This window comes from Myxococcus sp. XM-1-1-1, assembly GCF_020037095.1.
GTDB lineage: Bacteria > Myxococcota > Myxococcia > Myxococcales > Myxococcaceae > Myxococcus > Myxococcus fulvus.
On the sequence record NZ_JAIQDH010000031.1, the window covers coordinates 57,672 to 101,124 of the forward strand.

General features: G+C 70.7%; 18 protein-coding genes (1 of these 18 running past the window's edge). 9 read left to right on the forward strand and 9 right to left on the reverse strand.

Annotated elements, in window-relative coordinates:
- The 7 genes from K8640_RS38085 to polA all read left to right on the forward strand — a co-directional run.
- Positions 1–1,681, forward strand: partial view of a hypothetical protein gene (locus K8640_RS38085; protein ID WP_223751582.1) — the 3' portion only. It extends 485 nt beyond the left edge of the window; the window shows 1,681 of its 2,166 coding nt (coding positions 486–2,166); the start codon falls outside the window, past its left edge; the stop codon is at positions 1,679–1,681.
- Between the two features lie 63 nt (positions 1,682–1,744).
- Positions 1,745–2,611 (forward strand): FHA domain-containing protein, encoded by an 867-nt coding sequence (locus tag K8640_RS38090; RefSeq protein WP_223751583.1) that lies wholly within the window; start codon positions 1,745–1,747, stop codon positions 2,609–2,611.
- Positions 2,612–2,723: 112 nt separating this feature from the next.
- Positions 2,724–3,260 (forward strand): prepilin peptidase, encoded by a 537-nt coding sequence (locus tag K8640_RS38095; RefSeq protein ID WP_223751584.1) that lies wholly within the window; start codon positions 2,724–2,726, stop codon positions 3,258–3,260.
- 46 nt (positions 3,261–3,306) lie between these two features.
- Positions 3,307–4,755, forward strand: coding sequence for a type II and III secretion system protein family protein (locus K8640_RS38100; protein WP_141332561.1), 1,449 nt, complete (start codon positions 3,307–3,309; stop codon positions 4,753–4,755).
- A 174-nt stretch (positions 4,756–4,929) separates the two neighbouring features.
- On the forward strand, positions 4,930–6,714 hold the full coding sequence (locus K8640_RS38105; RefSeq protein ID WP_223751585.1) for an ATPase, T2SS/T4P/T4SS family: 1,785 nt from the start codon (positions 4,930–4,932) through the stop codon (positions 6,712–6,714).
- 6 nt (positions 6,715–6,720) lie between these two features.
- The gene (locus K8640_RS38110; RefSeq protein ID WP_223751586.1) at positions 6,721–8,946 is read left to right on the forward strand and encodes an FHA domain-containing protein; all 2,226 of its coding nucleotides are present in this window, start codon (positions 6,721–6,723) and stop codon (positions 8,944–8,946) included.
- A gap of 45 nt (positions 8,947–8,991) precedes the next feature.
- The gene (gene polA, locus K8640_RS38115; RefSeq protein ID WP_223751587.1) at positions 8,992–11,724 is read left to right on the forward strand and encodes a DNA polymerase I; all 2,733 of its coding nucleotides are present in this window, start codon (positions 8,992–8,994) and stop codon (positions 11,722–11,724) included.
- A 312-nt stretch (positions 11,725–12,036) separates the two neighbouring features.
- Here polA and K8640_RS38120 read toward each other — a convergent pair whose 3' ends face one another.
- The 5 genes from K8640_RS38120 to K8640_RS38140 all read right to left on the reverse strand — a co-directional run bounded on the left by K8640_RS38120 (position 12,037) and on the right by K8640_RS38140 (position 15,452).
- Complete coding sequence (locus K8640_RS38120; RefSeq protein WP_223751588.1) at positions 12,037–12,579, reverse strand: hypothetical protein; 543 nt, start codon at positions 12,577–12,579, stop codon at positions 12,037–12,039.
- 165 nt (positions 12,580–12,744) lie between these two features.
- Entirely contained in the window at positions 12,745–13,986 is a 1,242-nt protein-coding gene (locus tag K8640_RS38125; protein ID WP_223751589.1) for a peptidase MA family metallohydrolase, read from the reverse strand.
- Between the two features lie 12 nt (positions 13,987–13,998).
- Complete coding sequence (locus K8640_RS38130; protein ID WP_223751590.1) at positions 13,999–14,295, reverse strand: DUF167 domain-containing protein; 297 nt, start codon at positions 14,293–14,295, stop codon at positions 13,999–14,001.
- 4 nt (positions 14,296–14,299) lie between these two features.
- Positions 14,300–14,827, reverse strand: a complete 528-nt coding sequence (locus tag K8640_RS38135) for a DivIVA domain-containing protein (RefSeq protein ID WP_046713350.1) — start codon at positions 14,825–14,827, stop codon at positions 14,300–14,302.
- 76 nt (positions 14,828–14,903) lie between these two features.
- Positions 14,904–15,452, reverse strand: a complete 549-nt coding sequence (locus K8640_RS38140; protein WP_223751591.1) for a HEAT repeat domain-containing protein — start codon at positions 15,450–15,452, stop codon at positions 14,904–14,906.
- A gap of 123 nt (positions 15,453–15,575) precedes the next feature.
- Between K8640_RS38140 and K8640_RS38145 the strand changes: the two genes are divergently transcribed.
- Positions 15,576–16,085 (forward strand): J domain-containing protein, encoded by a 510-nt coding sequence (locus tag K8640_RS38145; RefSeq protein ID WP_223751592.1) that lies wholly within the window; start codon positions 15,576–15,578, stop codon positions 16,083–16,085.
- Here the strand turns inward: K8640_RS38145 and K8640_RS38150 are convergent.
- Positions 16,019–17,011: a stage II sporulation protein M gene (locus K8640_RS38150; protein ID WP_223751593.1), complete on the reverse strand. Its 993-nt coding sequence runs from the start codon at positions 17,009–17,011 to the stop codon at positions 16,019–16,021. The genes K8640_RS38145 and K8640_RS38150 overlap by 67 nt on opposite strands.
- A 2-nt stretch (positions 17,012–17,013) precedes the next feature.
- Complete coding sequence (locus K8640_RS38155) at positions 17,014–17,778, reverse strand: RDD family protein (RefSeq protein ID WP_223751594.1); 765 nt, start codon at positions 17,776–17,778, stop codon at positions 17,014–17,016.
- 518 nt (positions 17,779–18,296) lie between these two features.
- Between K8640_RS38155 and fruA the strand changes: the two genes are divergently transcribed.
- Complete coding sequence (fruA, locus tag K8640_RS38160) at positions 18,297–18,986, forward strand: response regulator transcription factor FruA (RefSeq protein ID WP_046713355.1); 690 nt, start codon at positions 18,297–18,299, stop codon at positions 18,984–18,986.
- Positions 18,987–19,051: 65 nt separating this feature from the next.
- Here the strand turns inward: fruA and K8640_RS38165 are convergent, their stop codons facing one another.
- Together K8640_RS38165 and K8640_RS38170 are read right to left on the reverse strand one after the other, a co-directional pair.
- Complete coding sequence (locus tag K8640_RS38165; RefSeq protein WP_046713356.1) at positions 19,052–19,273, reverse strand: MbtH family protein; 222 nt, start codon at positions 19,271–19,273, stop codon at positions 19,052–19,054.
- Between the two features lie 183 nt (positions 19,274–19,456).
- Positions 19,457–43,402, reverse strand: coding sequence for a non-ribosomal peptide synthase/polyketide synthase (locus tag K8640_RS38170; RefSeq protein WP_370640438.1), 23,946 nt, complete (start codon positions 43,400–43,402; stop codon positions 19,457–19,459).
- Between the last annotated feature and the right edge of the window lie 51 nt (positions 43,403–43,453).

Genomic DNA, 43,453 nt, shown 5'->3' on the forward strand with positions numbered 1-43,453 from the left:
CATCCAGGACCCGGACGCGCCCTTCGAGGCCGACACCGGCGGCTCGCGCATCGAGCGTCAGTGGGTGCCCGGTCCCGACGCGCTCGGGGCAGGGGAGGTCGTCCCCGCGGCGGTGACGCTGTTCTGTCTGCAGCCGGGGGAGTCCGTGCAGGCGATGGCGGTGCTCCCGAACGACCAGCTCGTCGTGGCCACGCGCCAGGCCACCGGCCTGACGGGCCGCACGCTGCTGGTGCAGGACACCCACCCGGAGACGAGCGTCGACTGCACCACGCCCTCCGCGGCGGTGCGGGACCTGTCCGGCGGCTTCGACAACTTCCCGGTGCGCTACCTGGTGACGCACCCGCGCGTGTCCATCCCCGACAATTCGGAGACGCCGCAGAACGAGGCCCAGGTGATGGAGGCGGGGCAGTTCGTCTTCGGCATCAAGGACGAGCTGTCCTGCGGTGGCGCCACGGAGTGCACGGGTGTGCTCGCCGTGGACACGCTGACGGGCCTGACGGCCACGGACCTGAGCGGCGCGAAGATGCTGCCCATCCGCCCGCCGGACGGTCTGCCCACGGGGCTGGCGCTCATCCCGACGGCGACCCTGCGGCTGCGGCTGGTGGGCCCGGAGGGCACCATCACCACGGACGCCTCCGCGACGGTGCCCCTGCTGGGGTTGATGCCGTCGTCCAACGGCAGCATCACCACGTTCTCCGCGAGCGACCGGCGTCAGTTCGACCTGGACCTGCGCCGCGCCAACGTGGTGGTCGAGGCGCGCAACGAGCAGGAGCAGGTCATCACGGTGGGCGGCGCCTCCACGCTCGTCGACGTGAGCCAGGCGGTGGAGCACCTGTGTGATCCGTCGAATCCGACGGGGCCGAGCGTCACCCGGCGCACGCTGCTCGAGGGCTCGGTGGTGGGCGGGGTGTTCCGCTTCATCTACCAGGGCGCGTTCCCGAGCATGGTGGACCTGCCGCGTGACCTGACCACGCCCACGAGCTTCGTGGTCCCCCAGGCCACCGAGGTCTCCCGGCAGGTGCGGCTCGACGACACCATCGTCCTGGCGAACCAGGACATCCGCTGCACGACGGACCTCAAGGTGACGAGCATCCGGCCCGCGAGCGAGGCCGGCAAGGTGGTGCTCGAGACGACGACGCCCATCCCCGAGGACTGCGCGGAGCTGCCGCTCTTCACGGTGCGCGTCGGCGGGGACCAGCGCTTCGTGCTGGTGAACGACCTGGGCGAGTTCCTGTCCCGCGACGTGGAGGACTCGGGTCCGGGCTACCAGATTCCGACGAGCTATTACTTCCACCCGGCGGACTTCACCCAGACGACGACGGTGCCCGATTCCGCCATCGCCTGTGGCGCGCCTGGCGACATCACGGTGCCGCTCTTCCCGGCCACGCCGCCGCCCCTCACGCTTCGTGCGACCGCGACCAGCGCGCTGAGTCGGGGTGACCGGTTCGTGGTGTCGGTGGGCTCCGGCGTGCGCAACCACATCTCCGGCGTGGACACGTCCTCGTCCTCGGGCGCGGGCCTGGCGTTCTACACGCTGCCGGGGCCCGTGGTGGCCGCCCAGAGTGGCGGGGCCTCCCTGGCCTACATCGCCTACCCCTCCGCGGATGGAATTCTACAGCTGAACCTGAGCGTGATTATCGACAACGCCGTCAACGCGTTCGGCCTGTCCGCGTTCGAGTAATTGGGCGTGGCCAGAGGTGTCTGTTAGAGTCCGGGTCATCCTGTACCGTCCGAGTCAAGACCGATGATCGATCAGAACTCACGCCCCGCCCGCAAGGTCGGTATCGCCGACCACCTGTGGGAGACGTACGAAGACATGGCCCAGCAGATGGGCTCGGACCGCGACGCCCTGATCAACCAGGCGCTCTTCATGTTCGCGCGCCTCAACGGGTTCATCGAGGCGAAGTCCCGGGGGGAGGCGCACGTCGCGCCCGCCGCCGTGGCCGCGCCCTCGCGTCCGTCCCCCGTCGCGGCGGCCCCCGCCGCCCGTCCCTCCGCGCCTCCGGTGCTGGCGCCCGCGCCGGCTCCCAAGGCCGAGCCACCCGCGCCCGTCCGGGCGGGAGGCCGTGGCGCGCCGCCTCCTCCCGAGGAGCGCTCCTCTTCCAACGGCCTGGACAACGACCCCGTCCGCCGCGAGGTGGCCGAGCGCGTGCTGGAGACCGCCGCGGAGCTCGAGCGCCTCATCAAGGGCAAGAACGAGCCGCCCCCTCCCAACGACGAGATGGTCGAGGAGGAGGAGCCGCTGCCCGACCAGGACGAGCCGCCCCTCGAGGACGAGGAGCAGGCCGAGCCCGAGGAGGAGCCCGCCGACGAGCTCGCCGAGGAGGAGGGCGCCGCGCTGTACCTGGTCACCGAGGACGGCGGCGAGGAGCGCATCATCAAGGAGCGCTACGTCATCGGCCGCGGCAAGCACTGCGACTTCGTCATCAACTCCGGCAAGGTCTCGCGCGAGCACGCCGTCATCGCCCAGGAAGGGCATGACTGGATCATCGAGGACCTGGGCTCGTCCAACGGGACCTGGTTCAACAAGCAGCGGATCAAGCGCCGCAAGATCGAAGACGGGGACGAGTACTTCATCTGCAGCGAGAAAATCCGGCTCGTCGTCCGCTGAGACAATGAGATGGCCCTCGTTCCAGGGGGTCTCTCGCTGTTCGCCAATTGACGGGCTCCAGGCGTCCCTGGTTTGATACCGGACGCCTGGACGCGAATGGGACAGGCGACGGATGACGCCTGGACAACTCGCGCTGTGGACGGCCCTTGGAGTGGCCCTGGTGATCTCGGTGGTGACGGACGTCATGCGCCGGGAGATCCTCGACGTGGTCACCTACCCGCTGATGGCGGTGGGGCTGGGAGTGCGCCTCGCCACCGAGGGGGTGGGGGGGCTGGACCAGGGGCTCGTCAGCGGGCTGGTGTCGGGCGTGGGCTTGGCACTGCTGCTGGTGCCCGCGGCGGTCCGGGGGCGGATGGGGTGGGGCGACGTGAAGTTGATGGCCGGGGTGGGCGCCGTGCTGGGGTTCCCAGCGTCGATGGCGGCCGCCGCGTTCATCTCCCTGGTGGGCGCGGCCCAGGCGGTGGTCTCGCTCCTGTGGCAGGGGGCGGCCTGGGACACGGTGGCGGCGGCGCTGCGACGCTGGGCGGTCCGTCTTCGCCTGGCACGCGCGGAGACAGCTCCCTCCACGCAGCGACACATCCCCTACGGGGTGGCCATCGCGCTCGGGACCTTCTGGGCGGTGTGGTGGCAGCAACAAAGCTTGGGTTAGCGCAGAGACTGTAGGCGCAGAGACTTTGGAAGAGGGGACACGCACGATGTTCACACGCTTCACGCATGCCGCCGCCCTGGGCGCGCTCGTTGCCCTGGTTGCCGGTGGCTCCGCCCTGGCCCAGGAAGGCACCACGTTCAGCCTCGGGGTGGGCGCCCAGAAGGTTCTCAACATCCCGGGCCTCAGCAAGGTGGCCCTCGGCGATCCGTCCATCGCCGACGTGAAGACGCTCGGCTCCGGCCAGCTGCTCGTCACCGGCCAGGCCGAAGGCAAGACGACCCTCCTCATCTGGAAGTCCACCGGTCAGCGCACCAGCTACCTCATCAACGTGCGCAAGCAGGACCCCAACGACGTCATCGCGGAGATCAAGCGCCTCTTGGGTGAGATCGAAGGCGTCTCCGTCCGCATGGTGGGTGACCGCATCTACCTGGACGGTCAGGCCTACACCACGCAGGACGCGGACCGCATCGAGCAGGTGGTGAGCCTGTATCCGAACGTGAAGTCGTTCGTGAAGATCGCCCCCAACGCCAAGAAGCTGGTGGCGCAGAACCTCAACGCCGCGTTCCAGAAGGGTGGCCTCAAGAACGTGCAGGCCAACGTGGTCGGCGCGACCATCTTCCTGGAGGGCTCGGTGGAGAGCCAGCAGGACCTCCAGAAGGCGGAGCTCATCACCAAGGCCATCGGCGAGAAGGTGGAGAACCTGCTCGTGGTCGGCATCAAGCGGATGATCCTCTCGGAGGTCCAGTTCGTCGAGATCCGCCGCAACAGCCGCGACCGCTACGGCATCCGCTACCCCCTGGACATCACGGGCACGGCGTCCGCCGCGGCCACGGTGACGCAGGAGCTGTTCCCGGGCACCTTCGGCCAGGGCGGCTCCAACCTGGGCCTGACGGCGGGCGCGGACTTCTCCATCGGCTTCCAGGGCAACGACGGTTACGGCCGTCTGCTCGCCCAGCCCAAGCTGGTGTGCGCCAGCGGTGAGAAGGCGGAGTTCCTGGCGGGCGGCGAGGTCCCGATTCCGCTCATCACCAACAACCAGTTCTCCGTCGAGTACAAGAAGTACGGCGTCATCCTGAACCTGCGCCCCACGGCGGACCGCAACGGCAACATCCAGACGGAGATCGAGGCCGAGGCCTCCGAAATCGACACGTCCGTCGCGGTGTCCTTCGGTGGCTCGTCCACGATTCCGGGCTTCCGCACCCGCAAGGTGAAGACGAACGTCACCGTGCGCCACGGCGAGACCATCGTCCTGTCCGGCGTGTTCAGCCACGACGAGCAGAAGTCCGTGTCGAAGATTCCCGGCCTGGGTCACATCCCCATCGTCGGCGAGCTCTTCAAGAGCCGCGGCTTCGACTCGACCAAGCGCGAGCTGGTCATCTTCGTCACGCCGCGCATCGTCAACCCGGACTCCGACAAGGTCCGTACCATCATCGAGGACGTGAAGAGCCGCTACAAGCAGGCCCGGTCCGAGGTGAACTTCAACATCTTCGACTGACGCCGCGGGCGCCGCTCCGCCGGCGCCCAGGGGCACCGGGGCCCAACTGGGGCCCCGTCACGGGCCGGTTTCCTTCCCTTCCGGGGGCGGGAGCCGGCCCGTCGGCTTTGCGGGCGGGCATTCGGCTGCGACCGACGCTTTGAGGTGGAAGGGGCGCTTGGTAGCATCGGCCCCATGTTTTTGATCACCCTCGCGGAAAAGGGCGGCGGGACCGAGCAGCGTGAGTACCACAAGCCGGAGATCACCATCGGTCGGCTGCCCGGCAATGACATCATGCTCGCGAAGGGCAATGTCTCGAAGTACCACTCCCGCATCGTCGCCAAGGATGGCAAGTGCATCATCGTGGACATGAAGTCCACGAACGGCACCTTCGTGAACGGCAAGAAGATCGCCGCGCCGCAGGTGCTCAAGCCGACGGACCAGATCTACATCGGCGACTACATCATCAACGTGGAGCCGCTGGAGGACGCGGGTCCGGCGATGACGCGCGCGGGCCAGGAGGAAGAGGCCTACGACGACCAGGGTGAGGAGGAGGGCTACCCCGAGGAGGAGCAGTACGAGGACGAGGAGCCCTACGAGGAGGAGCCGCCGCCTCCGCCGCCCCCCCAGCCCGCCGCGGGCCGCATGCCCGCGTCCATGGCGTCCGCGCTGGCGAAGAACAAGAAGAAGGTGGACCCCCGGGTGGAGCGCTACACGCGGCTCCAGAAGGAGATCCACGACCGGCTCATCGAGTACCTCGACCTGCGTCGCATGGACATGGACCGGCTGGGTGACGACGAGCTGTGGCGTCGCACCGAGAAGGCCATCCGCGACATCATCGACCAGATGGAGGCCGATGGTGAGCTCCCGGAGGACGTGGACCGGGAGGAGCTGCTCACCGACGTCATCAACGAGGCGCTGGGCCTGGGGCCCCTGGAGGCGTTCCTCGCGTCGGATGAGATCAGCGAGATCATGGTGAACCACGCCAACCAGATCTACATCGAGCGCAAGGGCAAGCTGACGCTGTCGGAGAAGACGTTCTCCTCGAACCAGGCGGTGCTCGGCGTCATCGAGCGAATCGTCGCGCCCATCGGCCGGCGCATCGACGAGTCCAGCCCGCTGGTGGACGCGCGCCTCAAGGACGGCAGCCGCGTCAACGCCATCATCCCGCCGCTGGCGCTGAAGGGGCCCTGCATCACCATCCGCAAGTTCAAGAAGGACTCGCTGAAGATCCAGGACCTCATCAAGTACAAGACGCTGACGGCGCAGATGGCCGAGTTCCTGGAGATGTGCGTCAAGGCCCGGCGCAACATCGTCATCTCCGGCGGCACCGGCTCCGGCAAGACGACGACGCTCAACATCATCAGCGCCTTCATCCCCGACGACGAGCGCATCGTCACGGTGGAGGACGCCGCGGAGCTGCAGCTGCCCCAGGACCACTGGGTGCAGCTGGAGAGCCGGCCGCCCAACCTGGAAGGCAAGGGCGCCATCACCATCCGCGACCTGGTGAAGAACTGCCTGCGCATGCGTCCGGACCGCATCGTCGTGGGCGAGTGCCGCTCGGGCGAGACGCTGGACATGCTCCAGGCGATGAACACGGGCCACGACGGCTCGCTCACCACGCTGCACGCCAACACGCCGCGCGACGCCATCGCCCGGCTGGAGACGATGGTGCTCATGTCCGGCATGGACCTGCCGGTGAAGGCCATCCGCGAACAGATCTCCAGCGCCGTGCACATGATCGTCCAGCAGACGCGCTTCTCCGACGGAACGCGGAAGATCTGCTACGTCACGGAGGTGTCCGGCATGGAGGTCGACATCGTCACGCTCCAGGACATCTTCTATTACAAGCAGGACGGCTTCACGGAGGACCACAAGGTGCGTGGCCGCTTCGTGGCGTCGGGCTTCGTGCCGAAGTTCTACGACGAGCTTCAGCGCAAGGGCATCCCCGTCAACATGAGCATCTTCCGCGAGGACTGACGCGCCATGGCCACACTGGTCGTCCGTCTGCCCGACGGTACGGAGAACGAGCACGAAGTCGTCGGCGAGCTGAAGCTGGGCCGCCAGCAGGGCTGTGACATCCTGCTCACCGAGGGCGGCGTGTCGCGCACGCACGCGCGCGTCTTCACGGAGGCGGGCACCGTCTTCATCGAGGACCTGGGGAGCGCCAACGGCACCTTCGTGAATGGCGAGGCCATCGCGGAGCCCACCGCGCTCACGCCCCAGACCGAGGTGGTGCTCGGCGACTACACGCTGACGCTCAAGGCCGCGCCCTCCCGCGCGTCCGGTGCGCGGCGCGCCGCGAAGTCCGCCGGCTCCGAGCCGCCCATGCCCGTCGGTGGCGAGGGCGGTGGGGCGCGCGCGACGCGGGCCCTGCCCAGCGTGAAGTCGAAGCCCGCCGGGGCTCCGCCTCCGGGTGGGGCGCTGGCGAAGCGTCCGAAGCCCGCGGCAGGGGGAGGCGCCAGCGGCCCGCTGCTGCGGGGCACCGTGGGGCCGTGGGCCGGCAAGACGTACCCGCTCAAGGGCAAGGTGCTGGTGGGACGGCTTCCCCCGGCGGCCATCATCCTGGAGGACGACTCGGTCAGCCGGAAGCACGCGGAGCTCGAGGCCACCGGCCGGGGCGTCCTCGTCAGGGACCTGGGCAGCGCCAATGGCACGCTGCTCAACGGAGACCCGCTGGGCCCGGAGCCGGTGGAGCTCCAGCCCGGGGACCAGCTCCAGTTCGGCGTCATCGAGCTGACCTTCGAGGCGCCCGAGGAAGAGGCGGCGGTGCCCTCGCGGCGTGGGGCGGGCGCGGCTCCGCCCACCCGGCGGCGGGACGCCAGCGGCGGCGGTGGAGACCCGGAGGCCGCGCGGCGCAAGAAGCTGCTCGTGGCCGGCGGCGGCCTGGTGGCGGTGCTGCTCGTGGCCGGCGTGGTGAAGGTGATGCTGCCCTCCACGCCCGCGGAGACGAATGGTCCCATGGGTCCGGGCGTGCAGGTGGACCCCGCTCAGCAGATCTCCGACCTGCTCAGCGAGTGTCGCTCCTTCGCGTCCAGCGAGCTGGGCGCGCCCAACTGGGCCAAGGCCGAGCAGATCTGCTCGCAGGTGCTGGACCTGGACCCCATCAACACCGACGCCAACACCCTCATCCGCCGCATCAAGCTGGAGAAGGAGGCGTACGAGAACTTCTCCACGGGCGAGAAGCTGGTGCAGCGCCTCAAGCCCGAGGAGGCCCTGGCGTCGTTCCGCAAGATTCCGCGTGAGAGCGAGTACTTCCGCCGCGCGCGCTCGAAGGCGAGCGAGGCGGCCGAGCAGGTGACGAAGCGCGCGCTGGATGACTGCAAGCGCTACCTGAACAACTCGCAGTGGAGCGCCGCGGTGCCGCGCTGCCAGACGTACATGGCGGTGTGGTGCCAGAACCAGCCGCGCGAGGACCTGCAGCCGCCCCTGGGCTACACGCTGAAGCTGGACGGGCGCCTGCGCCGCAACGAGTGGCGGCCGAAGGACCCCCTGTTCGTGAAGTTCCTCATCTCGCGCCAGAAGCTGGATCCGAACTCCGTCCCGTGGACATGCCCGGTGGCCGAGGTGCTCAACCAGGAGAACCTGCCCACGGACCCGAAGATGGTGGTGCTGGAGGCGGTGAAGCAGCGCTACCCCAACAAGCTGATGCAGGCGGCGATGATGGACTACTGGTCCGGCCGCGGCAGCGAGGCGCTGGCCACGCTGCAGAAGCTGCGCGCCAACTACGAGTCCTCGGCGCTGCACGGGGCCGCGGACGAGATGATGAAGACCATGTCCACGGTGGATCAGCTCTTCAAGGGTGGCCAGAGCTACCTGGCCGCGGATGACCCGGAGAAGGCGTCGGAGCCGCTGCGCGAGGCGCTGGAGGTGGACAAGTCGCTGATGCTCGACCTGGCCGAGTCCAAGCCGTCGTTCTACCGGCGCAGCATCCTCCAGGACATGGCGGACAAGGCCTATCAGCGCGGCCGGCACTGGGCGGACCGCGAGGACAACCGCCGCGCGTGCCGGGTGTGGAAGCTGGGCTTCAGCTTCTATGCGGGCAACGCGGACCTCAACAAGGCGGCGGGCTTCTGCTCGACGCTGGCGCTCAACACCTTCCGTGGCGCCGGCGGCTGTCCGGACCTGGCGGCGGTGCTGGACCTGGCCGTCAAGGGCGACGGCGTGGAGGAGATGGTCGAGGCGAAGAAGCGGGAGTGGAAGTGCAACTAGCGCGCGACATGGACAGGGAGGGACGGGCGCGCTAGGCACGGGGGCATGGCCGACACCAGCCCCTCGCGCTCCGCGCCCACCCTGGTCCTCATCGACGCGTCCGGCTTCATCTTCCGCGCCTACCACGCGATTCCGCCGCTCACGACGAGCAAGGGCGTGCCCACCAACGCCGTGCTCGGCTTCACGCGCATGGTGCTCAAGTCCCTGAGGGACTTGAAGCCCACCCACGTCGCGCTCGCCTTCGACAAGGAGAGCCGCGTGGAGCGCCAGAAGATCGACCCCACGTACAAGGCGAACCGCGAGGGGCCTCCCGAGGACCTGGTGCCCCAGTTCGCGCTCATCCGCCGCGTGGTGGAGGCGCTCAACCTGCCCATCCTGGAGATGCCGGGCTGGGAGGCGGACGACGTCATCGGCACGCTCGCGCAGAAGGCCAAGGCGGAGGGCTTCTGCGTCCAGGTCGTCACCGGGGACAAGGACTTCATCCAGATCGTCGACGAGGACGTGCGCCTGTTCGACCCGATGAAGGACGTGCACACCCGGCCCGAGGACGTGAAGGAGCGGCTGGGCATCGAACCGAGGCAGATGCGCGACTACCTGGCGCTCATCGGCGACGCGGTGGACAACGTGGCCAAGGTGCCGGGCATCGGCCCGAAGACGGCCACGGAGCTCATCCAGCAGTTCGGTGACGTGGACACGCTGCTGTCGCGGCTGGACGAGGTGAAGAAGCCGAAGATTCGCGAGAACCTCGCCTCGCACCGCGAGAGCCTGCTGCGCGCCCGGCAACTGGTCAGCTTCAAGACGGACCTGCCGTTGGAGGTCCGTGTGGCGGAGCTGACCCGCAAGGAACTGGACGCCACGCGCGCCCGGGAGCTGTTCACCGAGCTGGAGTTCTACGCGCTGCTCAAGGAGCTGCCGCAGGCGGGGCAGGGCGGAGCGCCGGGCGCCTCCGAGCCCGTGAAGGAGAAGCCCGCGCCCTTGCCCACCACCACCGCGCTCGTCACCACGGACGAGGAGCTCCAGGCGCTGGCCCAGGCCGTGCGCGCGGCGGGCTCGGTGAGCCTGGTGCCGGCCTACGAGGGTCTGCCCTTCGCCGCGAGGCTGGTGGGCCTGGGCGTGGCCCTGCCGGACGCGAGCACCCGCTACGTGCCGCTGCGCCACGATGTCCTGGGCGCCACCCAGGTGCGCCCGGACGCCTTCGCCGCCGCCTTCAAGGCCGTGCTCGAGGACGCCGCGGTGAAGAAGGGCGGCCATGACCTCAAGGCGCTCACCCTGGTGCTCGCCAACGAGGGCATCGACCTCACGGGCGCGCACGACGACGTGGAACTCTTGAGCTACCTGCTCAACCCCTCGCGGCGCGAGCACGCGCTGGCGGACCTGGCGCGCGAGCGGCTCGTCACCGAGCTGCCCGCGCTGCCCCCCGCGGCCGAAGGGCGGCGCGGCAAGAAGGACCGCGCGCTGGCGGACCACTCACCGGAGGAGCTGGCGCTGGGCTTCGCGGTGCGCGCCGAGGCCGCGCGCAGGCTCGCCCCCGAGCTGTGGAAGGAGCTGGACGAGGCGAAGCTGTCGGAGCTGGCCCAGAAGCTGGAGCTGCCGCTGCTGCCCATCCTCGCGCGCATGGAGCGGCGGGGTGTGAGCCTGGACACCCAGGAGCTCGCGCGCATCTCCGTCAAGGTGGACGCGGCCGTCGAGTCGCAGGTGAAGGAGGTCTACAAGCACGCCGGACGCGAGTTCAACATCGGCTCCAATCCGCAGCTGGTGCAGGTGCTCTTCACCGACCTGAAGCTGCCCATCATCAAGCGCGGCAAGACGGGGCCGTCCGCGGACCAGGAGGTGCTGGAGAAGCTGGCCGAGGAGCACCCGCTGCCCAACGCCATCATCGAGTACCGCAGCCTGTCCAAGCTCAAGAGCACCTACCTGGACACGCTGCCCACGCTGGTGGCCGCGGACGGCCGCATCCACACCACGTACCACCAGGCCGCCACCGCCACGGGCCGCCTGTCCTCCACCGACCCCAACCTCCAGAACATCCCCGTGCGCACGGAGCTGGGGCGGGAGATCCGCCGCGCCTTCGTGGCGGCCCCGGGCCACCAACTGGTGAGCGCGGACTACAGCCAGGTGGAGCTGCGGCTGTTGGCGCACATCGCCGACGACGCCGTGCTGGTGGAGGCGTTCCGCAACGACGAGGACGTGCACAGCCGCACCGCCGCCGAGGTCTTCGGCGTGGCGCCGGACCAGGTGGACCGCGAGCAGCGCCGCGTGGCGAAGATGGTGAACTTCGGCATCGCCTACGGCCTGTCACCGCACGGCCTGTCCACGCGCCTGGGCATCCCCCAGGAGACGGCGCGCGACATCATCGAGCGCTACTTCATCCGCTACGCGGGCATCCGCCGCTACCTGGAGGAGACCGTCAACACGGCCCGCAAGACGGGCTACGTGGAGACGCTGTACGGCCGGCGCCGCTACATGGCGGACCTGAACTCCAAGAACCGGGGCGTGGCGCAGGCCGCCGAGCGGGCCGCCATCAACATGCCCATCCAGGGCACCGCCGCGGACCTCATCAAGAAGGCCATGCTGGTGGTGGACGAGGAGCTGCGCGCCCAGAAGCTCTCCACCGTGCTGCTCCTGCAGGTGCACGACGAGCTCCTGCTGGAGGCGCCGGACGCCGAGGTGGAGCAGGTGAAGGCGCTGGTGGCGCGCGGCATGGCGGGCGTCGCCTCGCTCAAGGTGCCGCTGAAGGTGGACGTCGGCGCGGGGAAGAGCTGGGCGGACGCCCACTGAAAAGCAACGCGGGAGGAGCGCCCACCCCCGTAGACGCTCCCCCCGCGGTCCCACGCGCTATCTCACTGCCCCCACGAAACAGCCCCCACGACAACAATGCCGACCCGTCCGACCGGCGAGTCGCGCGGACCCCCATCCACGCGTCTTGCCAGCGGCTCGCGATGCGCGCTCACCACTCCCCAGCGGGAGCACGCGTCCCCATAAGGCGCGCCACGGGGTCCCCACCCCTGGCACGCTCCCTCCCGCCGGCCTCGGACCCTCCCAGTCTGGAGCGTCAAGCCGAACGGGTCGGCAAACCCGACCACCCCTCACTCAATGCATCGCGGTGCGTCCATCCCTCGAGCCGGGCGGCACGTGCCTGACGCGCGACGGCCGCTCGAAGTACTCCACCACCAATCCCCCGAAGGGTACCCTGGGCCCCTCCACCCTCGAATCCCTGAGCCGCTGGAGCAGCGCCACCGCCGAGTCCACCGCCTCGTCCACGGCGCGGTTGATGCGCTCCTTCTCCCCATCCCCGCCGCCCAGCACCTCCGCGGCATCCACCAGACAGCGCCGCAGCGCCGAGAACTCCTCGTGCAGGGCGCGCGCGCCACGCTCCGGCGACAGCCGCAGCACCGCCTTCGTGCGGCTCCAGGGGCTCGTGTCGTCCCCCTCCAGCATCAGCCCCAGCTCCCGGACGAAGGGCTCCACCAGTCCGTCCAGCTGGCTCAGCGGCGCCTGCGAGCCATCCGAGTCGTGTGCCGTCATCCGCATCCGCCGCCACAGCGCAGCGATTCGGTCCGGCTGCTGGCGGAAGAACCTCGCCAACCCCGCTGCCTTGCGTCCCCGCTCGCTCATGTCCGGTGCCTTCCGCATCGCATCGGGAGCTATAGCAAGGCGGTTGCCAGCGCCTGAGACCCGCGCCCTCCAGCAATTCCAGCCACTTGGCCGGGTGGAGTGTGGCGTGGAGGTGCCTGGGACGGTAAAAACTTCCGGGTTCGGCTTGTAGAGGTGTCCGAAGGTCCAGATGCCCCGGGCGCTTCAATGCAGGGTGGGCTTGAGCGTGCGGGCGCGCGGGTCCTCGCCGTCCGTGTCCGGAGCCTCACCCTCCGGTCCCATCCCGAACTCGCCCGAGGGCGACTCCGCGTGGGGGGCGCTGTCGGCGTGCTCGGGCTCCGGCGCGGGTGGCGCGCCCGTCCAGTACACCTCGCCGGGGGGCGCGCCGTCCTCGGGGGCGGGCAGGGGCGTGGCATTGGCCTCGGCCGCCTGCTGCTGGGCGACGAGCATCAGCCGCAGGGCGGCCTCGTCCGCGGCCTCCTGGGCGGCCATCTCGGCCAGGCGCAGGTTCTTCTGCCGGCGGCGGCGCGCGTACGCGGCCACGCACAGCACGGAGGCCGTCAGCCACAGGAGCGCGGAGCTGGTGGTGAGCGGCAGCCAGCCGTAGCGGGCCGCGAGCCCGTCGCGCCAGCCGGCCTCCTCCACGTCCAGTGACGTGTGGAAGGCCTTGCCGAAGGCCGTCTCGAAGGGCTCGCCCGCGCGCACCCCGTCCACGAGCTGCCCCATGGCGTGGGCGCCGTAGCGGGTGCCCAGGTGCGCGACGAAGGCGGCGCTCTGGGCATACGCAATCTCCACGTCGGCGGGCAGGTCCGGCCAGTCGTCGGACAGGTCCTCGAAGTGGAAGACGCGCTCCTGCGTCACCGCGCGGAAGAGGGCGGAGTAGTGCGTGAGCGAGAAGCGCTCTCCGGTGACGTTCTGCGCGACGCCCTCCTGGAACCAGCGCGGCCAGTCGCGCGCGAGCTGTCCCAGCGCCACGTGCGCCAGCTCGTGCCGCAGCGTCTGTTGCCCGTCCGGCGCGTTCAGGCTCAGCGCGTCCAGCAGGATGATTTGATGGGCGGGGTAGGCGAGCGCCACCGCCCAGCCCGGGGGCTTGCCGCCGGGGAGCGCCAGCGCGTCGAACTCGTCGCGCCCCACGCCCAGCCGCACCTCCGTCACCCCCGGCCAGTCCCGCCCGAGGATGCCGCCGAAGCCGTCACGCACCGCTTCAATCTGCCCCGCCAGCTCCCGGGCCGCCCCGGTGGCCGCGGCCGTGTGGAGGATGCGGAAGCGCTTCGTCGTCACCTCGCCGACGACCTGGGGAGGCCGGGCATGGGGGACGAGCACCACGTTGTCCACGAGCGCGTCGCCCGCGCCGTGGGGATGGGAGACGGAGCCTTCGACCAGGCCCTGGGCCCACGCCCGAGGCATGGCCCAAAGCAACAGCAGCAGGACGAGCAGGTGGCGCATGCGGGGGCCTCGCTAGGCCCCAGACATAACAGCCTCGGTCCGCGCCGCATCAATGCCGACCACGTGCACGCGTTTGCGGCGCGATGCGTCACCGGCCACGAGCCTCACCTGCCTCCGGGGGACACCCAGCTGCTTGCCCAGGAACTCGAGCAGGGCGGCGTTGGCCTCTCCATCCACGGGCGGAGCGGCGAGCTGGATTTTCAACAGCCCGTCATGCTCGCCGACGACGCGGGTGCGCGAGGCGCGGGGCTGGATGAGCAGCGCCAGCTCCACGCCGTCCGGCAGGGACTTCAGCCAGGGCGGGGCCACGGCGCTACTCGCTGACGGTGGCCTTCTTCTGGGACAGGTAGGCCACGTTGTCCTCGACGCGGGCGTAGTCGCGGTCCGCGAAGGCGGGGGCCTTGAAGGTCTCCAGCAGCTTCTGGTGCGCGTCCAGCACCGAGCGCACCTGCGACTCGAACTGGGTGCGCTGACGCTTCAGCTCGTTGATGTCCTCCACCACCTGCACCAGCCGCTGGTGCGCGCCGTGGACGATCTTCTCCGCCTGGTGCTCGGCGTCCGCGATGATGATCTCCGCCTCCTTCTTGGCGGCGGACTGGAGGTCCTCGCTGATGCGCTGCGCGGTGACCATCGTCTCCTGGAGGGTGCGCTCACGCTCCTGATGCTGCTCGAGCTTGAGCTGCGTGCGCTTGAGCTCCTCCTTGAGCGCGATGTTCTCCTTCACCACCTCCTCGAACTCGCCGGCGATCAGCTCGAGGTAGGCCTCGACCTCGCGGCGGGAGAAGCCGCGCAGCGCCGTGTCGAACCGCTTCTGCCGGATGTCGAGCGGAGTGATCTTCATGCGCCGGGAGTCTAGCGCAGGACCGCGACTTCTCCAGGAATCGGCCCCGGGAGCCCGCCTGCCCGCAGGGCGGGGGTCAGGGCGCGGCGGTGGAGGGGGCCTCCCACTGGGCGGCCACGGCGCGGGCCGCGTTCTGCACGGCGGAGGTGAGGCGCGCGTCCGTGGTGGCGTCCTGCAGGGTGCGCCGGGCGGAGGCGGTGCGCTGGAAGATGAGTCCGTTGAGGGCCTGGATCTTCAGCGCGTCCGGCATGCGGGGGTGGCGCACCACGTTGCCGAGGATCTCCTCGGCCCGGGGATGCTGGAACAGCGCCACCGCGCGCAGCACGGCCTGCTGGGTGCGGGGGTTGGGGTCCCACAGGTGGATGGCCAGCGAGTCCAGGGCGCGAGGGTCCCCCAGCAGGGCCAGGTCCTCCACGGCGATGGCGCGAATCTCCTCCGGCGCGGGACGGGCGGCCCACAGCAGGGCGCGCAGGAAGGCGGCGTCGTCGCCGGGCACGGCCTGGGGGGCGGGGGCGGACGGCTCCGGGGCGGGCCGGGTCGATTCGGTGGCGGGACGGGCCTGGGCGGCCGGGGGCCGGGCCGGGGCGGCGGCGAGCAGCAGTCCGGCGACGAGCAGGGGGCTCATGCTGTGGGTTCTATCCGAAAGGCCGGGGGTCCGGCGGGGCGCGGTGGAGATTTTCTTGACGCGATCTCCCGACGTGGGAGCTTGGCGGTGCTACAGGACTGTTGCTGACGGGAGCAAGGGCCGATGAACGCGGTGGCTTCGAGCTGGCGGACACTGGAGAACGTCGAGGTGGAGTGTACCCACTGCGGCATCCGGATGACCCTTCAGATGGGGAACCGGATTCGCTACTTCCGGTGTTCCGGCTGCCACCGCTGGGTCTCCAGTACCTACTCCGAGGTGTTCCGGGCGGACGCCAAGGTGCGCACCCACCCCGTGAAGGACACCGGGGCCCGGGACGAGCAGTTCATCGAGGTGAAGGACCGGCTGGAGCGCTGGCTGTCCGCCATCGAGGACCAGGACCCCTACCAGCTGCTCGGCGTGTCGCCGCTGGACTCGGCGGACAAGGTGCGCGCGCGCTACCACGCGCTGGCCATGGAGCGTCACCCGGACCGGGGCGGCTCCGCGGAGAAGATGCGCGAGCTGAACGTGGCCTACGAGCGCATCCTCCGCCACCAGCAGCGCAAGCGTCAGGAGGCGCTCACCTCGGGCGCGTCCGTGGTGTCGGCGTCGGTCCTGCCGGCCCGCAGCAGGTAGGCCCAGAACAGGCCCCCCAGGGACAGGCCCAGCGCGGCCTTGGCCCACGTGGGGAACAGGTCGCCCGGGGACACGTAGCCCTCCACCACGCCGATGCAGGCCAGGAAGGGCGCGCACCCCAGCACCAGCTTCACCGCCTCGCGTCCGCGCAGGGCCAACGCCTGGCTCCGGGGCAGCTCCCCGGGGTCCACCAGCGCCTGGCCCACCATCAGCCCCGCGCCCCCGGCGATGACGATGATGGACAGCTCCACCGGCCCGTGCGCGGCGATGAAGTCCAGGAAGCCCACCGTCATGCCCTCGCGGATGCACAGCGCGGAGATGGCGCCAATCTGCACGCCGTTGTTCACCAGGATGAACATCGTCCCCAGCCCCGCGAAGATGCCCATCGCGAAGGTGAGGATGGTGACGGTGAGGTTGTTGGTGGCGATGCCGGAGGACACGGAGTTGGGCGGCGCCACCGACAGGATGTCGTCCGTCCACATGCGCCCCTGGGCCACGTACTGACGCACGCCCGAGGGCACCAGCAGCTCCGCGCCGCGTGGCTCCCACAGCACCACCAGCGCGCCCAGCAGCAGTCCCAGGCAGAACAGCGCGGCGCTCGCGCCCACGAAGCCCAGCTCGCGGCGCAGCGTGCGCGGGAAGTCGCGGCGGAAGAAGCCTCGCACCGCGGCCCAGCGCTCGCGCGGAGGCTGGTAGATGGCCGCATACGCGCGCGCGCAGAGCTGGTTGAGGAAGCGGTGCGCGTCGGTGTCCGGGTAGAACGTCTGCGCGAGCGCCAGGTCCGAGGTCGCGCGGCGGTACAGCGTGTCCAGCGTGCGCAGCTCGTCCAGCGTCAGCGTGCCCGCGCGCTGGCGCTCGAGCAGCCCCTCCAGCGACTTCCAGCCCTCCCGCTTCTGGGCGACGAACGCCGTCAGCGCCTGGGCCATCCTCAGCGCTCCGTCCGCACGAGGCCGCGCAGGTGGGCCTCGATGGACGTGGAGGACGCGAGCACCCCGTCGCGCTCCGCGTCCGTCAGGCCGCCCAGCTTCTCCACCATCCGCGCGCCCATCCGGAGCCGCACGTCGGGCGCCAGGCCCGGCGCGCGCGTGAGGAACGCCAGCACCAGCTCCACCTCGTCGGGCTTCAGCGCCCGCGTCGTCGAAGGCGCGGCGCCGCTCGTCGCCTGGGACGCCGGCTGCGTGTACTTGTCCAGGTCGATGCGCTCCTCGCGCACCAGCACCGTGCCGGCCAGCACGTCTCCCAGCCGCTGATGCCTGGGCGTGAGCAGGAGGCTGATGCAGCCCACCGCGTAGACGCCGGGCAGGAAGTCCACCGCGCGGCACAGGTTGCGCACGGCGCTCTCGTAGAGGCCCACCGGCGAGCCGTCCAGGCGCACCACGCGGATGCCCAGCGCGCGCTTGCCCGGCGTCTGCCCGTGGAAGAAGACCTCGCCCAGCGTCCAGTACAGCCACTGGGTGGCGAACACGCCCACCACCAGCAGCGTCTGCCCCAGGCTCGACAGCCCCTGGAACACCCCCAGCACGTCCGACACCAGCAGCGTGAAGACGAAGTACGCCACCACCCAGAAGAAGAAGAGCAGGCTGGCGTCCACCAACCACGCCAGGCACCGGTAGCCGATTCCGGCCACGGGCAGGGAGAGCGCCACGCGCTCCGGCGTGGCCACGGCGAGATGCGGGCTGGGTGCGGTCCTCATGTCCGCTACCCAGCATACACGCCGAGGACCCATCTCCCGTCGTCACCTGGGGCAGGCCCTGCGACGATTCCGGACATCACCCGCTGTCGCATGGTGGACAGCCGACCGCGTGCCAGGGCCCGGCGGATATCGGCTGTTGGACGGAAGGGCTTGTCATTCCAACGACAGCGATGACGAACCAACGGACGCGGTGGCCGAATCCCATCGGATTCGCGCACACTTGACACTCTGTCCAGGGTCGGCTTCGCCTCTGCGCTTCCCCGGTGTTAGGGTATTGGTGACGTTGGACCTGGAGCTGGCTCCAGCGGAGGTGGAGCCCGGAAGGACGTCACCAGTTGTGAGGAGTGAAAAGCAGTCACGGAGTCAGGTCGTGCATCATCGGACCGACCCCGGAGTGGTTCAGCGGACGCGCAAGCTCGACCTGGAAGCCTCATCCCGCTGACCGAGCAGTCCCGAGGTCGGAAGCAGTCAACACGCTAGTACAAGTTGTTTCGCCATGGCGGCTGGGGGGCCTTCGCATGGCAACTAATCAAGCTGCGATTCGTGTATCCATTCTCGAAGGGCCGTTCGTGATGTGGGAGAACATCGCCGACGGTCTTCGTGGTGAGGGCGTGAGCGTGACCTCGGTGACGAGGGATGCGCGCTTGTTCCTCGACAGCCTCGGGACCGATCCGCCGCAGGTGGCGGTGATGGATGTGGAAGGAGACGGCGAGGCATCCCTGGGATGCTCCGTGACGGAGGGCATCAACCTGCTGCGCGAGGCGCGCAAGCGACGTCTGGAGGTGCGCATGCTCCTCCTGTCGGCCGTGAGCGTGCCGGAGATCATCTCCCAGTGCTTCGACGAGGGCGCCTCGGGGTATCTCTTCCGCAAGGGGCTGGGAACCTCCGCGGTCTCCTCGGCCATCAACTCACTGGTGCGAGGGGAGCGGCTGTTCCCGGTCCAGCTGCTGCGCAACGACTTCGAGCATCCACCGGTGACGACGCCCACCGCGAGCGTGCTCATGGCGCTCACGCAGCGCGAGCGCGAGGTGCTGCAGTATGTCTCCGGCGGTGCGGACAACCTGAAGATCGCCGCGCACCTGCAAATCGCCGAGCGCACCGTGAAGTCGCACGTCACGCAGCTCTACCGGAAGCTCGGGGCGGAGAACCGCACCCAGCTCGCGTTGCGCGCGTGCCACCTGGGGGTTCGTCCGCCTCCGGACCTCTGAGTCGACACCGCCCGCCACGGACCCCAGCCAGGTCGCCGGGGTCCGTCGGGCACGACTCGGGTGCCTCAGTTCTTCAGGGCCTGCTCTTCCATCTTCTTTCGCAGGCTGAGCGGACGCATGTCCGTCCACACTTCCTTGATGTACGCGAGGCACTCGGCCTTCAGGCCCTGCTTGCCCGCGTCCTTCCAGCCCAGCGCGTTCTCCCGGTCCGCCGGCCAGATGGAGTACTGCTCCTCGTGGTTGACGACGACCTTGTAGATCGTCGTGTCTTCGCGCTCGTCCGCCATGTGAGTCACCCCTGAAAGTGGCTGTATCTTGTTCACATCCCAGGAAAATGGGTCAAGACCGCCAAAAGTAGGCTGACGCCCACTTTCCCCTCTCCTGGTCGCACTGCTCCGACAGGCTGTTCATCGCGGCACCGTGGGTGCTGGTGCGCGAGGGCCGCCCGGCCCCGGTGTGAAACGCGGCCATCATTCCCCGGAACCTCCCAGGTCCACCCACCGCTTCACCCACTCGGTGACGGCCGGCGCGTGCAGCAGCGCGACGGCGTCACCGGATGTTTCCAACATCGTCAGGCCACCCTCGGCCAGCTCGCCCCAGCCGCCATCGAGCTCATCCTCGTCACGCTCGGGGGCGTCCGCGGCGCGCAGGAGGTGCACCGGGCCCTCGTAGGGCTCGGGCAGGTAGCGGCGCGCGGCGCGCAGGTGGCTGGCGAAGACCTTGAAGCGCGTGCGCAGCTCCCCGAGCGACAGGTCCTCGGGCAACAGGCCCGTCTTCGCGCCCTGCTCGTGCATGAGGGTGAGCAGCGGCTCGGCGTCCTTGCCGGACGTGAGCGCGGCGGGGAACACCGGCGCGTCGATGCCCGCCTGCGTGGCCAGGGCCCGGGCGAAGAGCGCGGCCTGGGCTCCCGCGGTGGTCGCGGCCGTGGATGCCTCCGGCTCTGCGGGCAGCGGCTCGACGAGGAGCAGCTCCACGGCGTGCCCCTCGCGCTGGAGCTGCTGCGCCATCTCCCAGGCGATGAGGCCACCCAGGCCCGGGCCCGCCAGGCGATAGGGGCCCTGGGGCGTCGCGCCGCGCAGCGCCTCCACGTAGAGCGTGGCCATGGCCTCCACGGACTCGAGCGGCGCGCGGCCTTCCTCCAGGCCGCGGGCCTGGATGCCGACGACGCTCCAGCCCTCGGGGGCGTGGCGGGCCAGCTCGGCGTAGCGCTCCACGCGGCCATCCAGGTCATGGATGACGTGCAGCACGCGGCGGTGGTCGGCGCCCGCGCGCAGCGTGACGAGCGGAGACCAGGCGGGCGTCGCGGGACGCGCCTTGGGCCGCGCCTCCTGCGCCTGGGCGCGTTGCAGCAGCAGCGCCAGCGACTCCACGGTGGGAGCCTCGAAGAGGGCGCGCAGCGGCAGCTCCACGCCCAGGGCCACGCGCACGCGGGAGACGACCTGGGTCGCGAGCAGCGAGTGTCCACCCAGCGAGAAGAAGTTGTCGGTGACGCTCACGCGGGGCGTGCGCAGCACCTCCGCGAACGCGTTGGCGAGCAGCTCCTCCAGCGGCGTGCGGGGCGCGGCGAACGGCGTGGTGCCGCGCAGGCTCTCCTCGTCCGGCTGCGGCAGCCCACCTCGGGCCACCTTGCCGGTGGGCATCAGCGGCAGGGACTCCAGCCGCACGAAGATGGAGGGCACCATGTACTCGGGCACCTTCTCGCGCAGCACCTGCCGCGCCTCCTCGGTGCTCCACGGCGCGTCGGGCGGCAGCACCACGTAGCCGACGAGGCGCCGGTCTCCCGGCACGTCCTCGCGGACGATGGCCACCGCGTCGCGCACGTGGGGCAGGGCGCGCAGGGCCACCTCCACCTCACCCAGCTCGATGCGGAAGCCACGCAGCTTCACCTGGCTGTCCAGGCGGCCCAGGAACTCCAGGTTGCCGTCCGCGAGCCACCGGGCCTTGTCTCCCGTGCGGTACAGCCGGGCGCCGGACTTGCCGCCCATGAAGTGCGGCAGGAAGCGGTCCGCCGTCAGGTCCGGGCGGCCGTGGTAGCCGTGCGCCACGTTGGCGCCGCCCACGTAGACCTCGCCCGCGACGCCGATGGGGCAGGGCGCGCCGTGCGGGTCCAACACGTAGATCTGCATGTTGGTGAGCGGCGAGCCCACCGGCGGCAGCGCGGGCCACTGCTTGCGGTCCTTCGGCGCGCGCCACGCCGTGACGACGTGGGCCTCCGAGGGGCCGTACTGGTTCTCCAGCGTGCACTCGGGCAGCCGGTCGAAGAACGCGAGCAGCGCGGGCGTCACCTGGAGCTGCTCGCCGGCGGTGACGATTTCACCCAGCGGGGGCAGCTCCTTCTCCGTGAGGGCCGCGTCGCACATCGCCTGGAGGGCGACGAAGGGCAGGAACAGCCGCTCCACGCGGTGCTCGCGCATGTAGCGCAGCATGGCGGGCGGGTCCTGTCGCAGCGAGCCGTTGATGAGCAGCACCTTGCCACCCAGGCACCAGGTGCCGAAGAGCTCCTGGAACGACACGTCGAAGTTGAGCGAGGCGAACTGGAGCGTGGTGGCGTCCGGCTTCACCGCGCGCTTCATCAGCCACCACAGCATGTTGCCCACCGCGCGGTGGGACATGACGATGCCCTTGGGGCGGCCGGTGCTGCCGGAGGTGTAGACGAAGTAGCAGTTCGTCTCCGGCGACATGTCCACGTCGGGCCGGTGTGTCGGGCGCGACTGGACGGCCGTCTCCTCCTCGATGCGGACGATGCGCGCCGTCAGCCCCGGCGGCAGCGCGGAGACCAGGGCTGAGTGCGCCAGGACGACGGGCGCGCCGGTGTCCTCGAGCATCAACGCCAGTCGGTCCGCGGGGTAGCTGGGGTCCAATGGCAGGAAGGCCGCGCCCGCCTTGAGCGTGGCCAGCACCGCGACGGGCATGTCCAGGCTCGCGCGCTCCAGGCACAGGCCCACCGTGCTGTTGACGCTCACTCCGAGCGCCCGCAGGTGGTGCGCGAGCTGGTTGGCGCGCGCATCGAGCTGGGCATAGGTGAGCGACTGCGTGCCGTCCGTCACCGCCACGCGCTCCGGCGTGCGGGCGACCTGGGCCTCCACCCACTGGTGCATCAGCCCCGGCACGTACGTCGGATCCACGGCGGCGTTGAAGTCCTCCACCACCTGCCGGCGCTCCGCCTCGGAGAGCAGCGGCAGTCGACCCAGCGTCTGGTCCGGCTGGGTGACGGCCCCCTCGAGCAGGCGCTGGAGCGCGCCCACCATTCGCTCGGCCGTCTGCCGCGTGAAGAGGTCGGAGCTGTACTCCAGGTAGCCGGTGAGGCCGTGCGACGACTCGAACACGGAGAGCGTCAGGTCGAACTTGGACGTGCCGCTGGTGGCCTCCATCGGCGACATCCGCAGGTCGCCGGTGTCGTAGTTCTCCTTGTAGACGTTCTGCAGCACGAACAGCACCTGGAACAGCGGCGTGCGGTTCAGGCTGCGCTCGGGCTGGAGCTCCTCCACCAGCTTCTCGAAGGGCACGTCCTGGTGCGCGTACGCGTCCAGCGTCGTCTCGCGCACCCGGCCGAGCAGCTCGCGGAAGGTGAGGTGCTCCGACAGCTGCGTGCGCAGCACGAGCGTGTTCGCGAAGAAGCCGATGAGCTTCTCCAGGTCCGAGTGACGGCGGCCGGCGATGGGCGAGCCGATGCTGATGTCGTCCTGGCCGGAGTAGCGCGCGAGCATCGTCTGGAACGCGGCGAGCAGCACCATGAACGTCGTGGCGCCTTCACGTCGGGCCAGGGTCTGCACCGCGTCCTGCAGCTCGCGAGGCATGGTGAAGCCCACCATGTCGCCGCGGAAGGTGCTCACCGGAGGCCGGGGGAAGTCCGACGGCAGCTCCAGCGCGGGAGGCGCGCCCGCCAGGTGCTTGCTCCACCAGGCGACCTGCTTGTCGAGGACGTCGCCCTTGAGCCAGCCGCGCTGCCACGCGGAGTAGTCCACGTACTGCAGCGGCAGCTCCGGCAGCGTGAGCGGCAGGCCCTTCGAGAACGACGCGTACGCGGAGGCCAGCTCGTTGACGAGCAGGCCCATGGACCAACCGTCCGAGACGATGTGGTGCATGGACATCAGCAGCACATGGTCCTCGGCGCCCAGCTTCAACAGGCGCACGCGCAACAGCGAGCGGTCCGCCAGGTTGAACGGCTTCTGCGTCTCCTCGATGGCCGCGCGGCGCGCCTCGGCCTCGCGCGCCGTGGGCTCCAGCGCGCTCAGGTCCAACACATCCAGGCGCGTCGGCTCATGCGGATGGACGACCTGGATGGGCTGGCCGCCGTTGTTCTGGATGGACGTGCGCAGCGACTCGTGGCGACGCAAGAGCTCGTTGATGGCCCGGCCCATCGCGTCGACGTCCAGCGCGCCCTCCAGCCGCACGGTGGCGGGGATGTTGTAGAAGGCGCTGTTCGGCTCCAACTGGTCCAGGAACCACAGGCGCTGCTGCGCGAAGGACACCGGCTGGTGGCCCGTGCGCGGCACCGGGACGAGGGCCGGAATCTCCAGGCCCTGACCCTGCTGCACCGCCAGGTCCACGCGCTGGGCCAGCGCCTCCAGCGTCGGCGTGTCGAACAGGTCCCTCAGGGGCAGCTCGACGCCGAACACCGCGCGCATGCGGCTGATGGCCTGCGTCGCCATCAGCGAGTGGCCACCCAGCTCGAAGAAGTTGTCGTGGATGCCCACGCGCTCCACCTCGAGCACCGCGCACCAGATGGCACCCAGCCGCGCCTCGGTGGGCGTGCGGGGACCGACGAAGTCCGGGCGTCCGCTGACCGTGCTCATGTCGGGCGCGGGCAGGGCCTTGCGGTCCACCTTGCCGTTCGCCGTCAGCGGCAGCGCGTCCAGCACCAGCACTGCGGCGGGCACCATGTACTCGGGCAGCACGTCCTTCAGCGCCGCACGCAGCGTCGCGCCGTCGGTGGGCACGCCCTCGCGCGCCACCGCGTAGCCGACCAGTCGCTTGCCGCCGGGGCCGTCCTCGCGAGCGATGACCACGGCCTCGCGCACGGCGGGGTGCCGGGCCAGCGCGGCCTCGACCTCACCCAGCTCGATGCGGAAGCCGCGCACCTTCACCTGCGCGTCCACGCGGCCCACGAACTCCAGCGAACCATCCTCGCGCCAGCGCACCACGTCGCCCGTGCGGTACAGCCTCTCGCCCGGCACTCCGGAGAACGAATCCGGGATGAACCGCTCGGCGGTGAGCGACGCACGGCCCACGTAGCCCCGGCCCACGCCGACGCCGCCCAGGTACAGCTCACCCTTGACGCCCACGGGCACCAGCTCTCCGCGCGCATCCAGCACGTGGACGCGCACGTTGGCCAGCGGACGTCCGATGGAGGGCACGCGGCCTTCCTCCGCCACGACCTCCGCGAGCGTGGCCACCACCGTGGCCTCCGTCGGACCATACGTGTTGAGGAACCGTCGACCCGGCGCCCAGCGCGCGACGACGTCCGAGGGCAGCGCCTCGCCGCCGGAGATGACCGTCTTGAGCGAGGGCAGCCCCTCCGCGGGCGTGGCCGCCAGGGCCGCGGGCGTGAGGCTGATGACCGTGAGCGCCTCGTCACGCAGCAGCGTGTGCAGGGGCGCGCCCGGCATCACCTTCTCCAGCGGCGCGAGCACCAGGGCGGCGCCGGAGGTCAGCGTGGTGAAGATCTCCTCGACGGACAGGTCGAAGGAGAGGTTCGCGAACTGGAGCACGCGCTCGCCGGGGCCGATGCCGTAGGCCCGGGCCTCGTGGGTGACGAGGTTGGCCACGGAGCGGTGCTCCACCGCCGTGCCCTTGGGCTGGCCCGTGCTTCCGGACGTGTAGAGCACGTAGGCCAGGTTGCCCGAGTGCACACCGGTGACGGGCGCCTCGGTGCTCTCGCGCGACAGCGCCTCCAGCTCCGTGTCCAGGCACAGCGCGCGGGCGCGGTGGGCCTCGGGGTAGCGCTCCAGCAGGGGCGCCTGGGTGAGCAGCATCGCCGCGCCGCTGTCGTCCAGCAGGAAGGCCAGTCTCTCACGCGGGAGCAGCGGATCCACCGGCACCCACGCGCCACCGGCCTTGAGGATTCCGAGCAGGCCGACGACGACGTCCAGCGAACGCTCCACGCTCAGGGCGACCCGCACCTCGGGGCCGACGCCGCGGCGGCGCAGCGCGTGGGCGAGCTGGTTGGCGCGCGCGTCGAGCTGGGCGTACGTGAGCCGCGAGCCCTCGAAGCTGGCCGCGAGCGCGTCGGGGGCGCGGCGGACCTGGGCCTCGAAGAGGCTGTGCACGCACGTGTCCGGGAAGTCCGCGCGCGTGTCGTTCCAGGCCACGAGCTGACGCGAGCGCTCCTCGTCGGAGAGCAGCGTCACCGTGGACAGGCGGCGCTCCGGCGAGGCGACCAGCACGTCCACGAGCGCGAGGAAGTGCCGCGTCATCCGCTCGATGGTCGACGCGTCGTACAGGTCCACCTGGTAGTCGAGCTCACCCGTGAAGCCCGCGCTGTTTCGACCCAGCGAGAGCGTCATGTCGAACTTGGCGACATGGCCCTCGTCGGGGCCGGGACGCAGCTCCAGGCCGGGCAGGGACACGTCCGCGTCCGGGGTGTTCTGGAGGATGAACATCACCCGGAACAGCGGTGACTGCTGCAGGTCACGCAGCGGCTGGAGCTGCTCGAAGGGCAGGTGCTGGTGCGCATAGGCCCCGAGCGCCGTCTCGCGCACGCGGGCCAGCAGCTCGCGCACCGTCGGGTCACCGTCCAGCTTCGTGCGCAGGACGAGCGTGTTGAGGAAGAAGCCGACCAGGCCCTCCAGCTCCGCGCGGTTGCGTCCCGCCACGGGCGAGCCGACGGAGATGTCGTCCTGGCCCGAGTAGCGCGACAGCAGGAGCTGGAACGCACCCAGGAAGAACATGAACGGCGTCAGGCCCTCGCGGTGGCAGAAGGCCTCGATGGCCTCCGCCTTCGCGGGCGCAATGGCCAGGGACACCACGCCACCCCGAGGCCGCGACAGGTGCGTGCGCGGCCTGTCGGTGGGCAGCTCCAGGTCCTGTGGCGCGCCGTCCAACTGCCGCTGCCACCACGCGAGCTGGCGGTCCAGCTCCGCGCCCTCCAGCCACCCGCGCTGCCACGCGGCGAAGTCCGCGTACTGGAGCGGGAGCTCGGGGAGGCTCGGCGTCCGGCCGGCCTGGAGGTCGCCGTACAGCGTGGACATCTCGCGCACGATGACGCTGATGGACCAGCCGTCCGACACGATGTGATGCAGGTTGAGCAGCAGCAGGTGCTCACGCTCCGCGAGCACCAACAGCTCGGCGCGAAGCAGCGGCCCGGTGCTCAGGTCGAACGACTGGAGCGCATGCTCGCCCGCGCGGCGGCGGGCCTCGGCCTCACGCTGCTCGGGTGCCAGGGCGCGCAGGTCGGTCAGCGGCAGCACGAACGGCGCGGGCGCGTGGATGACCTGCTCGGGGCCGTCCGACTCCGCGCGGAACGTGGTGCGCAGGGCCTCGTGACGGTGCACGACGGCCTCGAGCGTCCGGCGCAGCACCTCCACGTCGAGCGCTCCGGAGAGCACCAGCGCGGCGGGGATGTTGAACGCGGGGCTGCCCGGCTCCAGCTGATCCAGGAACCACACGCGCTGCTGCGAGAAGGACAGGGGCAGCTTGCCGTCGCGAGCCACGCGCTGGATGGGCGGAGCGGCCGTCGTCGCGCCGGTGCGCAGGGCGGTGTCCACGCGCTGGGCCAGCGCGGCCACGGTGGGCGCCTCGAACAGCTCGCGCACGGGCAACTCCACCGCGAAGGTGGAGCGGATGCGCGAGGTGACCTGCGTGGCCAGCAGGGAGTGGCCACCCAGCTCGAAGAAGTTCTCCGTGATGCTGACGCGCGCCAGCTTCAGCACCGTCGCGAACAGCTGCGCCAGCTTCTCCTCCACCGGCGTGCGCGGGGCGACGAAGGACGCGTCCGTGCGCAGGCTCTCCGCGTCCGGCGCGGGCAGGAGCTTGCGGGCCAGCTTCCCGCTGGGCGTCAGCGGCAGGGCCTCCAGCGTGACGAACGCGGAGGGCACCATGTACTCGGGCAGGCGCTTGAGCAGGAACGTCCGGAGCGTCTCCGCCGTCGTCGCGGAGGCAGGGGCCTCGTCCGCGGGGACGGGGACGACGTAGGCCACGAGTCGCTTGTCGCCCGGCACGTCCTCGCGCACGGCGGCGGCCGCGTCGCGAACACCCGGAGCGGTGCGCAGGACGGACTCGACCTCGCCCAGCTCCACGCGGAAGCCGCGCACCTTCACCTGGAAGTCGATGCGGCCGAGGAACTCCAGGTTGCCGTCCGCCGTCCACCGCGCGGAGTCACCGGTGCGGTAGAGCCGGTCGCCGGGGATGCCGCTGAACGGGTTCGGCACGAAGGCGGCGGCGGTGATGTCCGGCCGGGCCAGGTAGCCGTGGGCCAGGTGGCTGCCGCCGACGAAGACCTCACCGGCGACGCCGATGGGCGCGGGCTGACCGAGCGGGTCGAGGATGTAGAGCTGCGTGTGACCCAGCGGGCTGCCGACGGGAGGCAGCCGGGGCCACGAGGCCGGCGGGCCGCGCATCCGGTACGCGGAGACGACGTGCGCCTCCGACGGGCCGTACTGGTTCTCGAGCGTGCAGCCCGGCAGCTTCTCGAACATCGCGGCGAGGGTGGCGTTCACCTGGAGCTGCTCGCCGGCCGTGATGACCTCGCACAGCGCGCGCGGCAGCGTGGCGCCGTGGGCCACGGAGTCGGCCATGGCCTGCAGGGCGACGAACGGCAGGAACAGCCGCTCCACGCCCTGGCGGTCCATGAAGTCGAGCAGCGCGGGGATGTCCCGTCGCAGCGTGTCCGTGGGCAGCACCACCCGGGCGCCGACCCACCAGGACGCGAACAGCTCCTGGATGGACACGTCGAAGTTGAGCGACGCGAACTGGAGCGTGGTGGCCCGCGGACGCGGCGACTGGCGGATCTGCCACGCCAACATGTAGCTGAGCGCCCGGTGGGGCATGACGATGCCCTTGGGGATGCCCGTGCTTCCGGACGTGTAGATGACGTACGCGTTCGCCTCGGGCGACACGTCACGCGCGAGGGCATCCGTCGGCTGCCGCGCGATGAGCACCGCTTCGGTATCGAGCGCGATGCGGCGGGCCAGGCTCTTGGACGGCAGGCTCCCGCCCAGGTGCGACTGCGTGAGGACCACCGGAGCGCGCGTGTCCTCGAGCATGAACGCGAGCCGGTCCGCGGGGTACGTGGGGTCCAGCGCCACGTAGTACGCGCCGACCTTGAGCGTCGCGAGCACGGCGATGGCCATGTCCAGGCTCTTGTCCACGCAGATTCCCACGGCGCTCCCAGGCGTCACGCCGTGCTGGACCAGGTGATGCGCGAGCTGGTTGGCGCGCTGGTCGAGCACTGCGTACGTCAGCGAGCGCTGGCCATCCGTGATGGCGATGGCGTCCGGCGTGCGCGCGACCTGGGCCTCCACCGGGCCGTGCATCGTCGTGGCGGTGTGGGCCTCGCGCGACGTGTCGTTCCACTCGACGAGGAGCTGGCGCTCCTCCTCGCGGCTCAAGAGCGACAGGCTCCACGGCGACTGGTCCGGGTTCTCGACGGCGGACTGGAGCAGCCGCACCCAGTGCGCGCCCATGCGCCGCGCGGTGCTCGCGTCGAACAGGTCGGTGTTGAACTCGACGAGGCCCTCGATCTCCTGGCCCGAGTCACCCAGCAGCAGCGACAGGTCGTACTTCGCCGTCCCGCTGTCGACGTCCACCGAGCGGAGCGCATCGGCGCCGCGCGCCTGGGTGACACGCTCGCCGCGAGGCGTGTTCTGGAGGGCGAGCATGACCTGGAACAGCGGCGAGCGGCTCAGGTCGCGCTCCAGCTTCAGCTCCTCCACCAGCTTCTCGAAGGGCACGTCCTGGTGGGCGTAGGCGCCGAGCGTGGTCTCCTTCACCTGCGCCAGCAAGGCGCGGAAGGTGATGCCGGATGTGAGCCGCGCGCGCAGGGCCAGCGTGTTGACGAAGAAGCCGACGATGTTCTCCAGCTCCGCCTGGCGGCGGTTCGCGATGGGCGAGCCGACGACGATGTCGTCCTGTCCCGAGTAACGGGCGAGCAGGACGTGCAGGCCGGTGAGCAGCGCCATGAACGGCGTGATGCCCTCCTGCTTGCACAGGGCGTGGAGCGCGGCGGACAGCTCGGCCCCGAGCTTCACGGGGAAGCTGGCGCCGTGCGAGGTCTGCACGGGAGGTCGAGGCCGGTCCGTGGGCAGCTCCAGGGCGTGGGGCACGCCCGAGAGGTTCTGGCTCCACCAGCCCACCTGGGCGGCGAGCGTCTCGTCACGCAGCCAGCCGCGCTGCCAGGCCGCGTAGTCCGCGTACTGGAGCGGCAGGGGCGCCAGCGGTGAAGGCAGACCCTGGCTGAAGGCGGAGTACAGCGCGCCGACCTCGCGCGAGAGGATGCCGCTGGACCAACCGTCCGAGACGATGTGGTGCACCGTGACGAGCAGCACGTGCTGTTCGGGGGCCAGCTTCAGCAGCGTGGTGCGCAGCAGCGGGACGCGCGTCAGGTCGAACGGCTTCTGCGCCTCGGCGGTGGCCAGCTTCAGGGCCTCGGCCTCGCGCGCGGACTCCGGCATGCGGCTCAGGTCCACGACGGGGACGGCGAGCTCCACGCGCGGATGGACGTGCTGGTAGGGCTCACCGTCCTCGCGGGTGTGGAAGCTGGTGCGCAGCGCCTCGTGACGGTGGACCAGCTCCTGGAGCGCGCGGATGAGCGCGTCGAGGTCCACCATCGTGTCGAGCCGGAGCGCGGAGGGGATGTTGTAGAAGGCGCTGTCCGGCTGGAAGCGGTCGAGGAACCAGAGCCGCTGCTGCGCGAACGACAGCGGCAGCGGTCCGTTCTCACGCGACACCGGGACCAGCGGCGGGAGCTGGACGCTCTTGCCCGCGAGGATGGCCTCGTCGACGCGCTGGGCGAGCGCTTCGATGGTCGGCACGGAGAACAGGTCTCTCAGCGCGAGTTCCACGCCGAAGCTCGCGCGGATGCGGGAGACGAGCTGCGTGGCGAGGAGGGAGTGGCCACCGAGCTCGAAGAAGTCGTCGGTGAGGCCGACGTGCTCGACGTGGAGCAGCTCCGCCCAGAGCGCGGCGAGGCGAATCTCGGTGGGAGTGCGCGGCGCGACGTACTCGCGCACGGGGGCGGCGATGGACGCGTCGGGCGAGGGCAGTGCGTCGCGGTCGACCTTGCCGTTGGGAGTGAGGGGGAGTGCGTCGAGCTGTGCAATGGCGGAAGGCACCATGTGCTCGGGCAGGCGCAGCTTGAGGAAGTCGCGAAGGACGGAGACGTCGACGTCCTCACCGACGACGTAGGCGACGAGGCGCTTGTCGCCGGAGGCTTCGGTGCGGATGGAGGCGACGGCCTGGGAGACGGAGGGGTGGAGGAGGAGGGCGGCTTCGACTTCGCCCAGCTCGATGCGGAAGCCGCGCAGCTTCACCTGGGAGTCGAGGCGGCCGAGGAAGTCGAGGGTGCCGTTGGGGAGCCAGCGGGCCTTGTCACCGGTGAGGTAGAGGCGGGCGCCGGGGACGAGGGAGAAGGGGTTGGGGACGAAGCGCTCAGCGGTGAGGTCCGCGCGGTGGAGGTAGCCACGAGCGAGGCCGACGGAGTCGATGCAGAGCTGGCCGGGGACGCCGACGGGGAGAGGCCGCAGGGAGGCGTCGAGGATGAAGAGACGGACGTTGTCCCAGGGGGTGCCGATGGAGGGCGTCTGGCCAGGGAGAAGGGGCTGGGAGATGGAGGCGCAGACGGTGACTTCGGTGGGGCCGTAGGCGTTGAGGAGGCGGACGCGGGAGCCCCAGCGGGAGACGAGCTCGGGAGGGCAGGCCTCGCCGGCGGAGATGAGGGTGGAGAGAGAGGGGAAGTCCTCGGGGTGGAGCTGGGCGAGGACGGAGGGGGTGAGGGTGACGGCGGAGATGGACTCGTCGCGGAGCAGGTCGCGAAGAGGAGCGCCTGGCATGAGGCGCTCGCGAGGAGCGAGGACGAGGGTGGAGCCGGCGAGGAGCGCGCCGAAGATTTCAGCGACGGAGGCGTCGAAGCTGAAGGAGGCGAACTGGAGGACGCGAGAGGCGGGAGAGAAGCCGTGGCGGCGGCCCGCGGCGAGCGCGGTGTTGGAGAAGCCGCGGTGCTGAAGGAGGGTGCCCTTGGGGGTGCCGGTGGAGCCGGAGGTGTAGATGACGTAGGCGAGGTTGTCGGCCACCGCGTCGGAGTCAGGTGCCGACGTCGACTGGGTCGCAATCTTCGCGGCCTCCGAGTCGATCAGCACACGCCGCTGCGTCGAGACAGGAAGCTGCTTCGCGAGCGCCTCGGTGGTGAGGAGGACGGGCGCGGAGCAATCTCGGAGGATGAAGGACAGTCGCTCGGCGGGATACGTCGGATCGAGAGGCACCCAGGCGCCGCCAGCCTTGAGGATGGCGAGCATGGAGACGACGAGGTCGAGCGAGCGCTCCAGGCAGAGCGCGACAGGGACCTCGGGCCTGACACCGAGCGAGCGCAGGTGGTGGGCGAGCTGATTGGCGCGCGAGTCGAGCTGCGCGAAGGTGAGGGACTCGCCCTCGAAGCGAAGCGCCTCGGCCTCCGGCGTACGCCGAGCCTGGGCCTCGAAGAGCGAATGCGCGGTGGCCTCGCGCGGGAAGTCGCGGGCGGAGTCGTTCCACTCCACCAGCACGCGCTGCTGCTCCGCCTCGGTGAGCAGGGACAGCGAGGCGACAGGCGCCTCGGGTCGCTCCACGGCCTTCTCGAGCAGGACCCCCAGGTGGCGAATCAGCGCATCCACGGTCTCCGCGGTGAACAGGTCCGTGCGGTACTCGACGCCGAAGGACAGACCCTGTGCCGTCTCCGCTGCGGAGAGCGTGAGGTCCAGCCGCGACGTGCCCGTGTTGGCGGGCTGCAGGTGGAAGGTGAGGTCGGGGAGCTTCAGCTCCGAGTCCGGCTGGTTCTGGAGCACCAGCGCCACCTGGAAGAGCGGCGCGTGCGCGGGGTTGCGCTCCGGGTTGACGGCCTTGACCACTTCCTCGAACGGCAGGTCCTGGTGCGCGTAGGCGCCCAGCGTGTCCTTCCTCACGCGCGAGAGCAGCTCGCGGAAGGACGGATTGCCACCCAGTCGCGCGCGTAGCGGGAGCTGGTTGATGAAGAAGCCGATGAGGTCCTCGGTCTCGGCCTGGTGACGGTTGGCGATACCCGTTCCCACGACGAAGTCCTCCTGGCCCGAGTAGCGGGACAGGACGGCCTGGAGGCCCGCCATCAGCGCCATGAAGAGCGTGGAGCCCTCACGACGGCACAGTGCCTGGAGCGACTCGACGAGCGAGCGCGGCAGCACGCGCGACACCAGGGCGCCACCGAAGCCCTGACGCGCCGGGCGCGGGAAGTCCGTGGGCAGCTCCAGCAGCGGAGGTGCCCCGGCCAGGTGCTCCTTCCACCACGAGACCTGGGCCTCGAGCGCCTCGCCCTGCAGCCACGCGCGCTGCCAGGTCGCGTAGTCGGCGTACTGGATGGACAGCTCGGGCAGCGGAGAAGGCTGGCCCGCGCGGAACGCGGCGTAGAGTGCCGCCGTCTCACGCACGAGCACGCCCATGGACCAGCCATCCGAGACGATGTGATGCATCGTCAGGAGCAGGATGTGGCGCTGCTCACCCAGGCGCAGCAGCTTCGCGCGCAGGAGCGGACCGCGCGCGAGGTCGAACGGACGACGCGCCTCCTCATCGACCCAACGCTGGACCTGGTCCTCGTCGAGCGAGGACACCTCCACCACGGGCACCGTCACCGGCGACGGTGCATGGACGACCTGCTCGGGACCCGCTCGGAACGTGGTGCGCAGCGACTCGTGACGCCGCACCATCTCCGTGAACGCCCGCTCCAGGGCCCGCGTGTCCACGACACCCTCGAGCCGCAGCGCGATGGGCATGTTGTACGCGGGGCTCCCCGGGTCCAACTGGTCGAGGAACCACAGCCGCTGCTGGGCGAAGGATTGGACGAACGCCCTCGGTGCAGCTCCCTCGCGAGGCAGCGCGGTGAGCGGCGGACGCTGGAGCCGCGCGCCCGTGCTCAGCGCCGTGTCGATGCGCTGGGCGAGCGCCTGGACCGTCGGCGACTCGAAGAGGTCCCGCAGGGGCAGGTCGACCTGGAAGGCGGAGCGCACGCGCGAGACGAGCTGCGTGGCGAGCAGCGAGTGGCCACCGAGCTCGAAGAAGCTCGCGGTGGTGCTGACACGTGACACACCCAGCACCTGGGCGAAGAGGCCCGCGAGCAGCTCCTCGGTGGGGGTTCCTGGCGCGACCTGTGCGTCGTCCGTGACGGACCCGGTCTGCTCGGGAACAGGCAGGGCCTTGCGGTCCACCTTGCCGTTGCTCGTGAGCGGCAGCGCATCGAGGACCCGCAGAGAGGACGGGACCATGTACTCGGGCAGCCGCTGTGCGACGAACGTCCGCAGCGCGGCGGTGTCGAGCGAGGCGGGCGCCACGACGTAGCCCACGATGCGCCTGTCGCCGGGACGGTCCTCGCGCACGAGCACCACGGCCTCGCGCACTTCGGGATGCGCGAGCAGGGCGGACTCGATCTCCGCCAGCTCGATGCGGAAGCCGCGCACCTTCACCTGGTCGTCCGCGCGGCCGAGGAACTCCAGCACGCCGTCTCGACGCCAGCGGACCTGATCGCCCGTGGCGTACAGCCGTGCTCCAGGGACGGAAGAGAACGCGTCGGGCACGAAGCGCTCGGCGGTCATCGCGGCCTGGCCGATGTAGCCCCGCGCCACGCCCTCGCCTCCGATGAACAGCTCACCCGTGACTCCCACGGGCACGGGCTGGCCATGCGCATCCAGCACGTACACCTGCGTGTCCGCGATGGGACCACCGATGGGCGCGGTGGCACCCTGGATGTCCCCGCTCACCGTCCACGACGTGGCGTCGACGGTCGTCTCGGTGGGGCCGTAGCAGTTGGCCAACCCAGTCCCGGGCCACTGCGTGCGCACCCGTCGCGCCAGCTCGGCGGACAGCGCCTCACCACCCGACACGAGCACTCGCAGACCCGAGGCCCGCTCGAGTCGCTCGGACTCCACCAGGAGGCGGAGCTGAGACGGGACGAGCTGGAGCACCGTCACCCGCTGGTTCGCGAGCACGGACAAGAGCGCGTCCATGTCCAGGTCCGCTGAGGACGGCGGCAGCACCAGCGTTGCGCCGCTGGCCAGCGTGGAGAGCAGCTCCGGCACCACGGCGTCGAAGCCGGGCGCCGTCTTCTGGAGCACGCGGTCCGCCGGGCCCAGTCCCAGGCTCTTCGTGAACCAGGCCGTGTGACGCGCGAGCGCGCGGTGCGGGACCACCACGCCCTTGGGACGACCCGTCGAGCCGGACGTGAACAGGACGTAGGCCGCGTTCTCGGAGGCGAGGCCCGGTGCGGTGAACGTGCTGCTCGCCACCGCGTCGGCCCCCACCAGGTCCTCGAGGACGAGGACCGTGCGCGTCGACGGCAGCGCCGTACGCAGCGCGCGCTGGGTCAGCACCACCGCGGGGGTGGTGTCCTCCAGCATCATGCCGAGGCGCTCGGACGGAGAGGAGGGATCCAGCGGGACCCACACGCCTCCGGCCGCGAGCACGCCCAGTACGCCGATGACCAGCTCCGGCGAGCGGCGCGCGAACAGACCCACGCGCACCTCGGGGCCCACGTTCCGCTGACGCAGCAGCTCCGCGAGCGCGAGGGCACGCCGCTCCAGCTCCCGATACGTGAGCGTCCCGCCGGTCCACTCGAGCGCCACGGCCTCGGGCGACCGCGCCGCGCGCGCCTGGAACCACGTGAAGACGGAGCTGTCGCGCGGGAAGTCGGAGCGCGTGTCGTTCCACTGCACCAGGAGCTGGTGTCGCTCCTCGGCGGAGAGCAGCGGCAGCGCGGCGAGCGAGACGTCCGGCGTGGAGACCGCGGCCTCCAGCAGGCGGGTGAACTGACCCGTCATCGCCTCGAGCGTCCGGGCGTCGAACAGGTCCGTGTTGTACTCGAAGCCGCCCATGAGGCCCGCGGGCGTCTCCTGGAGGGCCAGGGACAGGGAGTACTTCGCGATGCCCGGGTCCACGTCCGCCGGCGTGAGCGACAGCTCCGGCAGCGTCAGCGACGGCACGGGCGTGTTCTGCAGCGCGAACATCACCTGGAAGAGCGGCGAGTGGCTCAGGCTGCGCGCGGGCTGCAGCTCCTCCACCAGGTGCTCGAACGGGACGTCCTGATGCGTGAGGGCGCCGAGCGCGGCCTCGCGGGCCTGCTCGACGAGCGCGCGGAACGACATGGCTCCGGACATCTGGCCACGCAGCACGAGCGTGTTGATGAACACGCCGATGAGGCCCTCGGTCTCCGGGCGATTGCGACCCGCCACCGGCGAACCCACGAGCACGTCATCCTGGCCCGTGACGCGGTACAGGAACGCCTGGAACGCGGCGAGGACCACCATGAAGGGCGTGGCGCCGAGCTGCTGCCCCAGGGCCGCCACGGCGGAGGAGACCTCCGGGGACAGCCGCACGGGATGCGTGGCGCCGGCCTGCGTCTGCATCGGAGGCACGGGACGGTCCGTGGGGAGCGCCAGCACGTGGTTGGCTCCCGCGAGCTGGGTCTTCCAGTACGTGAGCTGACGCTCCAGCTCACCGGCGCCGAGCCACTGGTGCTGCCACGCCGCATGGTCGGCGTACTGCACGCGCAGCGTCGGGAGGGACGCCGTGCGCCCCTCGCGAGCCGCGCTGTACAGCTCCGCGGCCTCGCGCACGAGCACACCCGTGGACCAGCCGTCGGAGACGATGTGGTGCATCGTCAGCAGCAGCACATGCAGGCGCTCGTCCAGACGGAGGAGCGTCACGCGCAGCAGCGGACCTCGGGCGAGGTCGAACGGCTTGCGTGCCTCGGCGAGCGCGAGTCGCCGGGCTTCTTCCTCACGCTGCGCGGAGGGGAGCGTGGACAGGTCCACCAGGGCGACGTTCAGCGTCGCTTCCTCCGCGATGGCCTGATGCGGACTGCCATCCGCGTTCGCGGGGAACGTGGTGCGCAGCGCCTCGTGGCGTCGCACGAGCGCGGCGAAGGCCTGCTCCAGCGCGGAGACCTCGACCGCGCCTTCCAGCCGGATGGCCGCGGGCAGGTTGTAGAGAGCGGTGCCCGGCTCGAGCTGATCCAGGAACCACAGCCGACGCTGGGCGAAGGACAGCGGCAGGTTGCCCGTGCGCGCGACAGGCGTCAGCTCCGGTGCGCGAGGAGTGGTTGCTCCGGCCTGGACGAGCACCTCCACACGCGCCGCGAGCTTCTCCACCGTGGGCGCCTCGAACAGCTCACGCAGCGGCACCTCGATGCCGAACGTGGCCTGGAGTCGAGACAGCGATTGCGTGGCGAGGAGGGAGTGGCCACCGAGCTCGAAGAAGTCGTCGGTGAGGCCGACGCGCTCGACGTGGAGCAGCTCCGCCCAGAGCGCGGCGAGGCGAATCTCCGTGGGCGTGCGCGGCGCGACGTACTCGCGCACGGGGGCGGCGATGGACGCGTCGGGCGAGGGCAGTGCGTCGCGGTCGACCTTGCCGTTGGGAGTGAGGGGGAGTGCGTCGAGCTGTGCAATGGCGGAAGGCACCATGTGCTCGGGCAGGCGCAGCTTGAGGAAGTCGCGAAGGACGGAGACGTCGACGTCCTCACCGACGACGTAGGCGACGAGGCGCTTGTCGCCGGAGGCTTCGGTGCGGATGGAGGCGACGGCCTGGGAGACGGAGGGGTGGAGGAGGAGGGCGGCTTCGACTTCGCCCAGCTCGATGCGGAAGCCGCGCAGCTTCACCTGGGAGTCGAGGCGGCCGAGGAAGTCGAGGGTGCCGTTGGGGAGCCAGCGGGCCTTGTCACCGGTGAGGTAGAGGCGGGCGCCGGGGACGAGGGAGAAGGGGTTGGGGACGAAGCGCTCAGCGGTGAGGTCCGCGCGGTGGAGGTAGCCACGAGCGAGGCCGACGGAGTCGATGCAGAGCTGGCCGGGGACGCCGACGGGGAGAGGCCGCAGGGAGGCGTCGAGGATGAAGAGACGGACGTTGTCCCAGGGGGTGCCGATGGAGGGCGTCTGGCCAGGGAGAAGGGGCTGGGAGATGGAGGCGCAGACGGTGACTTCGGTGGGGCCGTAGGCGTTGAGGAGGCGGACGCGGGAGCCCCAGCGGGAGACGAGCTCGGGAGGGCAGGCCTCGCCGGCGGAGATGAGGGTGGAGAGAGAGGGGAAGTCCTCGGGGTGGAGCTGGGCGAGGACGGAGGGGGTGAGGGTGACGGCGGAGATGGACTCGTCGCGGAGCAGGTCGCGAAGAGGAGCGCCTGGCATGAGGCGCTCGCGAGGAGCGAGGACGAGGGTGGAGCCGGCGAGGAGCGCGCCGAAGATTTCAGCGACGGAGGCGTCGAAGCTGAAGGAGGCGAACTGGAGGACGCGAGAGGCGGGAGAGAAGCCGTGGCGGCGGCCCGCGGCGAGCGCGGTGTTGGAGAAGCCGCGGTGCTGAAGGAGGGTGCCCTTGGGAGTGCCGGTGGAGCCGGAGGTGTAGATGACGTAGGCGAGGTTGTCGGCCACCGCGCCGGAGTCAGGTGCAGACGTCGGCTGCCGCGAGATGAAGCGAGAGTCGGAGTCGAGCAGGACGAGCTGCTGCGTCGACACGGGAAGCTCGTCGGCCAGGGACTCGGTGGTGAGGAGGACGGGCGCGGAGCAGTCTCGGAGGATGAAGGACAGCCGCTCGACGGGGTAGGACGGATCGAGAGGCACCCAGGCGCCGCCAGCCTTGAGGATGGCGAGCATGGAGACGACGAGGTCGAGCGAACGCTCGAGGCAGAGCGCGACGGGGACCTCGGGCCTGACGCCGAGCGAGCGCAGGTGGTGGGCGAGCTGATTGGCGCGCGAGTCGAGCTGCGCGAACGTCAGGGACTCGCCCTCGAAGCGAAGCGCCTCGGCCTCTGGCGTACGCCGAGCCTGGGCCTCGAAGAGTGAATGCGCCGTGGCCTCGCGCGGGAAGTCGCGAGCGGAGTCGTTCCACTCTACCAGCACGCGCTGCTGCTCCTCCTGTCGCATGAGGGGGAGCGTGGAGATTCGGGCCGAGGGCTTCGTCGTCGCGGCCTCCAGCACATTGCCGAGGTGGCGAATCAGGCCGTCGATGGTCTCCGCGGTGAACAGGTCCGTGCGGTACTCGGCCGAGCAGGAGAGGCCGTGCGCGGACTCGGTGATGGACAGCGTGAGGTCGAGTCGCGCGGTGCCCGTGCCGCTGCCCAGCGGACGGAAGGTGAGGCCAGGGACCTCCAGCTCCGTGTCCGGCTGGTTCTGGAGCACCAGCTTGACCTGGAAGAGCGGAGCGAAGCCCAGGCCTCGACCGGGGTTGAGGTCCTTGACCAGCTCCTCGAAGGGCAGGTCCTGGTGCGCGTACGCGCCCAGCGTGTCCGTCTTCACGCGTGAGAGCAGCTCGCGGAACGACGGGTCTCCACCCAGCCGCGCGCGCAGGGCGAGCTGATTGATGAAGAAGCCGATGAGGCCCTCGGTCTCCGCGCGGTTGCGGTTCGCGATGTCCGTGCCGAGGACGAAGTCCTCCTGGCCCGAGTAGCGCGACAGCACGACCTGGAAGCCCGCGAGCAACGCCATGAACAGCGTGGAGCCCTCTTCACGGCACAGCGCCTGGAGTGAATCCACCAGCGAGCGCGGCAGGACTCGGCCCACCATCGCGCCCTGGAATCCTTGCACCACGGGACGGGGGAAGTCGGTGGGCAGGTCCAGCTGCGGCGCCGCGCCGGACAGGTGCGTCCGCCACCACGAGAGCTGGGCCTCGAGCGCGTCACCCTGCAGCCATTCACGCTGCCACGCCGCGTAGTCGGCGTACTGGATGGGCAGCTCGGGCAGCCGCGCGGGCTGGCCCGTCACGAACGACGCGTAGAGCTCGGTGGACTCGCGCACCAGCAGCCCCATGGACCAGCCGTCCGTGGCGATGTGATGCAGCGTCAGCATCAGCACGTGCTGCGTGGCCTCCAGCCGCAGCAGCGACGCGCGCAGCACGGGGCCGCGGCCCAGGTCGAACGGGCGCTTCGCCTCGGCGAGCACGCGCCGCTGGACCTCCGCCTCGCGAGCCTCACCCGTCAGCGAGGACAGGTCCTCGACGGGCATCGGCACCGGTGCGGGTGCGTGGATGACCTGGACAGGGCCTTCCTGGAACGTGGTGCGCAGCACCTCGTGACGGCGCACGAGCTCGGTGATGGCCTGTCGCAGGGCCTCGACGTCCACCACACCCTCGAGCCGCAGCGCGATGGGCATGTTGAACGTCGGGCTGTCCGGCTGGAGCTTGTCGAGGAACCAAAGGCGCTGCTGCGCGAAGGACAGCGGCAGCGGCCGGCTCCGGTCCGCCGGGACGAGCGGCGGCACCTTCGTCTCGGCGGCGTACTGCTCCAGGCGCTCGGCGAGGCCCGCGACGGTGGGCGCCTCGAACAGCTCTCGCAGCGGGAGCTCCACGTTGAACGCGGCCCGGATGCGCGAGACGACCTGCGTGGCGAGCAGCGAGTGTCCACCCAGCGCGAAGAAGCTGTCGGTGGCACCCACGCGCGGCAGCTTGAGCACGGCGGCGAACAGCTCCGCGAGCTTCTCTTCCGCGGGCGTGCGGGGCGCGATGAACGTCGCGTCTCCGCGCAGGCTCTCCGCGTCGGGCGCCGGCAGCAGCCGCCGGGCAATCTTTCCGCTGGGCGTCAGCGGGAGCGCGTCCAGCGTGAGGAAGACGGACGGCACCATGTACTCGGGCAACTGTCCGAGCAGCGCCGAGCGCAGCGCGCCCGGAGTCAGCGCGACACCGGACTCCCCCGTGGGAACGACGTAGCCCACCAGGCGCTTGTCGCCGGGCACGTCCTCGCGCACCACGGCCGCCGCGTCCCGGATTCCCGGGAGCGCACGCAGCGAGGCCTCGACCTCGCCCAGCTCGACGCGGAAGCCTCGCAGCTTCACCTGACCGTCCAGGCGTCCCAGGAACTCGACGGTGCCGTCCGCCTTCCAGCGCGCGGAGTCACCGGTGCGGTAGAGCCGCGCGCCCGGAGCCTTGCTGAACGGATGCGGGACGAACTTCTCGGCCGTCAGCTCTGGACGGCCCGGGTAGCCGAGCGCCAGGTGCTCGCCGCCGATGTGGAGCTCGCCCGGCACGCCGATGGGCGTCGGCTGTCCCATCGCATCCAGCACGAACAACTGCGTGTGCGGCAGCGGCGCGCCGATGGACGGCAGGCGCGGCCAGGACGCGGGCGCACCCTGGAGTCGGTGCGCGGAGACGACGTGCGTCTCGGACGGGCCGTACTGGTTCTCGAGCACGCACCCGGGCAGCCGCTCGAAGAGGGCCACGAGCGCGGGAGTGACCTGGAGCTGCTCACCGGCCGTGACGACCTCGCGCAGGGACACGGGCAGCGTGGCGCCGTGCGCGACGGCGTCGGCGATGGCCTGGAGCGCGACGAACGGGAGGAACAGTCGCTCCACGCCCTGCGCCTGGAGGAAGTCGAGCAGCGCGGGCACGTCCTGGCGCAGCCCGCCCGTGGGCAGCACGAGCGTTCCACCCGCCCACCACGTGGAGAACAGCTCCTGGCAGGACACGTCGAAGCTGAGCGACGCGAACTGGAGCGTCGTGGCCTGGGGCTTGCGCGACTGGCGGAGCTGCCACGTGAACAGGTTGCTCAGCGCTCGATGCGGCAGCGCGACACCCTTGGGCCGGCCTGTGGAGCCGGACGTGTAGATGACGTACGCGGGCGCATCGGGCGACAGCGTCACCGTGAGCGCGTGCGTGGGCTTCGTGGTGATGACCTCGGCCTCGATATCGAGGAGGAGGTTCCGCACGGAGCCGGCGACCGGGAGCGAATCCCGGAGGCTGGAGTGCGACAGGACGACGCGCGTACCCGAGTCCTCCAGCATGAAAGCGAGGCGCTCCGCAGGGTAGTTCGGGTCGAGCGGCAGGTAGGCCGCTCCGGCCTTCAGCGTGGCGAGGACCGCCACCGCCATGTCGAGCGACTTCTCCAGGCAGATGCCGACCGTGGCGCCCGCGAAGACACCATGCTGACGCAGCACGTGCGCGAGCTGGTTGGCCCGCGCGTCGAGCTGGGCGTAGGTAAGCGCCGTCGTGCCGTCCGAGACCGCGATGGCCTCGGGCGTCCGCGCGGCCTGGACCTCCACGGGGTGGTGGATGGCCACGGGCACGTGCGGCGCGTGCGCCGTGTCGTTCCACTCCGTGAGGAGCTGCTGACGCTCGTGGGTGCTCAGCAGCGGCAGTCGGGCGAGCGACTGGCTCGCGTCGGAGACCGCCGAGGCGAGCAGTCGGGTGAGGTGCTCACCCATGCGCTGGGCCGTGCTCCGGTCGAACAGGTCCGTGTTGAACTCGAGCAGACCGTGGATGTCGTCGCCGGTGTCGACCAGCAGCAGCGAGAGGTCGAACTTGGCAGTTCCGCTGTCGACCTCGAGGCTGCGAGGGGCTCCGGCTGGGACGCCCTCGGCGCGGGCCGTCTGCAGACCGAGCATGGCCTGGAAGAGCGGCGAGCGGCTGAGGTCGCGCTGCGGCTGGAGCTCCTCGACGAGCTTCTCGAAGGGGACGTCCTGGTGCTCGTAGGCGGCGAGCGTGGACTCTCGCACCTGGGCGAGCAGCTCGCGGAACGTCATGTCCATCCGCGTCCGGGTCCGGAGCGCGAGCGTGTTGACGAAGAAGCCGATGATGCCCTCGAGCTCGGCCCGCTGCCGGTTGGCGATGGGCGAGCCCACGACGATGTCGTCCTGACCCGAGTAGCGGGCGAGCAGGACATTGAAGGCGGACAACAACACCATGAAGGGCGTGACGCCCTCGCGCTGGCACAGGGTGCGAAGTGCGGTGGTGAGCTCCGCGCCGAGCCTCACCGGCAGGTTGGCGCCGTGGGCCGACTGCACGGCCGGACGAGGACGGTCCGTGGGCAGCTCGAGGGCATGCGGCGCCCCCGAGAGGTGCTCGCGCCACCAGGCGACCTGCTGGGCGAGGACGTCTCCACGCAGCCAGCCTCGCTGCCAGGCGGCGTAGTCGGCGTACTGGAGCGAGAGCGGCGCGAGCGGCGACGGCAGGCCACGCGAGAACGCGGCGTACAGCTCGCCGACCTCGCGGCCGAAGATGCCGCTGGACCAACCGTCCGAGACGATGTGGTGCACGGTGACGAGCAGCACGTGACGCTGCTCGGAGAGTCGCAGCAGCGTGGCCCGCACCAGCGGCGCGCGCGTCAGGTCGAAGGGCTTCTGGATCTCGAGCGTCGCGAGCTTCTGGGCCTCGGCCTCGCGCGCCTGCTCGGGCAACTGGCCCAGGTCCACCACGGAGACCGACAGCGTGGCGTCCGGATGGATGCGCTGGACGGGCTCGCCATCCTCGCGGGTGTGGAAGCTGGTGCGCAGCGACTCGTGGCGATGCACGAGCTCCCGGAGCGCGCGCGTGAGGGCCTCGGTGTCCAGCGCTCCGTCGAGCTGGAGCGCGCTGGGGATGTTGTAGAACGGGCTGTCCGGCTGGAGCTTGTCGAGGAACCACAGCCGCTGCTGCGCGAACGAGAGTGGCAGCTCCCCCGTGCGCGGCACGGGCGCCAAGGGCGGGAGCTGGAGGCCGTGACGCTCCTGACGCGCGGACTCGATGCGCGTCGCGAGCTGGGCCACCGTGGAGGCCTCGAAGAGCGCCCGCACCGGCAGCTCGACGCCGAATGACTGACGCACCCGCGACACGAGCTGCGTGGCGAGGAGCGAGTGTCCGCCCAGCTCGAAGAAGCTGTCGGTGACGCCGACGCGCTCGACGTGGAGCACGGAGGCGAAGAGGGATGCGAGGAGCTGCTCCGTCGGCGTGCGGGGCGCGGTGTACTCGCGGGCCGTGGCGAGACGCTCCGGCGCGGGGAGTGCCTTGCGGTCGGCCTTGCCACTCGGCGTCAGCGGCATGGCCGCCAGGTGCATGAAGACCGAGGGCACCATGTACTCGGGCAGCCGAGGTTCGAGGTGTGCCCGGAACTGCGCCTGGGTCAGCGACTCCGCGTCGCCTGTGACGTAGGCGACGAGGCGTGCGTCACCCGCGACGTCTTCGCGCACGGTGACGATGGCATCGCGCACGGACGGGTGCGCGAGCAGCGCGTTCTCGACTTCACCGAGCTCGATGCGGAAGCCACGCAGCTTGACCTGGAAGTCGGAGCGGCCGAGGTACTCGAGGGTGCCGTCGGGGAGCCAACGAGCGAGGTCACCGGTGCGGTAGAGGCGAGCGCCGGGAGAGTCGCTGAAGGCATCGGGGATGAAGCGCTCTGCGGTGAGGTGAGGGGAGCGCCAGTAGCCGAGGCCGACCTGGACACCGCCGATGAAGAGCTCGCCCGGGACACCGACGGGGGCGGGTTGCCCCTGGGAGTCGAGGACGTAGAGGCGGGTGTTGGCGACGGGCCTGCCGATGGGGATGGAGGAGAGGGAGGAGCCGCGAGCGCAGTGGAAGAAGGAGACGTCGACGGC

Coding starts and splice junctions, on each gene's coding strand:
- K8640_RS38125 (WP_223751589.1), bottom strand. CDS start 13,986: ATGCGCCACCTGCTCGTCCTGCTGCTGTTGCTTTGGGCCATGCCTCGG.
- K8640_RS38145 (WP_223751592.1), top strand. CDS start 15,576: ATGAACGCGGTGGCTTCGAGCTGGCGGACACTGGAGAACGTCGAGGTG.
- K8640_RS38150 (WP_223751593.1), bottom strand. CDS start 17,011: ATGGCCCAGGCGCTGACGGCGTTCGTCGCCCAGAAGCGGGAGGGCTGG.
- K8640_RS38095 (WP_223751584.1), top strand. CDS start 2,724: ATGACGCCTGGACAACTCGCGCTGTGGACGGCCCTTGGAGTGGCCCTG.
- fruA (WP_046713355.1), top strand. CDS start 18,297: ATGGCAACTAATCAAGCTGCGATTCGTGTATCCATTCTCGAAGGGCCG.
- K8640_RS38120 (WP_223751588.1), bottom strand. CDS start 12,579: ATGCGGAAGGCACCGGACATGAGCGAGCGGGGACGCAAGGCAGCGGGG.
- K8640_RS38105 (WP_223751585.1), top strand. CDS start 4,930: ATGTTTTTGATCACCCTCGCGGAAAAGGGCGGCGGGACCGAGCAGCGT.
- K8640_RS38165 (WP_046713356.1), bottom strand. CDS start 19,273: ATGGCGGACGAGCGCGAAGACACGACGATCTACAAGGTCGTCGTCAAC.
- K8640_RS38155 (WP_223751594.1), bottom strand. CDS start 17,778: ATGAGGACCGCACCCAGCCCGCATCTCGCCGTGGCCACGCCGGAGCGC.
- polA (WP_223751587.1), top strand. CDS start 8,992: ATGGCCGACACCAGCCCCTCGCGCTCCGCGCCCACCCTGGTCCTCATC.
- K8640_RS38140 (WP_223751591.1), bottom strand. CDS start 15,452: ATGAGCCCCCTGCTCGTCGCCGGACTGCTGCTCGCCGCCGCCCCGGCC.
- K8640_RS38100 (WP_141332561.1), top strand. CDS start 3,307: ATGTTCACACGCTTCACGCATGCCGCCGCCCTGGGCGCGCTCGTTGCC.
- K8640_RS38110 (WP_223751586.1), top strand. CDS start 6,721: ATGGCCACACTGGTCGTCCGTCTGCCCGACGGTACGGAGAACGAGCAC.
- K8640_RS38135 (WP_046713350.1), bottom strand. CDS start 14,827: ATGAAGATCACTCCGCTCGACATCCGGCAGAAGCGGTTCGACACGGCG.
- K8640_RS38090 (WP_223751583.1), top strand. CDS start 1,745: ATGATCGATCAGAACTCACGCCCCGCCCGCAAGGTCGGTATCGCCGAC.